Consider the following 57,671-nt stretch of genomic DNA (forward strand, 5'->3'; position numbering starts at 1 on the left):
CAGAACTGAAGTTAAACGAGTTAAATCTTGAACTAGAAAAAAGAGCAAGCGAGCTGGTCGCATCCAATGAAGAGCTCGAAAGATTTGCGTATGTAGCCTCGCATGATCTTCAAGAACCCCTACGCATGGTGAGTAGTTTCCTGCAACTTTTGCAGAAAAAGTATGATGCCCAACTCGACGATCAAGCAAAGAAATACATTTATTTTGCTGTGAATGGCTCAGAGCGTATGAAACAGCTGATACTTGATTTGTTGGAATATTCACGTGTTGGGACCAACCGCGATGCTTTTGTTCTTGTAGACTTGAATGAGGTGATTACAGAGGTCATACAGATTTACGACGAAAAAATTAAAAAGGAGCACGCAACAGTATTAGTCAGTAAATTGCCCATTATAGACGGGAATAGGGTACAATTGCTCCAATTAGCTCAGAATTTGATTGGAAATGCGCTAAAATATCGAGGAGAAAAAGACCCTGTTATTCAGATTGAATTGGATGAAACTGAAAATGATTGGATTTTTTCTTTCAGAGATAACGGAATTGGTATAGATTCTGCATATTTTAAAAAGATTTTTATCATTTTTCAAAGACTACACAACAAAACAGAATATTCTGGAACGGGTATTGGTTTGGCTATTTGCAAGAAAATCGTTGAACGCCATAAAGGTAAAATGTGGGTTGAGAGTGTAGTTGGAGAGGGTAGTGCTTTTAAATTTACATTACCTAAAAATAAGCCCAAATTTATCGAAACTAACTTGTAATGAGCTTTCGATTTTCGGCTATGAGCTTTAGGCAAAACATTTCCTATTATAAAAGTAGAATGTTCTTTGCCTAATGTTTACAGCTGGTATCCTAAGGCTTTAAGGCTAATATAAGTTAGTGGGCAAAATAGAATTTAATTTTTGTGCCCAAGGCATTCAGGTATCAGCTTTCGGCGGTGGGCTTTGTAAAAAAGTATGGCTGTGGTTAATAAAAACATTTTAACACTCTGTGCCTTGTACCTGTTGCCTTGTCCCTAAACACATAACTTAAATCTTATTCTGCTCGATTACTTAAGTATAATTAATTTTGCAAAATATCGCTTTTTGCTATTAGTAGTTTGCAGTAGGCAAAAGGTTTCTACCACATTTTCAGAAGCACTTTTACACTTTTGTCTTACAAAATTGAGCCTAATGCAGGTAAAATTAATTTAATTTTGCCACTAACTTAACTTCATTACCACCATGATTACTATAAAACCACAACAATTGAGGATACTCGTTGTAGAAGACAACCTCGGTGACTATATACTTTTTGAGGAATATCTACACGATACAGGGCTAGATGTAAAGGAGGTTCAGAATGTCATAACGGTAGCTGAAGCTAAACAGGCTTTGGCCAATGCTGATTATGATTTAGTATTCTTGGATTTATCATTGCCAGATAGTATTGGGATTCAGTCTATTATAGATTTGAATAAAATGGCAGCTCATATCCCAATAGTTGTGCTTTCGGGTATGGAGGATACTCAAACAACCACCGAAGCAATTGTAAATGGTGCACAAGATTATCTGATAAAAGGCGAATTAGAGTCAAAACTGCTTTCAAAGACCATTCGATATAGTATTGAACGTAAGCGTAATCTTGAAAGAATAAAGCAGAGTAACGAGCGCTACACTATGGTGTCCAATGCAACAATTGGTGTGGTTTGGGATGTCAATTTGGCAAATAATGAGGTAGTGCGTTCGGGAGATACATTCTTACATACCCATGGGTATGAGGAAAAATCGTTCACTTCTGATTTTAGTTTTTGGGGTGAAAGAGTCCATCCTGAAGATATCATTGCTTTAGAGGCCGTTATAAAAGCTCATTTGCTTTCTCGAAGTAACAAGTTCTGGGAATATGAATATCGTTTTCAAAATGGTGCTGGAGAATATTTCTATGTTCATGACCGTGGCTCAGTAATTTATGATGATAATGACGTGCCCGTAAGGATGCTGGGCACTATGATGGATATAACTGAGCGTAAGGTTTCGCAAGAAAAGCTACGAATATCTGAATACAACTATCGACAAATTTTTGATAATAATCCAAACCCCATGTGGATTTATGATAGTGCCACCATGGAATTTTTGGAGGTAAATCCTGCGGCAATTCAGCATTATGGTTACGATCGAGAAGAGTTTTTGGAGATGTGCATGGAGGATATTTGTCCGAAAGCCATGCAAAGAGAGTCTTTGTCATTAAAAAACAGCTTATTGCAAGTACATTTAAAAGCAGGGTACGAAAAAATCATCGTAGAGGTTACGGCATATCCTATTGATTTCGCTGGTCGTAAGGCTATGCAAATGTTGATTAGGGACGTTACCGAAAAAGTTAGAGCTGAGGAAGAAAAACGAATTTTAGTCCATAGTTTAGAACTATTTAGGAATGCGGCCTCGCTCACCAAAGGGCTTAATGCTTGTCTAGAATCGATAAGGAATTACTTGGGCTGGGAGCATTCAGAAATTTGGATGACAGACTACCAAAAAGAATATATCCGATTACAAACCTACAGCTATACCACCGAATTTGAGCATTTTCAAGAAATGGTGGATCCATTTTTGCAAAAAGATGTGAGTCTTGCTCAAACGATATATAACGACAGTCACAATCGTCAGCATCCTATTTGGTTGAATAATCTTCACGAAATGGAGGATTTTAAAAGAACCTCTGTTTCTGATAAAATAGGAATACATTCTGGTATTTCTATTCCTATCATTTACGATGAAAAGCATATTGGATGGATGGTTTTTTTCAGTAAAGCCGTACATCAACCTGACGACAGTATCCTATCTTTTTTGGGAGAGGTTTGCAAGCAATTAGGAGCTGAAATCGAAAAGCGAAATGCCGATGAAATGCTCAATCACTTCTTCTTGTTGAGCAACGATTTGCTAGGTATTGCTACGCTCGACGGCTTTTTTGTCAGAATTAATAACGCTTTTTTACGTGTTTTGGGCTATGACACTCATGAAATCAATGGTCATGATGTAATAGATTTTGTACATCCAGAAGACAAACAACAAACACTTGAAGTCCTCCGAGGAATTCAAGAAAAGGCTTCGGTGTCGGTAATGGAAAATCGTTTTATTGCCAAAGACCAAAGTGTTCGTTGGATTTCTTGGTCGGTTACCTATTTGCCCGACGAAAAACTCATATTTGCCTCAGGACGTGATATTACTCAACAAAAAGAAGAGGAACTTCAGTTGCGTTTGCGCGAGTCTGTGATTACTAATAGCAATGACGCCATTGTGATTACAGAGCCTAACCTCGAAAATAAATGCCATCGGGCTGTTTATTTTAATACGGCTTTTGTTCGTCTTTCGGGCTTTGACTCAAGCGAAATAATGGCCAATCCAACAATGATGATGGTTGGTGAAAAAACCGATTTGGAGGCAATTGCCAAAATTGAGGATGCCATCAAAAATTGGAAGCATGAGGAAGTTGAAATCATTGTTTATCGCAAAAATGGTGAGCAATTTTGGGCAAGTTTGGAAGTTGTACCCGTACCCGATGCTAAAGGTGAGTTTACACATGCAATTTCGGTGTTCAGAGATATTTCTGCTCGCAAAAAGCAGAAGCAGAAAAAGAGGTTTTGATTCGAGAGTTAACCGATAGTAATACTGATTTAAAGCAGTTTACATTTATCACTTCTCACAATTTACGAGCGCCATTGTCTAATCTAATCGGTATTCTGGATTTGGTAGAGCCAGAGTCAATTCGTGATGAAATGACGCTAGAATTACTCGAAAAATTTAAAGAGTCGACACTCTTACTCAATCAAACTATCAATGATTTATTAGATGTTTTGGTAATGAAAAATCGGGTAAACTTAGAGAAAAAGCCTTTGAGTTTGAAAGCTGAATTTGACAAAGTAAAATCCTCTATTGGCTACCAAATCCGAGAAGCAAATGCTTCATTGCAAACAGACTTTAGTGGTGTTGGTGAAGTGAGTTTTGACTCTTCTTATCTTGAAAGTATTTTATTAAATTTATTGACCAATGCCATAAAGTATCGTTCATTGAGTCGACCGCTTGAAATACAGGTGTTTACCATAGATACCCCTAATTATGTTGAACTTCACTTTACAGATAATGGAATAGGTATTGATTTGAAGCGTCATCGAAGTAAAATTTTTGGGCTTTATCAACGTTTTCATGATTATCCAGATAGCAAAGGATTAGGACTTTATATCGTAAGTTCTCAAATTCGGGCGCTTGGTGGAAAAATAGATGTGCAAAGCGAGGTTGATAAAGGCACTACTTTTATTGTGTATTTTGCTAAATCCTAGGCTTTTGAAACGAAAATCCTCAATACTGAGTTGAAGAAGTGTAAATACTCTTCAAAGTCGTCAATTTACTTTGTCACATCACTTTCGATAGTCGTTTACAAAAGCTTAATTAAATTATGTCAGAAAAAAGTTCCTTATCCGCTAATATCATCAGAGCTTTCCTTATCATAGGAAAAATAGAAGGCTACAGCTATTTGTTTTTGTTGTTTGTGGCAATGCCAGTCAAATACATTTTGCATAAACCCGAAATCGTTAAAATTGGAGGCACCATTCATGGAGTCCTGTTTGTTGCATTTGTGGCAACTATTTTAGCTATGATTATTCAAGTAGGCATGACTTTGCGCAAAGCAATGTTGGCATTCGTATTATCATTAATTCCGTTTGGAACTTTTTACCTGAAAAAGACACTATAATCGTGTTGCAATTGTCTTTATGCATACCGAAAAACTCAACTTAGTACAACAATATGCCGAGTCGGTGTTGTCACAACTACCGCCTCAGTTTTGTTACCACAATGCCCAACATACAGAAGCCGTAGTGGCTGCCACCATAGAAATTGCACAAGAGGAAGGGGTAAAAGATAAAGCGCTCGAAAATCTCTTGATGGCTGCTTGGTTGCACGATATTGGTTACTCGGTGAGCTTTGATGACCATGAAACCCACAGTATTACACTTTCTCAGGAATTTTTGGCAAAAATAGAATGCCCTCAAAAGCAAATAGATAAAGTTGCTGTCTATATTGGAGCTACTCGTATGCCCCAAAGCCCACATTCGCATAAGCAAATGATTTTGTGTGATGCCGATTTGTCGCATTTGGCTTCTGATAATTTCCTAGAAATGACAGAACATCTTCGTACCGAAATTTGCTTTACCAAAATGTCTTTATCCGAGAAAGATTGGCTTAAGAAAACACTAACCTTCATGGACGATCATCACTATTTTACTGCATATGGAAAGAGAGTTTTGGAACCTCGTAAACAAAAAAATATAGCTCTCATCAAAGAGAAATTAGAAGAATTGAAACAGAGTAAAAAAGATAGTAAGGAGAAAGAAAAGGATGCAGACGCAAAGGTGAAACGCCCAGACCGTGGTATCGAAACCATGTTTAGAACCACTTCCGCCAACCACTTTCAACTGTCTGCCATGGCCGATAACAAGGCCAATATTATGATTTCGGTAAACACGATTGTTATTTCATTGATTGTCAGTATATTAATGAGGAAATTGGAGGAGAATACCTATCTCATAATACCTACGATCATGATTACTACAGTATGTTTATTGGCTACAGTTTTTGCAGTATTGGCAACTATTCCGAATGTAACGAAAGGTAAATTTTCAAAGGAGGATATTGCTAACCGAAGTGCTAATTTGTTGTTTTTTGGTAATTTTCACGAAATGAAATTAGAAGATTATCAGGCTGGTATGAAGGAAATGATGAATGACTCGGAGTTTCTATATGCCTCCATGACGCGCGATATTTACTTTTTGGGGAAGGTACTTGGTAAAAAGTATAGGTTGTTACGTATTGCTTATAATATTTTCATGTTCGGTTTTGTGGCTTCTATTCTGGCTTTTGGGATAGCTACCATGTTGCAGCAGCATAAGTAATGTTTATTTGTTTGGGTTTGTTTTTTAAATGAATTCTGTTCAAATTTTGAATAGATTTAGGGTGATGTATGCAAATGGCTAATAACCAGAGGCATAGCACCATACCTGTTTACCAACAAGTTGACTTTACCATTGACTAAAATTTCATTTCCATGTTCAAAAAATCCTTTAGGCTGGTATTTATCAGCTTTCTTTTTTTATCAAATATTACGTTTGCCCAAAAGCAAACTTCTGATAGTTCAAAACCTTTAATTACTGCCAAAGAAATGATTGCACCAGGCATTCTGATTGCTACAGGAATGGTATTTATTAACAATAGTACCAAAGCTGAACAAAAAGAATGGCATACTAAATATCTATCTAGTTTTAGAACTCACGCTGACGATTATTTGCAGTTAGCTCCACAAGCCGCAGCAATGGGTTTGAGCATAGTAGGAGTAAAGGGAAAAATACCTTTGTCGACAAAGGTGGAATTATTGTTTTGGGAACAGGTATCATGTTGGGGACTGTTTTAGGACTAAAGAAAATAACTAGTATCACTCGTCCTGACGATTCGAGTAACGATTCGTTCCCCTCAGGGCATACCGCCAATGCTTTTTTTGGCGCAACGGTTTTGGCCACCGAATATGGCGACCAAAGTGTTTGGTACACCATTGGTGGATATACCGTAGCTACGGCTACGGGTACTTTTCGCATGCTAAACAACCGTCACTGGTTGTCTGATGTATTGGTTGGTGCAGGTATCGGAATTCTTTCTGCTAAAGCTTCATATATTATTTATCCTTGGATCAAAAAGCAGATTGCTCCAAAGTTACCTTCCAACGTATCGTTTGTTCCCGTGTATAATGGTTATGCTGTCACTGGCAATCTCACGATTGGATTTTGATTAGTGCACACTACTGCTTGATAATTTTTATGATGAAAACGCGTTTTTTTTACATACTTCTCTTCCTATACTCTTCAACTCAACTCTTGGCGCAGAATACTGTTCCGAATGTTGAATTTTCTTTGTTTCTTATCGGTGATGCAGGCGAGCCTGATACACATGGTAAAGATGCAGTTTTGAATACACTTTCCGAAAAATTAAAATTAAAAGGGAAAAATAGCTCAGTAGTCTTTTTAGGGGATAATATCTATCCCAAGGGAATGGTCGATGAGGAACATCCTGACAGAAAAGATGCTGAAGACCGTCTGAAAGCGCAATTAGATGTGATCAAGTCGCATATTGGAACGGGCTTTATTATCCCTGGCAATCATGACTGGGAACAAGGTGGAAAAAATGGTTGGACAGAAATTATTGCCCAAGAAAAATTTGTAAAAGAATATCTCCAAAACCCAGCTGTGTTTTTCCCAAAAGGGGGATGCCCGACACCTCAAGAAATACCCCTTTCTGACAATCAGACACTGATTTTATTGGATACACAGTGGTATTTGCACCCTTGGAAAAAACCAGATGAAAACTCTGATTGCGAAGTAAAAACCTTGACAGGTTTGTTGACTTCCCTTGACGATATTTTGTATCGTAACCGACACAAAAAAGTAGTGGTAGCAGGTCATCATCCAATGTATTCGTATAGTTTACACGGTGGCTATTATCCTTTCAAATCACATATATTGCCACTTAGCGAACTGGGTATCAATATTCCTTTGCCGATTATTGGCTCTATTTATCCTTTATATCGTTCTTGGATTGGTAATATTCAGGATATTCCTAATCCTGTGTACAAGGAAATGCAAACGGGAATGGTTCGAATCATGTCGCAGTATCCCAATGTGGTTTATGCCAACGGGCATGAACATACGCTTCAGTTAATTGAGAAAGACTCTCTTTACTATATCACTTCTGGTGCTGGCTCTAAAACAACTCCTGTTAAAAAAGGTGCTGGTTCATACTTTGCCGCAGCGACTAAAGGATTTGCCCAATTAGATTGGCTGTCGGATGGTACGTCAAAAATCTATTTTTGGGATGCGAATGGTCAGCTGCTTTACGAAAAAGTATTGGAGTTTAAGAAAAAGCCTTATCAGGAGTTAGTCGTAAAATCTAATCAACAAACTATTCCTAATCCCAAATTCAAGGCTAATAAATTTAAAGAATGGCTTTTGGGTAAAAATTATCGGAGTATCTGGACTAGTGCTGTGCAAGCACCCGTGTTGGATTTGACCCATGAAAAAGGAGGATTAAAAGTAATTCAACGTGGGGGAGGTCAACAGACGTTATCACTCCGATATGCTGGTAAGGACGAAAATCAATATGTAACAAGATCAGTAGAAAAATACCCAGAAAGTGCTGTTCCTGAGGCGATTCGTAGCAAGTTTACCGTTGATATTGTTGGTGACCAAATTTCTGCATCCCATCCATTTGCTGCTCTAACGATTCCTTCTTTGGCCGAAGCTGCTGGAGTTTTACATACCAATCCTCGCTTGGTTCGTCTACCAAACGATACCATTCTTGGGCCATATCAGCGACTTTTTGCAGGACAATTAGCCTTGTTTGAGGAGCGCCCAGATGAAGGTTTTGCTGGAGCCAAAAAGACTTATTCGACCCTTAAGCTTTTTGATAAATTAGATCAAGACAATAAAAATGTAGTGGATCAAAAAGCCTTACTTCGAGCTAGACTGTTGGATATGCTCATTGGCGATTGGGATCGTCATGATGACCAATGGCGTTGGGCAGCTTTTGACGAAGGAAAACAGACGGTTTTTAAAGCAATTCCACGCGACCGTGACCAAGCCTTTTTTGTGAGTCAAGGCGTTTTACCAAAGATTGTCTCTCGCAAATGGATTTTGCCTAAGGTACAAGGTTTTGACTATAAAATTCGCGATGTTAATACTTTCAACTTCAATGCCAGATATGTTGATAGGGCGTTTTTGACCCAATTATCTCAACAAGATTGGCAAGAAACTGCCAGCTTGTTACAACAAAGTATCTCAGATTCATTGATTGATGAGTCTATCAAAAAGCTACCCAATAATGACCCATTTACCTCCGAAATTGCAGCTAAGTTAAAACAACGTAAAAAGGATTTATTAGCCTATGCTTCAGAATATTATAAGTTTTTAGCTAAAGAAGTAGATGTGGTAGCCTCTGACAAAGATGAAATCATCGACATTGAACGTCTGGCTGATGGTAATACTAGCGTAAAATTGTTTGACCAAACTAAAAAAGGCAAACAAGGTACACTTTTGTATCAAAGAATTTTTGACCCAAAAGATACTAAGGAGATTCGTGTTTGGGGAATGGATGGCGAAGATGTATTTCATGTGTACGGAAAAGCCAACAAAGGTATTAAAGTTAGACTCATTGGAGGAAGAGGAAAAGATACTTTCATTGATAGTTCGGAAGTGGATAAAGGCGCACGAAAAACGCTGATTTATGACAAAAAGAAAAACACAACTATTCAAGCAGGAGAAGAGACCGTTAATCATACCACTGAAAATGATAAGCATATCAATGATTTAGACAGATTTGCGTTTGTTTATGATAGATTGGCACCTTTAGGTTCGCTCGCCTATAACCCCGACGATGGACTGTTTCTTGGTGGTGGGGTGCAATATACACAGCAGGGTTTTAGAAAATCACCATTCCGCATGCAACATAGTTTGTCTGGAAATTATGCATTTTCAACAAATGCTTTTAACCTTTATTATGTCGGAAAAGCTGTAGATGTAATAGGTAAAGCGGATTTAGAAGTAAAACTAACTTTGCAACAAGATGGGCTAACAGACAACTTTTTTGGATTAAGCAACGAGTCTCGATATATCCAAGCCAGAGGTATAGAATATTATAGAGTCAAATTTAGTAATCTTGAAAATTCGGTACTCTTGAGCAATAATTGGGGACCTTTAAAACTTTATTATGGACTCGTGTTTAATGGATATAATGTAAAAGAAAATGCAAGGCGATACATTGCGGAGTACGCACCCAAAGGCTCACCTGTGTATGACGAACAAGATTTTTATGGGGTACGTACTGGTTTTACCGTTGATACTCGCAATAATCCAGTTATGACAACTCGTGGTTTGAAATGGAATACAGAGGCAACTTTTCAGAAAGCATTTGAGCATAATTACAAAGATGATTATCTCAATGTCAAAACTGATTTGGCATTTTATCATACCTTCAAATTACCAGCGGTTTTGTCATTTGCCACGCGTGTGGGAGGGGGGATCAACTTGTTAGACTATGAGTTCTATCAAGCTAATACTTTGGGTGGTTTGAGTAATTTGAGAGGATACCGTCGTTCACGTTTTTCAGGAAGAAGCTCGTTTTATCACAATTTGGAGGCACGTTTGAAGTTGCTTTCATTCAAGTCATATCTTTTTCCTGCGCATCTTGGTGTGCTGGCGTTTAATGACCTTGGTAGAGTTTGGAATCCCAATGAAACCTCTCAAAAATGGCATCATGGATATGGTGGTGGTATTTGGCTTTCACCGTTCCAAATGGCAGTGGTAACCTTGACTTATGGGCGCTCCTCAGAAGATGAAGTAATTAGTTTTAAGCTTGGTTTTTTCTTCTAGCAATATTTTTTATAATCATTACAAGATAATTTCAAAAAATAAACTTTTTTGGAGTTAACATTTGTTTCATTTTTACGAAACCCACTTAAGTGTGATAACTGATAAACGGCGGTATAGAGTATGATAAAATAGCTAAATTTTACAGCAAACCGCCCGAATCATTTACACACTCGTCTCGAAACCATTTTAATCAAAATATAACTTTGTCTTTTTTCGCTAGTAAATGACAGCATGTTAAATGACAAATGATTGTTGTAAAAAGATAGTAGTACATTTTCTGTTGTTTTATAATAGTAAAATGTTGATTACCTTGTAGTTGTCTTAGCTAAAGGATGTCTATATTGTGATTCAGAAGAGTAGTTAGTGGGGGTAGATTTAATTAATCGCAGCAAGGAATGCCGTAGAGGCAACAATAACAATGAACACGCTAGTACAAGAATGTGACTTATTCACAGTCGAAGAGCTCGTATCGACCAAGCTTTCATTTCGTCCATTTTTACGACTACTGAAAGAATACGCCAAATCCTCTGAGGGAATTCTCAAGAGGATTTATGAAGAGGTATTGAACCAGTTAGAACAATACCCTGAACTTCACGAGCCTATTTATGATACACAAATTTTACAGAAATACCCAGAGGTTTTAAGTTTACTCAAAACCGTTATTTTTCCTTTGCTTTCAGAAAACGACAAGGAGATTTTTGCGCTGAGTTATCCTTTTCATATTCGCTTTTTTTACTATTCGGAAGCATTTGAAGATATTTTTATTGATAAAGATTCTGGAAAGATTTTGGTCAAAGAATCGGAACATATCCAAAAACTCAATAGCACCAAATTGCACCATGCATACAAATGGATTTTAGGCAAATATTATGGTATTAAGGTTGATACGGAAGAGGAAGTTCCCTATTCGTTTTTCAATAAAAAAACGGGATTATTGACACATTATCTTGTGAAGCCAGATAAACGCTTTTTGGATGTTAATTACATAGGGACTGAACCATTACCAAAACTTGAAAGTGGCTTGGTGTGCGATGGTAAAAATGAAATTATTGATTTAGAAACACTTCAAACTTTATTACCACTTCATCAATTTGAATTTGAAGGATTTGGCTTAATCACTGTAAAAGACGTAACTGCCGAAACTTGTCTGCACGATATGAAGAATATTGTGCTCAAAATGCCTTCAGAAAAAGAAGAGGTTAGTTACAGTGCCCTCAGCGAAACGATAAAGGTACTTTTAGGAACTGCCAATATCCAAGTAAACCTCATGCCATACTTGCGGCTCAATGATACCTATGTCAACGCTCATGAGTATCATCGCAGTACGATGTTGATTACGCCCCCAGTTTCAAGTATTTATTATGAAGAATTTCAAAAAGCCTATGACAAATTTTTACAATATCCTCATGTAGTTTTTATTCCAAATTTACTCAAAGAAGAAACCAGTATTGCGGGTTATTTAATCGAGCAAGGATTTAAAAGCTATTTAATGTACCCGATTCAGTCGCAAGACCGCATGCTTGGGGTGTTGGAAATTGCCTCGTCCAATGTTTCGGAGTTATCGCATGATTCGCTCAATAAAATCAACAGCGTATTGCCTATTTTGGAGCAAGCGCTAGACTATCACATCAAGAATTTTGATGATAAGATTGAACGATTGATAAAGCAAAAATTTACCTCTTTACAGCCTTCTGTTGAGTGGAAATTTAATGAAGTCGCATGGGAATATCTCAAAAACAGAGCAACCACCAAACAGCCCATGGGTAATGTGGTTTTTGAAAAGGTATATCCTTTGTATGGCGCTGTCGACATTCGTAATTCTTCTATTGAAAGAAATAAAGCCTTACAACAAGATTTTATGGAGCAGCTTCTTCTGATTCAGGAAACCTTGAATGTATTGCGCAATGAATTTGTGTTGCCTTTGTTGGACGAATTGAATTTTAAAAATGATGGTTTTATTCAAAAAATTGCTGAAGGTATTTTGCCTGATGAGGAAATGAATATCAACTTTTATTTTGAAGAAGAAATACAACCTATTTTCAAGCATTTACAAGGTGAAAAAGGCAAAGCAAGCGATGCTATTGCAGCCTATTTTGCCAAGACAGAAGCATTTCATCAACATATTTTTACGCATCGAAATGCCTTTGAAGATAGTCTGACTAAAATCAACGCCACGATTAATAATTTTCTGGAAGAAGAAAGGGAAGTTTTGCAAGAGGCATATCCCAATTATTTCGAAAAATATAAAACGGATGGTGTTGAATACAATATCTATATCGGACAAAGTATTGCACCAAACAAACCTTTTAATCCGCTGTATTTGAAAAACTTACGATTGTGGCAATTGATTTCGATGGCCAAAATTGTAAAGATGACAGAGGATTTAATTCCAGAGTTGCCTGTGCCTTTGCACACGACGCAACTGATTCTAATTCATAGCAATCCAATTGATATTAGTTTTAGAAAAGACGAACGCCGTTTTGATACAGAAGGAGCTTATAATCTTCGTTATGAGATTATGAAAAAGCGTATTGATAAAGCCTTAGTAAAAAATACTGGCGAACGATTGACGCAGCCTGGCAAGATAGCCATGGTATATGCCAATCATAAGGATGCTGAAGAATACGCCAGTTATATTACATACCTTCAAAGTAAGAATATCCTTTCTGGTAAGATCGAATACCTCGAATTAGAAGAGATGCAGGGTGTGTACGGACTCAAAGCACTAAGAGTAGAAGTTTAGGTAAGATTTTGGCAATATGTTTGATATATGCTAGGAAGCCCGTAATTTTAATTTTCTGAACGTTAAAAAATCATGATAATAGCATAAAATTTGCTAGAGTATTAGGAGTGTGTTTTATCGAAATATTTCTGATGTTTTAATGTTGATGATTGGGTTTCCTGGCATTCCTAGTTTTTGAACTATTGCCCAATTTCAAAATTTACTTTTATGAAATTACTCTCAAGGTATCTTTTATTATTCCTTACTTTATCGAGTCTTTGTTTTCAAAGTTACTCACAAGCTCCTACGCTTGACTCCGACGAGCTATTCAAATTGGCTCGCAATGCTGCATTTGAACAAAAAAACTATCCCCTTGCCGTTTCGTATTGTCAACAGGCTCTCAAAAAAAGTCCTGATTATCAGGATATAAGAGTGTTTTTGGGGAGAATATATATTTGGACAGACAAGACAGATAGCGCCAGAGCCGAGCTTGGACAAGTACTTGCTGCTAATCCCAAAAATAAGGATGCGCTTAGTTCCATGATTGACTTGGAGTATTGGAACGACCATCCCCAAGAGGCGCTCACTATCTGCGAAACAGCCCTAGGATATTATCCAGATGATACCGAGATATTACTTAAAAAGACAAAAGCTTTAAAAGATTTGAAAAAATTTGATGAGGGTCTTTCCATCGTAAATGGCGTAATCAAGCGCGAACCTCAAAACACAGAAGCTCGTACTTTGGCGGGACGTATGCAAGATAATTCGAGGCAGGTGTTTGCAACTTTGTCGTATGATTTTTTCTATTTTGATAAAAATTATAATTCTTCCCTAAACGAACAACCTTGGCACTTGACTAGTATTTCTGTTAGTAGAGGTTCTCAAGTTGGTTCGTTTATTGGGCGCGTTACTCATGCCAAACGCTTTGGTGACGACGGTATCCAGTTTGAAGTTGATGGCTATCCTCGCATCAGCAAGACCTTTTATACTTATGTCAATTTTGGTTATTCGCCTAGTTTGCCTGTATTTCCAACATTTAGAAATGGTTTCTCATTATATGCCAACTTACCCAAAAGCTTTGAAGGGGAGATTGGCTATCGTTATTTAAAATTTTCGGACGAAACATGGATTTATACGGGGTCACTTGGTAAGTACATCGGTAATTATTGGTTCAACCTTCGTGCATTTTTAGTGCCAAGCAATAGCGATATTTCACAGAGTTATACTTTCACTACACGATATTATTTTGGTGGTTCGTTTGATTTCTTCTCTTTAGGAATAGGATCAGGGATTTCGCCCGACGAAAGCCGCAATGTTTTGTTGGAAGGCGGAAGAAAACTCAATACTTTCAAAGTAAACCTTGGTTATAGTAAAGTATTTAAGGAAAAAACAACGCTATCACTCACCGCATCTTGGTTCAATGAAGATTTGAATCAAAGAGTCAACGGTAATCAATTCGATATTGGCATTAGCATTCGCAGAAAGCTTTAGGTAAAATGAAAAAAAATTCTTGGATTAAATTAGTATTGCTCGTAATCATTAGCGCACCGATTTGGATGTGGTTGGCATGGTGTCTAACGCCAAAAAGAAAAATGGTTGTGGCTACCGTCGATAAGACCGTTCTCACGCCTGATGGACAGGAACATATCTCTTTGATTTGGATGCTTAAACATAAGCGTTTCACTAAAACCAGTACCAAGTTGTATCAAATTAGTGATTACTTTGGCTTTTTTCCGAAAGACGACCAAAAGTATCAAGTAAAAGGTTTAGAACGTTTTTCGAATTCGCAGTTGGAGCAACTTAGTAAAGATTCAGATGTAGCATTTTTCACTGACACTTATGGTATTTATCGTCAGGAATGGTTTGCTGGTAAAAGTCAGACCGAACGTTCTGGAATTTTGTATGGAGGAATGTCTGGTCAAGATTTGACTTTGCTTAAAAACATGAAGCAGCAGAAAAAGCTTGTCATGATGGAATTCAACGATATTAATTCGCCTACGGCTCCACATATTCGTGAAGAGTTTGAACACGATTTTGGTGTTCAATGGACGGGTTGGATAGGGCGATATTTTGATTCGCTTGACACAACAGTAAACGTTGAGTTGCCAAAATGGTTGGTTCGCAACTATATCAAGCAAAGAGGTTCGTGGCCATTCAAGAAATCAGGGGTAGCATTTGTATCAGAAAAAGACCAAGTAGTGGTATTAGAAAACGAAACACATCTTTCAAATGAAGTACCCTTCATGGTAAGTACCCAAGAAGGTCAGGAAGAATATGGCTTGCCAGAAAGTATCAAATATCCCTATTGGTTCGATATATTAAAAAACGACCCCAAAATGAATAAGGTAATGTCGTATAATCAGGTATATGCCAATACCCAAGGAACAAAAGAACTCCAACGTTATGGAATTCCATCAAAATTTCCTGCCATAATTATTCACAAAGGCGACGATTATCACTTCAGTTATTTTGCTGGAGACTTTAGTGATAACCCTATCGGAATGTTTTCAACCTACTTTAAGTGGATTGAGTATGTTGTACCCATGTTAGTGCATGACGAATCAGTTTCAGAGCGAAAAAGTTTCTTCTGGGACGTATACAGACCTCTTACAAGCAAAATTTTAGAGGATTACTATAAGGAAAAGGTGTATCCAAAGGCAGAAATTAGGTAACGGTTTGGAAATCTAGCAAAAAAGCAGTAAAGTTATCCTTTGAAAAATGAGGTAAACCTAAATCACGCTAGAGTTACGAGTAAAATGCAAAAAAGAGAAGCACTTAAACTTTCTGAATCGGAAAAAAAGCTGTTACAAGAAACTTCGATGTATCATCCGAAGCCAGAGGTTCGTATGCGTTGTCAGGGGCTTTTGTTGAATGATTTTGGAATGAACCAAAAAAACGTCGCAAAGTTCATGAATATTAGTGAGAATACATTTGTGAATTGGAAAAAAGCATGGTTGTCGGAAGGACTCAATGGTTTGATTAGAAAAGAAGGACAAGGTCGAAAACAAATCATATCACTTGATAATCCTCAGCATTTGGAGGTAATAGAAGAAGCTCTCAAAGACGAATCAATTAATTTGAAAGCTTTACAAAAAAAGCTTTTGCAAGAATTAGATATTTCCGTAAGTATTGATACGGTGAAAAGACTTGTTAAAAATCGATTGGGAAAATAGGAGAGATTCTTAAACAAAAAGGTTCTAAAATATAACGTTTTAGAACCTTTTTGTTTGTTGGCTATTTAAGACGAACTGAGTCGGGTAGTAATTTAGTCCCTTTCAGAATTTTTTCATTTTTCTGCTTGAATATATCGAAGTTAGCTTTTACCGCCGACTGTGCATCTTTTTCTGGACTCAAAGTCATCGACATATTTGGTCCAATTTGATATAAATCTGTCCCATTCAATACATAATCGCCGTAAATGAAGTCAATCATTTGGGCTTTAGTCATCATCAATGGATAAGAGTGTACGTTTCTAAACTGTCTGACGGTATCGATACCCGTACCAATCCAGTTGGTAACCAATGGTTTGGCAACACCATAATTCTTATTCATAAAAGCCGCGATAGTTGGCGCAATATCAAAGTGAGTCGAAATAGATTCAAATTTTACTGAGCGTTTTAATAGTGGCGAATAAATAATCAATGGTACGTGAAAACGGTCAATTTTGGTCGCCATCGGAATTTCTGGCATACGGTGATCACCCGTGATAACGAAAATGGTATTGGCAAAATCTTTACGCTTTTTATATTTCTCAAAAAACTCACGAATAGCTTCATCTGTATATATCACCGTTGATAGCATTTGTGTATAATCTTTAGCATTCTGTTGCTGCGATGGCGTCATTCTAGCCTTTGGACTTTGACTATATTGCAATAGTTTTTGGGTATAAATACTTTGATTATTAATTAAGAATGGACTGTGTGTGGACACTGTCAAGATAACCTGAAAACTTGGCTTGCTGGTCTCATTGGCATTCACATCAAAGTATCGCTTAAATAAGCTTTTGTCGTCATATCCCCAAGTGAATGATGAACTAGATTTAGGTAATTTGAGATATCCTGAGCCTGTAAAAGTTGGTTCGTCATTCACTTGGTCGATACCTTCTTTTTGCAAAAACAGCTTCATGTTGTCAAACTTGCTATCGCCACCATAATAAAATGCAGTATGATAGCCTGCGCGTTTCATAATACCAATCAATGAATTGTTGACAGGCATATTATTACCTAAATCATTGAATCCACTTTTTCCAAAGGGTAGCGAACCTAAAATAGATGGAAGTACCGCAAATGTACGTCCCCCCTCACTCAAGAAATTGCTCCAATACAAACTTTTTTGTGACAACGAATCAATAAACGGGGTGTAGTTACCCAAATAAGCACCTTCACCCGTAAAAGCCCTACCAAGGCCTTCTACCAACAGAAATACGATATTAGGTTTTTGAGGAGATTTATTAAAGAAATTGCCCAATACATCTTGCGTTGAATCGATTCTCAAGAAAGGATAATTGTTCTCATCTAAATAATTTACCTTCAAAATTTCGTTATTTCCACCAAGTAAAGCACCCCCAATCCCTAAGTAACTATCTGCATAAATATCAACTTCGTCGTCGCTAGCAACAAAATAATCATACGATGAATTAGAAAAATAGAGGGACTTGTTATAAGTTAGATAGTTGTCAAACTCATTACTGAATTGATGACTTGGTATTTGTAGTTCTGCATCAAAGTAATACACAACAAAGGCAAGTGCCCAAATCACTAAAGGAAGAATAAAACGATGTATTGGAGCTTTTTTGGTTAATGTTTGAAAAAGTAAAAATTGTAAAGATACTATCACAATCATTCCAATAATGCCGAGTACAGGTACACCTGCTGCTCCTACAGTTTGTTTAATATCATCCAGCGAATAGCTGTATAAATCGGCGCCAAGTGGTACTAGGGATGTCATAAAATATTGCATCAAAGACAGATGCAATAGCGTTAAGACTGAAATAATTACCCAAGTAATAATTTTGGCAATATTGGGAGATATAAATAGTAGTGCTTGATGGATTAGTCCTAAAAAGACAATAGATTTTGAAAAATATATGAAATCATACAATGAGCCTCTAGCCCATAAAAAAATGAGTGCGTCATCAATATTTTGAGTCGTACTACCGTAAATCAATTCGATAAGACGGATAATAAAAATGGTAAGAAACCAGCCAAGGGCTAAGTTTCCAAACTGGTTTAACCCAGCCTTCTGAAGGTCAAGAAAAGTTCTTTTTTCTAGTGATTCGCTCATGCTTAAATATAATTCTATCAAAAAAATGTAATCAAAACTTTATGCTACAAATAAAATACCGAAATTCGAGTAAAACCTATTTGGAATGATTTTTGCGTTGATAATTTTAATTCTTCGTTAATTACAGTAGTCAAATATAAGTTTTTTGATTTTCTTTGTGAAATAGCTGAAGGTGCTGTTCGATTTTTATGATAAAAAAAGTAACGCTCCGCCAATTTTAGCGTATTATTTTTATCCGTGTTTTATTTGTGATGTTTGATTAAAATGAGCTTAGAATCCTTTCCTTTTCATCCTAGTTTCGACAAAGAGTACATTGCAGAGTTATTTGACAACGAGGCTTCATATTTTCTCGAAATAATGGAGTACTTTTTTAACAACATTCCTACAGAAATGTCTGAATTGAATGAGACCTTTGCCAGTGGTGACAAACTAGGTTTTGCCAAAAAACTGCATAAGATGAGTTCAATGTTGGGATGTGTCGGGCAAATTGAATTTAGCCAGCTTTGCAAAGAGGTCGAAAAAACCTTTCTACAAACCCAAGAATTTATTATTCCTCAACAAAAGATGATTGAGGATCTTCAAGAGCTTTTACTTCATATTCAAAACGACTATGACAAGATCAAAATGCTTACTGATGAAGCCCAGTAAATGAAGGTAAAATTCAATAAAACTATTATTCGGTAACCGATAAAATAAATATTAACCCTAGTTTCACGATACTTAGGGGGTATTAGACCCAATTTTGAATAATCATGAAAATTCTAATTGCTGAGGATGAATCACTGTTGTTAAAATTACTTGTTGATAAATTTAATAGAGAGAGCTTTGAAGTGACAGGTTGTCAAAATGGCTTAGACGCTATTGATTTATACGATGAGGTTCAACCTGATATTGTCATAACTGATTTACAAATGCCGTTTTCGGGTGGATATGAGCTCATTTTTCATATCCGTAAAACTCGTGACGCTCAAACTCCAATTATAGTACTTTCAAGTACGAATGTAGAGGATAAAATCGTTTCTTCTTTGGAACTTGGTGCAAATGATTTTGTTGAAAAACCCTTTCGTTTCAATGAGTTAATCATTCGTGTTAAACGACTTCTAGGAACTTCCGTCTAGGTATTTCCTAGTAAGTTTGATTATATTTATTGCCCTTTCTCTCAAAATTTATGAACAATATACCCGCTCATATTCAGCGACTTATATTTATTATATTAGTCATTGCTACAATCTTATTGATTGTGGATTTGGTTATTATAATAAGCATATTGAGTGAAAAAATAAGTGCCAAAAGAAACGCAAAAAGAAGGTCAGAAATACGAGAAAAAATACAGCAATATATAACAGCTTGGCTCATGGAAGAAGACTTGAATATTCAAGAATTCATGAGCAAGGAAATTGCCAACTACTTTTCGAATATCCAACTGAAATTCAAATTGTTTAGAGAAATTCTCTACGAGGAAATATTCAATGCCAATAAAGTTTTGTTGGGCGATGATCAAAAAAAGATAAAAGAGTTATATACCTTTTTTGGTTTTGAGCAAAAAATTAAAAAGGAATTCTTTCGATATAAATGGTATAAGCTTGTCAATGCGACCAACGACCTTTTAGCGATCAAGGCTTTGGAAAATTCGACTATGTTTACTGAATTATTAGATCATCCTAACCAATTTGTACGTTTGGTGGCAATCAAGGCCGAAATATCAATGGGGGGAGATCAAGTAGATATTCTATCAGAAATTCATTTTCCACTTTCAGATTGGGAAATGTACGAAATTATCAGTTTTTTGAAGAGAAGCCAGTTTAAGCAAATCCCAAATTTAAGTAAATTGATTAATCACGAATCTATTACGCTTAAAATATTGGGATTGAAGCTCGCCAATATTTTTCAAGAACTTGATTTGGACATGGATGCGGCTTCGTTTGTAGTACACCCCAATCCAAAAGTAAGGACTGCTATCATCGAGTATCTTGCAGAGTGTGGTGGAAACGAGTACTTGAATGAATTAAAGCGAAGATTTGCTACTGAAGAAGAACCTGTGAAAATCGCAATTCTAAAATATGTATCCTTGCACGGAACCGACGATGATGTTCCATTTATATTCAACAAATTGAAAGATGCGTATCCAGCTATTCGAGTAAAAGCTGCCGAAACGCTTCAAAACATGAATTCTAATAGTATGTCATTTTTATCGTACCTTGAGTCAAACGGTGATAAATCAGACCAGAAATTGGCTATTCATGTGTTAAATAAATTTTAATCGGATGCTAACATTCTTCTCTTACTTTATACAATTTGGTTTGTTTTTGTACTGTATGATGATTTTTACATCTTACATTCTCATGAGCGTTCGGTCATGGAAAGTACTGAAGCATCACAAACAAGCAAATCTCAATATTGATTTTAACGCTTTTCGTCAAAACCCTTATCTTCCTTCTATTTCAGTTGTAGCACCTGCGTATAATGAAGGAGTCACCATTGTTGAGAATATTCGCTCCTTATTATCACTGGGTTACAATAATTTAACTTTGATTATTGTCAACGACGGTAGTAAAGATGATACCCTTGAAAAAGCGATTAAATTTTACGATTTAGAGAAGGTTGATTATTACTTCGAATACCGTTTGCCTTGTAATGAAATCAAAGCGATTTATAAATCAAAGAATAAAGCTTTTAAAAAACTTATTGTAGTTGACAAGGCTAATGGCGGTAAAGCCGATGCCCTCAATGCAGGAATCAATGTTTCCTATTCTGACTATTTTGCCTGCGTTGATGTTGACTGTTTATTGGAAGAGAATGCTTTTGAACACTTGATTTACCCTGTTATTAATAGCCACAAAGAGGTTGTCGCAGTAGGAGGAATTGTTTGGCTTAATAACGACGCTGAGGTATATCATGGTCACATGGTGAAGTTGCAAATTCCCAATAAATTTCTACCAAGAATTCAACTGATAGAATATTTTAGAGCTTTCCTTTTAGGACGTACAGCCTGGAGCTCCATCAATGGGCTTTTACTTATTTCAGGAGCATTTGGTATTTTTCATCGTGAACGTGTGATTGAAGTTGGAGGCTATAATAAGAAAACGGTTGGAGAGGATATGGAGCTGGTGATTCGCTTACATAAGCTCATGCTCAATAATAAAATACCTTACGAAGTTGCATACGTTCCTACGCCACTTTGTTGGACAGAAGCCCCCGTGACGAAAACCATTTTATCTCGCCAAAGAAATAGATGGGCGCGAGGAACGGCTGAATGTTTGATGCTTCACAGAGATATGATTGGACGCAAAAAGTATGGTATAATTGGTATGTTGAGTTTTCCATACTGGTTAATCGCCGAATGGTTTGGACCATTTATCGAAGCTTTCGGTCTGATTTTCACCTTGGTGATGATTCTATTGGGCTATATTAATATATACTTTTTTGTAGCTATGCTCGGGTTGGTATTTTCCATGTCATTATTCTTTTCGATATTGGCTATTCAGGCTCAAGAGACATTTTTTAACCGTTATTCCGAACCAAAAGAAATAGGTCGTTTATTTATTACCGCTGTTTTAGAGCCGTTTATTTATCACCCTCTCACAGTATATTGGGCTATAAAAGGCAACTATGATTTGTTTTTCAAGAAAACTCACTCTTGGGGCGAAATGACTCGTACAGGTTATGCTCCGGCGACTGCTCCCAAGAAACCATAACAAGAACTAAGCACTGATTAAGGGGTTGAATATGGCTTTATAAGCTATTATTCAACCCCTTATCTTTTATATTCTTGATAGGATTCTATAAATTTGCAGTAGAAGCAAATACCTTAACCCATGAAAACGTATCAAGAAGAAATAGAAGAACAAGAAAACAAACAAGCGGCCTTCTGGTGGACGCTTGGGGTCGGTGCTATTCTATTCTACCTCTCGTTAAAAGTGTCTGTTTGGAATAGAACTTCGAAAACAGTAACCCATGAAACACCTAAAATTTCATTTGCTACGAATGAATTAGAAGAAGCTCCCTTCAAAAACATCATTGAACATAACAAAAAAATAAAAGAAGCATCGGGTCCTGCAGCACCAAATAGGGAGAATCGTAATGCATCAGGAGCAGAAACATCCTATGCTAAACCAAGTCCTTATAAAGCTCCTAAAGCAAAATTACCAAGCTCTACTGCTGACCAAAAAGGCTATAGTCCCGAACCTAAAGCTTTTATGCCAGATTATGGTGCCTCAAAGGGGGAAGGCCTTGAAAACGGCCTAGACCGCTTTTATTTGGCTCAGAAACCTCTGTTGACAGATAAATCAAGTGAGGTTGGCAAAATTATATTTAAAATCACTGTGAATGAAGTAGGACAAATTAAGAGCATTCGTGTTAAATATAGCAATCTAACGGAAGCTACTACCAACATTTACAAAAAAGATATAGAATATGGAGCAGTATTTCGGCCTCATCATATTAAAGGGACATCTATTGCAGAGAAATCTTCTGGGTTGATGACTGTTCATGTAAATGTGAGAGGTAGTGCTCAATATATTTTATGATATTCATAAAATATATTCATCAACTAACTATAGTTTTATTAGTTTAAATAAAATATGTATTTTTACCATTCTGTATATGTGTCTTTGATAGACTCTACACGTATCAAGAATGTATCCTATAATAAATTAATTTGTATTGTGCTCAAGTTGACCTTGTGATGGCACTTCTATAAAACTATAAATCTGCAAGCCCTAAGTAGTAAGTTTCGTCTATCGCCAATAGCGAAACACTGTAAATTTCTGAATACCAGACAGCCATAACCTATTCCGAGTGGGTTGGGCAAAAGGGGTCTTTGTTCACTTACAAAGATATTGTTGGGTACATTACCTCAATTTTTACGTAACAAACTACTTATGAAAATACCACTCTTACCAAGTAACGAATCTGAGCGACTAGAGGCACTAAAGAGTTATTATATTCTCGATACTTTACCAGAAAGAGATTATGACTCTATTACCCAAATTGCGCAAGAGATTTGTCAAACTCCGATAAGCCTTATCAGTTTAATCGATAAGGATAGACAGTGGTTTAAGTCTGCTAAAGGAATCGACATAGCCGAAACACCCAGAGATACATCCTTTTGTGGACATACGATTTTGAACCCCTATGAGCCTTTTATTATTGAAAATACCTTAGAAGATGATCGGTTCTATGACAACCCATTCGTCACTAGCGAGCCTGGGGTACAATTTTATGCGGGTATTCCACTAGTAACTTCTAAGGGATACGCACTAGGTACACTTTGTGTAATCGATAACAAGCCTCGTTCGTTAGCTGATGATCAAATTGAGGCCTTGAAAGCTTTAGCAAATCAAGTGACGAATCAATTTGAGCTTCGAAAAAAAACAATTCAATTAGAGAAGATTAAGGAAGATTTAGAAATAAAAAACCAAGAATTAGAGCAAGCAAAACTACGTCTGGAGGACGCCCTCAAGGCAAAATCGGTGTTCTTATCGATGATGAGTCATGAAATTAGAACTCCTTTGCATTCGATTCTTGGGAATATACATTTGCTTTTAGAAGAGCAACCTCGCAAAGAGCAGGAAGCTCCATTAAAAGTATTGAAGTTTACTGGAGAAACACTTTTATCTATCATTAACGATATTCTCGATTACAGTAAGCTGGAAGCGCAAAAAGTACAAATTGAGCAAATACCATTCAACTTGGCTGATTTGCTCAACAATATTGTAGAAATAAATTGGCATCGTTCGAAAGAAAAAGGGAATACAATACAACTAGATTTGGATGCCAATATCCCAGCATTTTTGGAAGGTGATCCAACTCGCTTGGTCCAAGTAATTAATAATTTGGTATCCAATGCTGTCAAGTTTACCAAAAATGGCCAAATTACAATAAGAGCAAAGGTCGAAAACAAAACTCATAACCATGTAGATGTCAAGTTTGAGGTAATAGATAATGGCATTGGTATTTCGGAAGAATCTTTACCTAAGATATTTGATGAATTTGCTCAAGCGTCTATTATCACTACACGCCAGTTTGGTGGTACTGGTCTTGGACTTGCTATTATCAAAAAGATATTGTTACTGTTTAATAGCGAAATACATGTTGAAAGTAAACTCAATCAAGGTTCAAATTTCTATTTTACAGTTGGTTTCAATATTGCTCAAAATCAAACTTATACTACCAAGGAATTAACAGATTTTGATTTTAATGGGTATAATATTCTAGCGGTAGATGACAATGAAATCAACCTTAAAATTATTGCTAGAAATTTACTTAAGAAGGGAATCAAAGTGGATACATGTGCCTCTCCATATGAGGCTCTAAAACTCGTTGGAGCAGAGAAATCGTACGATTTAGCGATTATCGATTTGCAAATGCCAGAGCTAAACGGATTTGAACTGACCAAAGAAATTCGCAAAATAGATCCTAACTTGACCATTATAGCAAGTTCGGCCGATAATAATGCCGAAACCATCAAAGAAGCTTTTGCAATAGGAATGAACGATTATCTATTGAAACCGCATACAGCAGATGAGTTATATTTGTTACTGGCCAAACATCTTAGATACCAAAATGACCATATAATCAATACATAGTTGTATCTTTGCTAAAATTCATATATTTAACGAAATTCGTATTGTTAATTACGAATTTCGTTAACTTCTACAGAATAAATCTTATTTTCTCCCATTAAGCACCGTTCTGCGATATAGTAGGTAATATTTTTTCTTTACTATTGTATGCCAACTTTAAGACAAATCGTCTACCCGTAACTCTATTAAAGTCCCTGTTTCAGAGACTTATCAATAAAAAATATACTTCTTTTTACTCTATGTTAATCATATAGTAAATCCTTTCCACTACTGATAAATTTCCTAAAAGGACCACAATTGAATTTTTGATTTGAGTAAAACCACACTGTGTTATGAGAGCGATCCGAGAGCCTTGGAATCGGGAAGGATATTATGATATCCCTAACTTTTGGGCATGGGATTTGACGAGCAATACATTTTCTATTTCAGATAATGTGAATGCGATTTTATCACTGCCTTCCCAAACAATTAATAATTTGGATACATTGAAGAGCCGTTTATTTTCGATAGACACTAAATGGTTAGATTTCAATATAGTAAAGGAGTTAACAAAAAATGAAAACTATTTTGAGCAAAAAATAAGACTTTATAATGCTGAGGGGAATTTTCAATTTTTTCAAATTAACGGGTATGTTGAGCTAAGAGATGCGCTCAACTATGCTGCATTGGTGAAAGGAACTTTTACGCATATTTCGTACTTGGTAGAACACCCTGAAAAATTACCACAACCTCCCGTTCACAAAACAGAATTTGAACTTATAATCAAAGGAATCGAGGCTGGTATATGGGATTGGGATTTGCAGTATGATACACTTTGGTGGTCGAGTAAATTTTATGAATTATTAGGCTATCAGGATGGAGAAGTTAATACATCATTCAATGCTTTTTTCAACTCGCTTTTACATCAGGACGATAGAAGAAAAGTCGAGAAACTCCTCGAAGAGCATCTTTATCAAAGGAAGCCTTACAAGACCGAAATTAGATTGCTTTGTCGATCTGGAGAATATAAATGGTTCCAAACTTCGGGACAAGCACTATGGAACTCAGAGGGGAAACCGATCAAAATGGCAGGTTCTATCATTGATATAACTGAAACTGTCAACCATAGAAGTGCTTTGTTAAAGAATGAATTTCTGTTGAATGAGTCAGCCAAGTTGGCACGAATTGGAGCTTGGGAAGTTGACCTCATTACTCAGGAAGTATATTGGTCAGAGAGCACAAAAGCTATCTATGAATATCCTTCGAATTTAAAAACGCCTAGTCTGCCAGAAGCATTATTGTATTATCCCGAGGCTTCGAGAGATATTTTTAGTAAAGCATTTAATGAGTCTATCGCACTAGGAAAATCTTTTGATATCAGCTGTGAGTTTTTAACCTACGCGCAAAATAAAATTTGGGTAAGGGTTATAGGAAGTCCACTATTCGATATTCAAGGTACTATTATCGGCGTTCGTGGAGTAATCAAGAATATCGATGAAGAGAAACAAAAAGAACTTTTTTTACAAGATTCTTTAAAAATCATTCATGAACAAAACAGGAAATTGGTAAATTTTGCCCATATTGTGTCACATAATCTAAGGTCACATACTGGCAACTTAGAAATGGTAAGTAATTTCATTGAAGAATGCGACACCGAGTACGAGCAAAGGCTTTTATTGGATAATGTTAAGCAAATATCTAAGCAGCTCAGCGAAACGATCGCTCAACTCAATGAAGTATTGGTAACACAGTCACAAGTTCAACAACCGAAAGTTAGAATTTGCTTTGATGATATATTGACGAAAGTCAAAAGTATGATTCAAAGCGAGCTAGTTCTCAGTGGAGCACATATCAAAAGCAACTTTACACGCTGCGAGAGTGTCTACTACATACCAGCCTATTTGGAAAGCATTCTGATTAATCTTCTTTCCAATGCAATTCAGTTTCGGAAACCCGCAATGTGCCCAGAGATTACTCTTTCTTCTTGGATTGAAAACAATAAAATCATATTACAAATTGAGGACAACGGCATGGGTATTGACCTCGAGAAGTATAAATACAAACTTTTTGGTATGCATCATACCTTTCATAAACACACCAGTGGCAAAGGTTTTGGGTTATTTTTAATCAAAAATCAATTGGATTTGATGGGTAGTAAAATTGAAGTCGAAAGTCAAGAAAATATTGGTACAACATTTAAGATTACATTTTAATGAAGCCTGTAGAAACTATTTGTGTCATAGATGACGACAACATCTATGGATTTTGGGTAAAAAAATTATTGGTCTCCAAGAACTTTTGTAAAAGCTTAAGCATTTTCGAAAATGGTTTGGCAGGTTTCAACTATTTCAATGAATTAGTCGTAGGAGAGGGCGTAATTCCAGATTTGATATTACTGGATATCAATATGCCTGTAATGGATGGATGGGAGTTTTTGGAAGAGTTTTCTAAAATCAAAAATAAATTTGAGAAAGAGATCCCGATATATGTCGTGAGTTCGTCGATCAACCCAGCCGATATAGAGCGAGCCAAAGGGTTTGAAGAAGTAAGCGGATTTATTACAAAGCCCCTTACGTTCGACAATTTGAAACAAATCAAGTTATTCCAAGATTAAATTGAGAAAAGGGTATTTTTAGCGAAATACCCTTTTTCTTTGTAAAATAGTTCTATATTTAAAAAGCCAAAAACCTACCATTGAATTTAGTACGAATAAGCAATCTTAATCTTGAATAATATGCTCAATAGTGCACAAAGACCTACCAACGAAATCAAGCATTTCGTCCTAAGCTCCTATTTTGGAGATGGACTTCGTATCACCTTTGGGGTTCTTTTTCCTAGTCTTTTCATGCTCGAATTTGATAAGATCAATATCGGCATGACGATTTCCTTGGGTGCCTTGTGTGCGAGTGTCGTGGATTCACCCGGTCCAATCGTACATCGACGTAACGCCATGCTTACCACTACAGGCATTGTTTCGCTAGTAGCCTTATTAGTAGGGTTTGCCAATCTTTCGATCCCGATCTTGGGATTAATGATTACAGGATTTAGCTTTTTATTCTCTATGTTTTATGTCTATGGACTTCGTGCAGCCGCTATTGGTACGGCAGCGCTATTGGTCATGACATTGAGTATTGGAGATATTCGCCCGCTTCATGAAATCATGATGCACCCTGTTTATATCCTAATAGGGGGGCTTTGGTATACAGCCCTTAGTTTGTCATTGTACAGAATAATGCCCTATCGCATTGCACAACAATCTTTAGGAGATTCTATTGTGGAAGTGGCAAAGTTTATGAAAATTAAAGCGGCTTTTTATCGTGAAGGAGTCGATTATGACGAAAACTATAAAAAGCTTATTGAAACACAAATCAGTGTAAATGAAAAGCAAGATGCGACACGAGAAATGCTTTTTAAAACTCGCGAAATAGTTCGAGAATCAACACAAGAGGGACGTTTTTTGGTCGTAGTTTTTGTGGATATTATTGATTTGTTTGAGCAAATCATGTCAACCTTTTACAATTACCAACACCTTCATAAACAGTTTGATAGCGTCGGTATTCTCAAAAAGTATGAGGATATTCTAACACTTTTGGCAGATGAATTAGAAAAGATTGGCTATGACCTCAAGATGGGTACAACTCCACATCTTTCGCCAATCATTCCACGAAAGCTTCAAGAACTACATCTTGCTGTATTGGATTTGGAAGAACACGCCGAAGAACATGGATTTACAGCACTGAGTATTGGCGCTTTGAAAAACATTGAAGTCAACATCAAGAATATCTTTGCGAGATTAAAAAAGATTGTCGGGAATTTTAAAAATAGGAAGAAAAAGACGCTTAATACCAGTGATTTAGCTACAGACCAATTTATTTCTCACCAAGAATTTGAACCTAAAATCTTTAGAGAGAACCTTACCTTTGATTCCGAAATTTTTAGACACTCTTTACGTGTGGCGCTAGTGATGCTGGTTGGCTTTATCATTGCACAATCTTTTGAGTTTTTGCATAGCAATTGGATTTTGCTCACGATTATGGTAATTATGAAACCAGCTTTTAGCCTAACTAAGGAGCGTAATTACCATCGTTTAATCGGAACTATTGTTGGTGCAATTTTCGGTTTGTTGATTCTGTCCTATCAACATAACAAAAATGTGTTGTTCGCCATTTTGTTACTTTGTATGCTTGGTGCGTATAGTTTTCAGCGGAAAAACTATGTGGTAAGTGTTTTGTTTATGACACCATTTATACTCATTCTTTATAATTTTTTAGGAATGGGAAATATTTCGATATTGGAAGAAAGAGTCATGGATACTTTTATTGGTGGGGGGATATCCTTTATTGCGAGTTATTTTCTATTTCCAACTTGGGAAAAAGAAAAGCTACAGAAAGTACTAATAGATATGTTGGAGGCTAATTTAGAATATTTTAGACAAGTAAGAGGCTTATATCTGGGTAATGAGTTTCATTATTTGCCTTACAAATTAGCTCGCAAAGATGTCTATGTAAAAACGGCCAACTTGGCATCGGCATTTCAAAGGATGTTTTCTGAACCTAAAAGTAAGCAAACGAGTATTAAAGAAGTTCATAAATTTTCAGTATTGAATCACCTTTTTGCCTCTTATACTGCCACTCTTGGGCTTTATGTGACCGAACATTTTGACCAAATTCCAGATTTTCATAATCTACAAATGGTAGGGGATAACACCGAAAAAATATTAGCATTAGGCATAAAAACGCTTCAGGGAGAAGAGGTCGATTTGACAGAAATTCAATTAGTGCAACTCAAAAATACGGTTCGAGATGATGAAGAAACGATCTTACTTATCCCTGAACAATATATCAATCTTCAGAAAGCGGCCTTAGATATTTTGAAGATTACCACAAAAATTAAATTGTAGAAAAGTAACGGCATAGATTTTGTAAAACGTACAGCGTAAATATGTTTGACGACCTATTACGTATTGAAATTTGATTGGTGTCAGAACATATCTAACGCTGTTATAGGAATCCTCACTTCGGTGGGGATTTTTTATTTTAATACGACTCATTAAAAACATTTTATCGGAAGAATATCAAATCATACTTAGAAAGTCCCTAAAAATCAAGGTATTTTAAACATAGATTACCTCAAAATGAAAATTTGTTCACATTAGAAAAAGCAGATAGACAGCATAAAATGTAATCATACTTTTGTGGCCTCAACAAAACACATACACGTTTATGCTCACGTTTACTACGTCAAAAAATTTCTCAAACCTTGTCAAACACTTACAGACTTTCCTTATTTTTTCTGTATTGTTTATCTCATTTAATTCATTTTCACAAGGTACGGATGCAACGATTTTAGGAAAAATCACTGATGAAAGTGGCGAAATTATGCCCGGTGTTTCAGTGAAGGTTCGCAACGAATCGACAGGTTTTCAAACCGGAACGGTTACCAATGCACAAGGGGAGTTTCAACTTCAACAATTGCCACTTGGTAAACCTTACTCGGTTACAATTTCATTTGTGGGATATCAAACTACAAAATTCACAGATTATGTTTTGAACCAAGGCGATAAATTGAGAGTTAATGCTCAATTAAAGCAAAGTAATACAGAACTGAAAGAAGTTGTAGTAAGCGCCAATTTTGTCAACAAAGAAACCGAACGTGCTGGAGCAGCTATCGCTGTGACCTCTCTTCAGATGAAGCAATTGCCTATGGAAGGACGAAACTTTACGGCTCTAACGGCATTGTCTCCATTACAAGGTAAAAATGGCAGTTTTGGTGGTCAACGAAGTTCTTCGACCAACGTAACGATGGATGGTGTAAATGCTCGTAATATGTACACCAACGGCGCAATCGGTAATGGACCTTATACCATTTCACAAGAAGCAATTCGTGAGTATCAGGTTTCAACCAATAACTACGACGTCACACAGGGTCGTCAAGGGGGTGGTTCGGTAAATGCTGTTACCAAAAATGGTACAAACAAAACAGAAGGTTCTGCCTTTTTCTTCCAACGTGCCAATCAAGCTACTTTTTTAGGAAACAAGCTTTTCCCTTTGGCTAGTGAGTACAATATCAATGGAACTCCTCGTACTACAGTTTTTGATCAAAAGCAATATGGATTCTCTTTAGGTGGAGCGCTTGTGAAAGATAAACTTCACTACTTCGTAGCTTATGACCGCCAGACAGAAACGATTCCTTATCAGATTGCACCAGTTTATAACCAAACGCAAGAACAAAATTTTGGGATTACGAAAGAAAACTTAGATAAATTAATCGAGGTTGCAAGGGCAAAATATGGTATGAAGAGTACCCAACAGTATGGCGATTTCTCTAGACAAACAGAAGCTAACGCACTTTTTGTTCGTTTGGATTGGCAGATTAATGATAAAAACAAACTTACTTTCCGTAATAACCTTACTACTTGGCTGAGTCCAAATTCTTCATCAGATAACTCGAATATTAACTTACTCGAAAGTTGGATTGGCTTTAAGTCTCAAGAAAATAGCTCATTAGTTTCGTTACGTTCATCGTTGAGTCCAGACATCACCAACGAATTGAAAGTGCAATATCAAACAGTTGCGCGTGATTATATCGTAAATGATGATTTGCCAAGTGCCAATATTCCTAGAGCAATTATTACAGTACGTTCTGTAATTCCAACGGCTAGTAATCCGAGTGCGACACAAACTAGAACCGTACAGTTTGGTGGACAACGTTTTGGTACTGAAACAACAAGAGATAAAACGATCCAATTAGCCAATACGACCTATTTGCGCAAGGGTGCCTTCAACTACAAATTCGGTACTGACAATATGTTGACGTTTTTGAATTCAACAATTGTAAACGAAATGAACGGTCGCTTTTTCTTCAATAGCTTACAAGATTTCATCGACCAAAAACCAAGTCGTTATGCGAGAGAAGTTCCATTGGTAAATCCAGCTGTTAAACAATCATTGCTTGACTTAGCACTATTTGCTCAAGTTGATTTTAACCCAACACCAAATTTGAGTGCCATGCTTGGTTTGCGTTATGATGCCACAATTTTTTTCCGTCAAGGCGATGCTAATCCTAAGACCGAAACAAGTTTAGGTATCAAAACAAACAATACTTTAGCTGATTATAACAATATCCAACCTCGTTTCCAATTGACATGGGACGTAAAAGGTCGCCAAAAAGATATTGTTAAGTTGGGTGGTGGTATTTTCTCGGCACAACCAGTTTCGTACCTGCAATTGAACAATATCCAAAACAGTGGAACAATGGTAGGCTCAATCGACATTTCAGGTGCTGGTGTACCATTCCCAGATTTTGTTTCGTATCGCAACAATCCTGCTACTACTCCAGGCATTCCTGCGGGAGCAAGTTATGTATCTACAATCAACGCAGTAAGCAAGGATTTCCAAGTACCTTCTATTTACAAAATGAACCTTTCGTACAATAGATTTTTCAACGAAAGATTTAGAGCTGGGGTAAACTTACTTTGGTCAAAAACTGTCAACAACTATGTATATTATGACCGAAACATTGTTGACGAGCCTTATTTCAGATTGAGTAACGAAGCTAACCGTGGTGTTTACGTTCCTGCTAATACTATTCCTGCCAATGGCTCAACAGACTGGACTCAAGGTAGAAAAGATAAAAACCTTGGTCGTGTGTTAGAATTAGAGTCGACAGGTGTATTAGACCAATACGCTATTGTGTTGGATGCTAGTATGAAAATCGGCCAAGATGGCTATTTATCAATTAGTTACACCAAAAATGACACAAAAGATAATACCTCTTTCAACTGTTGTGTAGCTAACACTTCGACCTTCAGACCAGTTGTAGACGACCCTCGTGACCAAACAGTTTCATACTCTGATGACCAATTTTCAGACAAATTAGTGATTTCGGCGGCTACTCCAAGCGTAAAAGGATTCCAATTAGGTGCTATCCTAAATGGTGTTGGAGGTACTCGCTACTCTTTCATGGTAGGTGGTAATAAAAGTTTGAATGGTGACTTCGTATTAACAAATGACTTAGCTTTTGTATTTGACCCAAATAACCCAAGCGTTCCAGAACCAATCAGAAAAGGTATTCAAGGATTATTGGATAATCCCGAGGTTACAGAAAGTGTTAAAAACTATATCAGACAAAACATTGGTAAAGTAGCAGAGCGTAATGGTGGTGTAAATCCATTTTACTACACGGTTGATTTACGTTTAACAAAAGATATAAAAATTCTTAGTAGAACACTTTCAGTATCTGCCGACTGCTTCAACTTCATGAACCTTTTGGATAAAACTCAAGGTGTAAGTTATAACCATGGTAATATCAACTTGGTAACGATGACTGGTTTTGATCAGACAACTAAAAACTATACCTACACTGTGGAAAGTGGCGCTGGTCGTAAGCAATCAACCGCAGGTGGAACTCCTTGGCGTATTCAACTTGGTTTAAGATACGCATTCTAGTGGGTGTGAATTGTGAACTCATCATATCTTACCAAGTTGTCAATTTGACTTTAAGATTAAAATTCTGATAATTAGATATTTATAATCACAATTCATCATTCACAATTCAGCACTCATACTCCTTAAGGCTGTTAGGGCATGTTTATACTCTAACAGCCTTCTTTCAAAATCCTACCTTTAAATATTCAAAAATGAAAAAAGCTATTTTTCTAATGTTATTGTTGACCACGGTTTCGATAACATTTGCCCAAAAATCAAAGTATGTTGTTGTTATTAGTATTGACGGTTTTCGTCCAGACTTTTATCGTCAGGCTGAGTGGCCTACGCCAAACCTTCATGAAATGGCTCAACACGGTGCCTCTTCGGATGGTGTAAGAGGTGTATTTCCGACTGTTACTTATCCTTCGCACACTACGATTGTAACAGGAGTTTTACCAAACAAACACAGAATTTTTCATAATACTCCATTTGAGCCAACTGGACAAACTGGTCGTTGGAACTGGGAAAACAACCTGATTAAATCAGAAACAATCTGGGATGCAGCGCATAAAAAAGGTTTAAAAACAGCCTCTATTCACTGGCCTGTAACAGTGGGTACACAAACCGTAGATTATAATATTCCAGAAACTGAAATTGAAAAAAATGTAGCTGACCCATTAATTCAAATGCGCAAATTTGCCAAACCACAAGGGTTGTTTGAAGAAATTGAGCGTGAAGCAACGGGTAAACTAACTGCCAAAGCGATGGATAGCGATTACTTGACAATGGATGAAAATATTGCTCGTATGGCGGCTTATGTATTAGAAAAATACAAACCTAATTTGACGACTGTACATATTTTCAACCTAGACCATTTTGAACATAAAGAAGGTCGTAATGGTCCAAGTGTCATGAGAGCTATCGCAGGTGCTGACCGTGCTGTAGGTAAAATTATGGAAGCTACCGAACGTGCTGGTATCAAGGATAGTACTACATTTTTGATTGTTGGTGATCATGGATTTGTGGATATTCATGCACAACTTTCACCTAATACATGGCTTGTAAAAGCTGGTTTGATGGAAAAGAAGAAGGATAGAGGAAATTGGAAAGCCACTTTCCATCCACAAGGCGGAATGGCATTTTTGTATTTGAAAGATAAAAATGACCAGCAAACACTTAAGCAGGTTCAGCAAATCTTGACAGATTTGCCAGCTAGCACTAAAAAGTTATTTGAGATAGTAAAGCCAGAAGATTACCAAGCTATTGGCGCTGACCCAGAAGCAGCTCTTGCACTGACAGCCAAACAAGGATTTTCGTTCTCAGATTCTTTTGAAGAACCATTCCTAAAACCAGCCAAAGGCGGAACACATGGCTATTTCCCTAATTTCAAAGAAATAGAAACAGGATTCATCGCTTACGGCGCTGATATAAAATCTGATGTGGTAATTCCAACGATGGGACTCGAAGATATTGCGCCAATTGTGGCAAAATTGTTGGGACTATCAATGACCAACCTTGACGGTGTTTTGTATCCAAGTGTAGTAAAATAAGTTTTAAGAAAAAATGCAAAGGCACTGAAACATAAAATGATTGTTTTAGCACCTTTGCATTTTTACAAGATTGTTTTTTAACAAAAAATCCTATCTATCCATGTTTTAGCAAGTTCAATAAATCATCTTTGGTCATTCCTTGCAACATATCTTGGTCAGTTTTGATAAGCTCATTCGCCAAATGTTGTTTATTAGCCTGCAATGTCATCATTTTTTCTTCAATGGTATCTGGACAAATCAAACGAACAGCCACCACATTTTTTTGCTGTCCTATCCGATACACTCGGTCAATCGCCTGATTTTCTACGGCAGGATTCCACCAAGGATCTATCAAATATACATAGTCGGCTTGGGTAAGATTAAGCCCTATTCCACCAGCCTTTAAGCTTATCAGAAATACCCTAATTTGGTCATCATTCTGAAATTGCTCCACCACCTTTGAGCGATTTGTGGTTTGTCCTGTCAGATAACTAAAAGGGATATCTCGGAGTTGCAATTCTTTCTTAACCAACTCCAACATTTCTACAAACTGTGAAAAAACCAATATTTTATGCTTCGGAGATTTGTTTTCTATTTCTTCAATCAAAACTTGCAATTTGGCCGATTCATGACCATAAAACTCCTCATCACTCAACAAAGCAGGCGAATTGCATATCTGGCGGAGTTTGGTCAAACCTTGTAAAATATGTAATCTTTCCTTCGGAATATCCCCTTCTTTTTTTGTATTCAAATAATCCCAAAACTCTCGCTCATAAGCTTCATAAACCCTTCTTTGCTCAGTGCTCATTTCACAGTAAAGTACCATTTCAGTTTTTTCGGGAAGTTCTTTGGCTACCTGTTGTTTGGTTCTTCGAAGGACAAAAGGCTTGATTTTTTGTTGTAGTTCTTGAGCTCTTGGCAAGTCTTTAAACTTATCAATAGGCATGGAATAGTATTCTTTGAAAAACCGCTTTGTTCCCAAAAGTCCTGGACAAGCAAAAGAAAACTGCGCATAAATATCGAAGGTATTATTCTCAATGGGCGTTCCTGTCATCACCAAACGATGTCGACTTTGCAACATACAAACAGCCTTATATCGCTGTGATTCAGGGTTCTTAATAGCCTGAGACTCATCCAAAACAATATAATTAAACAGGTATTTTCGTAAAAACTTTACATCAGACAAAAGTGTATGATAGGTCGTAATAACAACATCGTATTCCTCAAAACCAAGTGTATTTTCAGGACGATTTGGTCCGTGCATGACTAGCACCTTTAAAGTAGGCGCAAACTTTTCAATTTCTTTTAACCAGTTAAAAATCAAAGTAGTAGGCACAACCACCAAATTTGTTTTGAGGATGCTTTTTTCTTTTTGCCATAAAAATAAGGCTAATACCTGAAGCGTTTTGCCCAAACCCATATCGTCGGCTAAAACGCCTCCTAAACTCAACTGATTCAAATAAGCCAGCCAATTCAAACCCTCAGATTGATAACTCCGCAACTGAGCATGAAGTGAAGAGGTAACTTGGATAGGCTCTATCTTGTCAAGATTTTCAATCTTATCTTTAAAGTCTTTACTTAAAGCTTTGAGTTCTTGCGTCAACATTTCGGCATCAAAAAGTTCTTCAAGACTTCCCAAACGGGATTGTGGAACTCGTAAAGTTTCTTCGACTATTTCCCCAGCTTGAAAATATTCCGCAAATTTTGAAACCCATGACTCAGGCAAAATACCCAACGAGCCATCGTCGAGAGTAACATATTTTTCCTTGTTTTTAATTGTTTTCTGTAGGTGCTTCAACGAAACTCTCTGTTTCCCAAACTGAATTTTAATGGTCGTATCAAACCAATTCATCCCCGAATTAACCACCACACTCACATTAGCCTTATGCGCGTTTAATCTACTTTTCTTAAATTCATTAAATCCTAGAATTTTGATTTGATGTTCTCGCCAAACCTCAAAGGCATCCAAAAACCATTCATTTTCTAAAAATCTTTTTCGGTGTAAATAAAAACTCTCCTGATGTAATTGTTCCTCAAAATCAGGATGTTGACGAATCAATATTCCTAAAAATCGTTGCTCTTCTGGTTCATTGCGTGGTAATGTAAAAGGTTTGCCTTTTCGGTCAATGGCATAAAGTTGTTTTTTGGACAAAACAGGAATTTCTACTTCGCCATAAACCATCGTTGGCGTCAGCAAGATATAGTCCTCATATTCAGATAAATAAATCATCTTAACCAAAGCTTGATTGAGATTTACCTCTTGAATTTGCTCAGGGCTTGCTGGTTTTAAATAGGAATATTTGACACGAACATGTCTTTCAAGCGGATCAAGAATCTCTTTTTGAAACTCCGTATATTTTGATTCATGTAAGACGAGGTAATAATTATGTCTTCTAAAAAAGGCAATTACTTTGAGAAAATGAAGATTATCTACCAAATACATCGTTTGATGAATTTGAATAAAATAGCCAAATTTTAAAGTCAAGTCTTGCAGAGGATATACCTGTCCATTTACTTGAAGGTATACCTTTATTTCATACATCTCATTTTGCTGAAAGACCTCCAACTGTAGCTCGATGGGAAGCGTACTCAATTGCACAGGCACAATCGACTGTGAGGCAATATTGACAGAAGTTTTATGATTATGATAAAAAATCGGTAAAGCCAAAGGATTTTTGACAAGTGCTTTCAAACTAGCTAAATCCTCTTCGGGAGGCGTCTGCTCATAATTATGCTGAAAGCGAGCCACAGCCATAAAAAACTTCAATACGTCGGGTTGGTCAATTTGCCAAATTTTATCAAGAGGTGCTCGTGAAATCAGCGGATTTTTAGGTTTTCCCTCCTTGGTAAAATCCGCTTGATATAGCTCTAAATGAAAATGATCAAAATATTTATGTAGTTTAAAAACTACAATCAGATTTTCTTGCCCTTGTGTATTGGACAAATGTTGCCAATGATTTGCCGACAGCAATTGGTCTTGCAATACCACTTTTGTGTCGTTGGTAAAAGCAAAAAGGGCAGGATTTTTGGGTAGAATATATGTTTGTTTTTCCTGATAATGTAAGCGAAAATACTTCATCAAATCAGGTTCAGCTTCCAAACCATAATCATACGCTTTGGCTCGTATTTTTCTAAACCTCAATGCTTCATCAAAAAAATCAGTAAGTCTTGATGCTTATGTACATTGTGCAAAGCCTGCGCCTGATGATCACACATTTTGAGTTTAGAACTCCCACAATTACAATGCGTTTGCAAGGAATCTCCCACCATGTTGACTTGTATCAAATAACCCATCGGATGTTCAAATACAACCCAATTAATTTCGATATGACCAACTGGTAAATCAAAAAAGCCCCTGATACTTGTATCAGGGACAGATTCGCTATGTTGAATTATCAAAATTTCGTTGAGGAGATGGATACTAAAAGCAGGAATCGTATAAACATTTCGAGGGTCATTCGCAAAAGCCGAACGGTGTACTGAATTCATCACAAAGTCTGTTGGATTGAGCTACATAGATACAGTTTTTTTGTGAAAATCGCAAAGCAACACCTATCTCAACCCTCTGACTTATTCTTTCAAGCTTTTCAAATAGGCAATACTTTGTGGCACTTGAATATTTTGGATAGGGCTTTCATCCTCGATAAAATAGTGCTTAATTCCTAACTTCTTGGCCTTTCTGATAATACCCGCAACGTCGATTTGCCCAGTGCCTAAAGTCACATCATTGGTTACGGGAGTCGAACCAGAATGGTTTCCTTGTACGCCTTTACGTAAATCTTTTACATGAAGCATTTTGAATCTAGTGGGATACTTATCCAAAAGTCCTTCGGGATTGGCGCCACCATGAAACGCCCAAAGCATATCTAGCTCAAAAGAAACGTACTTAGGATTGGTACGTCGAGCTATGAAGTCAAACAGCGTTCCATCCTGATACGGAATAAACTCATATCCATGAATGTGATAACAGAAAGTAATACCATTTTCAGCCAAAACTTTTCCGACTTTATCAAAATCTTCTACCGCTTGTTGTGCTTCAAAAATATCAAAATCATCCTTGTGAGGTATCCATGCCACCATCACGAACTTTGCACCTAGTTTTTTGGCATTTTCAACCACACTCATAGGATTTGCAACAATCTCTTCATACCCAGCACCTGTCGAAGGAACCTTTATATTCCTATCTTTCAATAATTTAAGATACTCCGTTGCTTCCATTCCTTTTGGAACATTCCCTTCTAGTTCGGTGATTCCTAGGGCTTTGATGGTATCGAGTGTGGCTACTACTCCATTTGGAAAGCTATTTCTAAAAGTATAGGCTTGCGCACCAATAGGAAATGTGTAAAGTTTTTTGGTTTTTTGTCCGAACGTGTTTAAGCCTAACAGCAAAAACAACAAAAGCTGTAAATGTGAAATTTTTCTCATAATTAATCAGGAATTTTGAAGGGGTATGTACAGTAAGTTTTCCGCAAATTACTCTTTAATAATTAATACTTTATCTTGCTTTAGTATTAAAATAATCAAAATTTCAAATCCCCTTATTAACTATGAATAAACGTACCTTTCTTAAATCTTCTTCCCTGATGTTGGGAAGCGCTTTTTTACCCAAAATGATACTAGCTAACGATACTCCTCGCACCAACTGGGCAGGTAACTTACAATACAATGCCAAACAATACTTCGAACCCCAGACGATTGCAGAAGCACAAGAGCTTGTCAAAAAAACACCCATTATTCGTGGCTTGGGTAGCAGACACTCTTTCAATAGCATTGCTGATACACCAGCTGCTCAGATTTCGTTGAAATCAATGCAGAAAGTTTTATCCATTGATAAAGCAAACAAAGAAGTAACCATTGAAGGAGGTGCCACCTATGGTCAAATCTGTAAAGAAATCCACGAAGCTGGATTTGCGCTAGCAAATTTGGCCTCACTACCACACATATCCGTCGCAGGGGCATGTTCAACAGGAACACATGGTTCTGGTGTAAAAAATGGAAACTTGGCTACCAGCGTACGAGCCCTCGACATTATTACAGCGAAGGGCGATATCGTTAGTTTTTCAAAAAACGAAAATAATGATGCATTAAAAGGATCTGTAGTTGCTCTTGGTGGTTTAGGTATTGTTTCAAAAATGACTTTGGCATTACAAGACACCTTTGAGATGAAACAGTTGGTCTATCAAAATATGCCCATGTCGGCTTTGGAGAAAAACTTTGAAAGTATCGTTTCAAATGGCTATAGCGTGAGTTTATTTACAGATTGGCGTAATAAAAATGTCAATCAAGTATGGTTGAAAAAACGAAGCGAAGATGTTTCGACGCCAGATGCGGAGTACTTTGGTGCAAAATTGGCCACACGCAATCTGCATCCATTAGAGGACCTTTCGGCGGAAAACTGTACAGGACAAATGGGCGTATCTGGCCCATGGTATGAGCGAATGCCCCATTTCAGAATGGGCTTTACTCCAAGTAGTGGAAAAGAATTGCAATCCGAATATTTTGTTCCTTTCGAGCATGGTTACAAAGCCATGATGGCTATCGAAAAACTGCATGAAAAAGTAAGTCCACATTTATTTATTTCAGAAATAAGAACCATGGCTGGCGACGATCTTTGGATGAGTGCCAATTACCATCAACCATCCGTAGCTTTTCACTTTACATGGAAACAAGATTGGAATGCCGTTAAACAACTTTTACCACTAATCGAAGCGCAACTAGCACCATTCAATGCTCGTCCGCACTGGGGTAAATTATTTACTATGAACCCTAAAAAGCTTCAATCGCTTATCAAACCATTACCGCAATTTAAAGAGTTACTGGCTACCTACGACCCAAAAGGTAAGTTCAAAAATCCATTTATTCAACAGAATCTGTACTGAGGATTAAGGTAGAATTGTGAATGTAAAATGACTAGTTCGAGACTAAGTCTTGAACTAGGTTTTGCTTCAGTTTTTAAACTGTTTTAAAAAATAAGTCCAAGACAAAGTCTTGAACTAGTCATTTTCACAACTCATACTTAAACGGCTTCTATGCTTGGTGCTTTAAACTTGTACAAGTAAGGAGCCTTATTGGCTGCACCAGTGTACAGTTTTTCGATTCTTTCCAAAATATCCATGCCTAACATTTTTCGCTGAAAATTATTTCTTCGAAGTGGGTACCCCAAAACTGTCTCATAAAGACTTTGAAGCTCGGGCATAGTAAATGTTTCAGGCAATAAATTAAATCCCACCAATTTGGTATCCAAGTTGGCACGAAGACTCTCCAAAGCTTTATCAATCATTTCTCGATGGTCAAAAATCATTGGGGGCAAATCCTTTAAATCAAACCATGCAGCCTTGTCGCTGAAGGAATCTGGTGTTGGATTTACTTTTGAAAAATCTACCAAAGCATAATAGCCAATCGAAACGAAACGCTTGTTGAGCCAAGAATTTCTAAATTCCTCTGTATGTCCAAAATCAAGAATATCTGCCAAGGTATTGTTTTTGGAGCGCTCTTCATGACCAAATGTATGATATTGCTCCAAATAGATGTTTTCTAACCCTGTTCTTTCTCTTAAAATCCTCAATGCCGCTGGGTCGATACCTTCATCCATCCGAACAAAACCACCCGATAAACTCCACACACCCGAATCATGAACCCTCAAAAGTAAGACTTTTAACTGGTCTTGGTGAAAACCAAAAATGACACTATCTATTGATAGATGGGGAATAAAATTTTGTTTATTTTCCAAAAAACCATTCAAATCAATTTTTCTCTCCATGTGATACCTTCTACTTTTTAATTCGTAACTACAAGCTCAAAATAACTTTTATTGCTGTCAAACAAAGCACTTTGATTTTACTTTTTACTCTACACCATCGGTCTACACAATCATGGCGGATAATTACAAATTTATGTAAATATTTTGCTACTTCTAAAAAATCAAGTATTATTGTCTCAAAATGGGAAAATAATAAAAATATACCTTTTAAGAATTTAACTTATCCAATTAACACAACCCTTCAGAACACTATTCCAATGAAGAATCTTCTTTTCAATCAATGGAGAAAACTGAATCTCTTGTTGTTAGCCTTTGGCTGTACCATTCTTCAGTTTGGTACTTATGCTCAAAATGTAGGTAAACGAGTATTAGTTTTCAGCAAAACTGCTGCATTTAGACATGGATCTATCGAAGTAGGTAAAGTTGCTTTTCAAAAAATGGGAAAAGATAAAGGCTTTTCTGTAGACCTTACGGAAGATGCTAATGCTTTTACCAATGAGAATCTTCGCAAATACAATGCTGTTGTATTTTTGAGTACAACAGGTGACGTGCTTAATCCAACCCAACAAGCTGAATTTGAGCGTTATATTCAAGCAGGTGGTGGCTATCTGGGTATTCATGCTGCAACGGATACCGAATATGATTGGCCGTGGTATGGCAAGTTGGCAGGCGCTTATTTTCTTGACCACCCAATGACTCCAAGCAATGTTCAAAAAGGTAAATTCTTTGTAGTCGACAAAAACAGTTGGGCTACCAAGAATATGCCAAGTGAGTTTGAACGTAGTGATGAGTTTTATAGCTTCAAAAACATTAATCCTAAAATTAATGTAGTCGTAAAAATTGATGAGAAAAGTTATATCGGTGGCAAAAATGGAGATAACCATCCTATTAGCTGGTATCACGAATTTGACGGTGGTCGTTCGTTCTATACTGCTATGGGTCATACCGATGAAACCTTTGCAGAACCTCTTTTCCTAGACCACGTTTGGGCGGGATTAAACTATGTGATGGGTGGAGATTCGCCGAAGCCTTTGGATTTTTCAAAAGCTCGTCCAGAAGAAAACCGTTTTGCAAAAGTTATTTTAGAAGAAAAGCTCAACGAGCCAATGGAATTGAGCGTGTTGAATGACGGACGTATCTTGTTTATCGAGCGTCATGGAGCTGTTCGTTTGTATAATTTGAAAACAAAACAGCTTAAAACCATAGCAAACATTGAAGTTAGTACAAAATATAAAGATAAAGAGGGTAAAGTATCTGAAGCTGAAGATGGTTTATTGGGTTTGAACAAAGATCCAAATTTTGCTCAAAACCATTGGATCTATTTGTATTATTCAGACCCGAAAGAGTCTAAAAACGTTTTGGCAAGATTTGAATTAAAGGGTGATGAACTAGTGATGTCTTCAAAAAAGATTTTGTTAGATATTCCTACACAACGTGAGCAATGTTGTCATACAGGTGGTTCTATTGCGTGGGATAAAATGGGGAACCTCTATCTTTCGACAGGTGACAATACCAACCCTCACGGCTCAAATGGCTATAGTCCGAGCGACGAACGCCCTGATCGTGCACCGTGGGATGCTCAAAAATCTTCGGCTAATACCAACGATTTAAGAGGAAAAATTATTCGTATCAAACCTACGAATGACGGTTCGTACACTATTCCTGAAGGTAACTTATTTGCTAAAGGTACGCCAAATACTCGCCCTGAAATTTATACGATGGGACACCGTAACCCATTCCGTATCTCAGTTGACCAGAAAACTGGATATGTATATTGGGGTGAAGTTGGCCCAGACGCAAGCAAACCAGCGGCCGACCGAGGACCAGAAGGACATGATGAAGTAGGACAAGCGCGTAAACCTGGCAATTTTGGCTGGCCTCATTTTGTAGGTGATAATAAAGCTTACAATAAATTTGACTTCGTTAAAAATGTTTCATTAGAAAAATGGGATGCCGCTGCTCCAACTAATACTTCACCCAATAATACTGGCTTGAAAGTACTACCTCCTGCTCAAAAAGCATTTATTTGGTATCCTTATGCTGCTTCAGCTGAGTTTCCATTAGTTGGCAGTGGTGGTCGTAATGCTATGGCAGGACCAGTATTTTATAGTGAAGATTTCAAAAATGCTAAACGTGCTTTTCCAAAATACTACAATGAAAAGTTGTTGGTATATGACTGGATGCGAGGATGGATTATGGCTGTAACGATGGATAAACAAGGTAATCTGACCGATATGGAACAGTTTATGCCAAGCTATCGCTTTAGTAATCCAATGGATATGGAATTTGATGCTAATGGCGATTTGTATATGCTTGAGTACGGTTCGGGTTGGTTTACAGCCAACGACGATGCTCGTTTGATTCGTATCGAATATAACGGTGGTAATCGTAAACCAGCTATCCAAATGGCCGCGAACCAAATGGGTGGAGCACTTCCTTTCAAGCTTAGTCTTGACTCGAAAGGTACAAAAGATGCAGATGGCGACGCTTTGACATATTCTTGGAAAATTTCTTCGAAAAATGGCTTTAATAAAGTAATTACAACTCCATCAGCCGATGTAACACTTACAAAAGCTGGAATTTACAATGTAACATTGACTGTATCTGACGGGAAAGGTGGCATTAGTACTCAAGCCATGGAAGTATCAGCAGGGAACGAGCCTCCAGTTTTGTCTTTTGATTTACCAAAAAGTAACAAGACCTTCTTCTTCCCTAATAAATCTTTTGACTATGAAGTAAAAGTAAAAGACAAGGAAGATGGTAGTCTTGAAAACGGCAAAATCAAACCAGAACAAGTAGCCGTAAATATTGATTACTTGGCTGAAGGATTTGACAAAATTACCATTGCACAAGGTCACCGTTCAGCTGATGCCAGCACAGGTTTGGTAAAAGGTAAAAAATTAATTGATGCGAGTGATTGCCAAGCTTGTCATAGTATGGACAAAAAATCGGTAGGCCCAACTTACCGTGATGTGGCAAAAAAATACAAAGGCGATGCAGGTGCATTAGAGCGTTTGACTAAAAAAGTAATCTCTGGTGGTAGCGGTGTTTGGGGCGAAGTAGCCATGGCTGGTCACCCACAATTATCGACAGGTGATGCAGCTGAAATGGTAAAATATATCTTGAGTTTAGCTGATGAAAAAGCAAAAGAAACTCTTCCGACAAAAGGTAGCTTTACTGCAAAAGTTGGCGCTGGCGACAAAGGGCAAGGGGTATATATCTTGCGTGCATCCTATCAAGACCAAGGAGCAAACGGTATTCCATCGTTAAGCTCTGAACAAACTTTTACCTTGCGCAACCCACGTATCAGTCCACATGGATATGACCAATATGAGGCTGTTTCAAAAATGAGTTTTGGAGGAAATGAATTGATGATTCCAAGTAAATCAGGTTCTTACATTGTGTTGAAAAATGCTGATTTGACTAATATCAAACAATTAGAATTATTAGCGGCAGCGCCAAAAGCACAACTAAACGCCCAAGGGGGAAAAGTCGAAATTCATCTTGATTCACCAACGGGTAAGCTAGTGGGAGAGTCAACGTTCTTGGAAGCCAGTGACAAAGCAGGATTTGCTCCTTCGCCGTTAAGCGTTCCAATTAATCCAACAGAAGGATCGCATGATTTGTATATCGTTTTCCAAAATCCAAAAGCCGAAGGTTCTTTGATGGTAATTATGGGAACAGCTTTCAAAGATGAACTGGAAAATAGTGCTCCAGCACAAGCGGCTGAGCCAACCAAATCGAAGGACTTGAGCGATTATGCTGGTAAATACAAAATGACAGGATTACCTTTTGAATTCATTGAGGTTGAGATAAAAGATAATAAAGTCATCCTCAACGCTGGAGGACAAGGCGGTGCACTGACAGAACTTGAGCCAGATAAATATGACGCTGACGGAAAAGCAAAAGTACAATTTCTAAGAGATGACGCTGGAAAAGTCAATGGCGTTAAACTCGAAGCAATGGGTATGAGCTTTGAAGGTAAAAAACAGTAACATAAATACTCAATGAATAAGGGGAATGGCACAAATGTGCCATTCCCCTTATTCATTTTTAAGAAATTCTACTGAAAATCAGCAAACTACAACAATCTTATCCTATTCGATTTAGCTCATTTCTCAAAATCAAAATATGTCCAATAAACACTCCTGCTGGAACAACATAACTTTTGAAAACGAATATAAATAAAAAGTAAATCAGAGTAAACGCTACCAAACGTACAGTCAGCTTGTTCATCATCTGGTCTGGTAAACGGTAGCGACTCAATTGAAAAACTTGGTATAAAGAATATCCAAAACAGCTCCAATCAATAATTCTGAAATAATCATTGATCCCAGTGTGAAAATCACCTTTTAAAAAGAAGCCAAGGTCGACAAGGATAAAAATCATTCCTAATAAAATAACTGTTCTGATGATATAGGTACTTCTCATGCTTTAGCGATAGTTTGTGTTGATTTAGGTAAATACTTTTAGAGCGACACCCCAAAAGATTTTCACAAAAGTAAAGGGCTGGAAGAAATTCCCAGCCCTTTTTCTTTATTTCTTCACAAACTTTTCAGGTTTTTTATCAAACATCTCTTTACATACTACGCTACAAAAGCCATATTGCTTGCCTTTGTAGGTACTCGTAAACTTCGTATCTTTTTCAGCGTGCATTTTGCAAACGGGATCTTTTGCTTCCATTGCCACTGTCTCTTTTTTACTTTCACTCCCTGCTTTTTTGTCTTTAGGGGCTTGTTGGAAACTTGCTACAAGTACCAACATTGAGCATAAGATTGTCTTCATTATTGAATTTTGGATTAAAACATAAAGGTAATATGGGCACTTGTACGAGCATTTGCTTTTAATTCGCCCCTCGATAACTCTTGTGCAAAAGGCATCTGATGCGTTACGCCAAGGCTAAATTTCTTAAAAAATGCCTCACATCCAATATTTGCAGAGGCCATATAGCCACCAGTATCTTTGTTCACAATACCCTTATCATGGTCATTTTGAGCATATTCCCAATAAACGCCAGCATTGGGCATAAGGGTATTTCCTTGGCCAAAATCTTTTGCATAAAACGCTGTCAAGGCGCTTGTTAGCTTATTGCCATACCGATACTGATTACTATTTTCAGTATTGATCTTATAAGTCAAATCAGTATTCAACCCCCATCGATCATAACGAACTGTATAAATGGCATTTAGCAAAAAATCTGTGCTACCCGTACCTAATTGAAAGTTAGGATTAGCTACTTCTTCGGAGCTATTCAAATCATATTTAAACTTTCCAGTTGGAGCTTTTATCCCAACACCCAGCATTAAATTATGGTTTACGGTGTGTACTGTACTATCCCAAAAAGTATTTAGCACATTGTAATGACCTAATACTGTAATATCGCCCAATCCTTGAATAGTATTGGTAATATTAGGTAAAATCTGCGTTTGAGCATTAAAGTTATAAGGTACAAAAGCCAAAATTTGTACTTTCTTCAATGGATAAAATCGTCCCCAAAGTTCGGTCGTATGAAAACTTTCCTTGGTTTTCAGTAATTGCGAGTTGAGATGCGAATCAAAGTTTGAATAGCGATAACGCAATCCTAAAAAGCCTCGGTGAGATTGTGGCAGTATCCCAAAAAAGGCATTCCCATTGGAGCATCCACAAATATCACAAGCACGGCTTTCGTAAAAAAATGTACAACAGAATATGAGTAAAAATATCTTGAATCGCATAAAAACATAGTTAAAAATTGACACCCCTCCCTAAGATTATTGCAATCTTTTATCAGCTAAAAAGGTCTTGTCTGTCAACGTTTTTAGAAAAGCTATTACCTGCTTTTTTTGTTCATCTGTCAACGAAACACCACCTTTAAGTGCAGGGTCTAGATTTGGAGTATTCTGAACGTCATCGGTATAATGGTTCAAAACAGCCTCCAAGGTATAAAAACGACCATCATGCATATAAGGTCCTGATACTTCGATGTTTCGCAAACTCGGTACTTTAAATTTGTATTTGTCGGTTTCTAACTCGGTAATTTTTCCTCGCCCAAAATCCTCAGATCCTTGAATTCTCAAGCCATTATTACGGTAGGATTGATTCGTAAACAAAACACCACTATGACAAGAGGCGCATTTTTGTTCAAAAAGACTTTTGCCCGCCAGTTCATCCGCTGTAAAAACTGCCCCTGCTTCTTTTCTCATGACTTTATCGTATTTTGAATCAGCAGAAACCAAGGTCAACATATATTGAGAAAGTGCCTTCAAGAATCTTTGTGTATTGATTTCTTCTGTTCCAAAAGCCTTTTTAAACTGACTAGGATAGTAGGAAGTCTTGCGAAGTTTTTCAAGAATAACTCCAATTTTCTCATCCATTTCAACTGGATTTTCAATAGGAGCGAGGGGAACAAAATCTAAGTCACCAACACCACCATCCCAAAAAAACTCTGATTGCCAAGCCAAATTTTGAATCGGTAACGAGTTGCGGGCTCCTACTTTTCCATCAATCCCATGGCTCAAATCATGACCATGATGTGTAAAAGCAAAACTCTGACTATGACATTCTGAACAGCTAATCGTATTGTCGCGCGATAAAAGCGGGTCAGCAAACAAAGCTTTGCCCAATTCAAAGCCTTCGGGCGTAATAGGATTACGCGCTAAATCATAAGTAGGCGCTGGGAAATTACTAGGTTGCTCGAAGCGTATTGTTGGCGTTGTCTCAGATTTTGTACATGCTATCAGACTTAAAAAAGTCATCAAAAATATGAATTGAACACATTTCATCATTTCAGGTAGATTGATAATATTCCCACAAGCAATAGTCCAAATGAGAATAAATGAAATAGAAATAGCCAAAAAACTAATCTGCTTTCAGTAGTCAAACGGATAATTTCAAATAACCTTTCGGCAATACTTGGCTTGGGAAGTAACACAATTCCAGTGCCTTCAAGCCACTTTTCAAGTTCGTATCTTCTAAGCATTTCTTGCTATCTTGATTAGTCTAAACAGCGATAAAGGGACAAAGATTTTTGTCCCTCTATGTTATTAATTAGTCATTATGTACGTGGTCTACTACAAACATATTTTTGTAATTATTGGCAATCGGAGTAGCCAGTGCAGGAGACATAATTACAGCAGCATCTGCCAATTTAAGCGTTGTAGTACCAGAAAATACCTTAGTTACATCAGCCACAAAATGAATCGTCGGAGCAATACTTTTGCGCACGGTCATCGTGCTTGGCAATGAAAGCGTAACGGTTCTTAAATTATTGGCAGTAACACTGGTACGACCACCAAAACCACCTACATGGTATTGATATTTTCTCAAACCAGCTGCATTTGCAGCTACTGCTGACGATGTCCCTTCTAATTTCATGAAGATATAACCTGAGTTCCATGACCAGTACATACCATCATCTGAGAATCCTGCTGGGTCTAATACACCTGTACGTTCTTCTACTGGCGAAATACTCTTTACGCTATCTACACCAATAGTAAAGGTAACTTCCTTATAATCAGCCGCAGGAACATCTTTTAATGATTGAATCAAGGTTTTGCTATCTGCTTGACGAACCAAAAAATATTGATTTTTGAGGTCAACTTTACTACCATCAACTTTTTTCAATGAAACATTACTGATATAATAATTTAGAGTAGTAATCGTAAAATCCTCACCAGCAGCATTTTTAGCAGTGGTAGAACCCAACACAATTTTTTGTCCGCCCATCAAGTTATCAAACTCAAGACTTACATTGTTTTTATCACTTGCGCCAATTGGCTCTACATCATCTTTAGTACATGAAATTACCGTAAAAAACGTAAGAGCAATAATTGATAATGATTTGAATAAAGATTTCATTTTGTAAAATGTCTTTTATAATGTTTTTGATTTACCTTACAGGAAAGCCATCAGGCTCTGCAAAGCGTTTGTCTTTTAAAAAAGTGTCGTCTGTGAGTGTATTCAGAAAAGCGATAATCTTTCTTTTCTCCTCTGCGGTCATCTGAATACCTAAGCGCCCATTGGATTGTCGCAAAACTGGGTCTAACGTTCCGTAGTCTTGTACGCTCGCATCATAAAAATTCAATACTTCGAGCAAGCTTGTATACCGTCCATCGTGCATATATGGAGAAGAGGCTGCTACATTTCGAAGACTTGGCACCTTAAATTTGAATTTATCATTCGCATTTCCTGTAACTCTGAACCTTCCTTCATCAACTACAATTTGGAGTACTGGCTTTTCATTTACATATTCAATTTTTGTTCGCTCGAATTTTGAAAGTCCATTATTTCTAAAACTTTCATCCGTAAACAATACACCTTTATGACAATTTGAGCAACCTTTTGAGTTAAACAAACTCATACCATCAAGCTCATCTTGCGTAAAACTCGCCGATGCATCTTTCAGAACGTATTTGTCATAACGAGATTGATACGAAACTAAGCTCAACATAAATTGAGTGAGTGCTTTGAGCAAGCGATCCTTGGTAACGCCCTCAGAGCCAAAAGCAGCCTTAAACTTATCTTGATACCCTTTGTGGCGACCTACCCTAGCAACCACATTATCGATATCGTCATCCATTTCGTCAGGATGTTCAATCGGTAGTATAGGTTGTTCGTTTAAAGTAGCCGCTTTACCGTCCCATTGAAAACGCTCACGCCAAGCTAAGTTTTGTAAAGATTGAGCATTACGTAGACCGACTCTTCCATAAATCCCATGACTCAAATCGTGCATGTGATGGGTAAAAACGTAGGTTTGTCGATGACATTCCCCACAAGCAATGGTGCTATCTTTCGATAAGATTCCGTCGTAAAATAGATTTTTCCCTAAATCAAAGCCTGCTGCTGTAATCACATTAGAATCAATAGGATATACAGGCTTGGGGAAATGGCTAGGCGCTACAAAAAAAGTTTCAGGACTAGGTTCGTCCGCTTTTTTGTGACAAGCAACAACAACAAATAACCCTAAGATCAATAACAAATGTTTTTTCATGACTATCGTGATTCGTATTTAAGAAATCTATGGACAAGCGTAGGCAAAAGTACCACAAAAAGTACTTAAACACTCGCAAGTTAAAATCCTGAAATATAAAGCAATAGTCAATCCATGCCCTTAAACGAGCAATTCCATTACATTGTAGGAAACATTGGATTAGATTTTGGGAGGTTGAAAAATCCCAAGAAGAGGAGAACCGTATTTCGGCTCTAAATAAGAGAAAGAATGGAGCTTAGGAAGCTCTTCAAAAGAGCTATTTCCCGAAAAGTCAACAAGGTTGTTATCGAAGAAAAGTACTATTTCAGGCATCTTCTCTAATTTCTCAGAGGTTGCTTTTTGTTCTTTTTCTTCTTCAGCTTTTAACTTCTTTGCTAAAAAACATTTACCATCACAATGAAGCATAGGTCTGTTTTTGTTGATACAAAGCTCTTTGGCAATATAACTTTTGTTGACTTGGTAATACACCACAAAACTCCACTTGCTAAACAACGGAATGTTTAGTAAAAACAGTAGAAGTATTGCTATGACTTTGTTTACCATGGCGCAAAGATAAACCTGTAATTTGAGTCATACTACGTTTTTTTCAAAAAATGACAAGAATCAGGAATTGACCAACTGATACTTGCTTTTGTATGTAGTTTTGAATAAAGTAGTATTTTGACAAATTGGATTAAGGAGTTATGGCGTTTTATTCTTTCCAATATTAGTAACGTTATATCCCTTTTTTGTTATGATTTCATCATAATAATCCAATTTTTGACTCAATATCTGCCTTATTCGAGTGCTTTGATATTGTCGATATATTTCTTTCCAACAGGTAACTCAAGCTTTGATAATAGAACTTTGGAATGGTGGAATCCTGTGATTTTCTGTTTGTTAACGATATAGGAATTATGTATCCTTACAAAGATTTGTTCCGACAATCGGCTTTCGATTCCTCGCAGATTACTACGTGTTAAAATAGGGTAAGTTTTTTCATGAATATAGATTTTTACATAGTCTTTTAGTCCTTCGATATAGATGATTTCGTCGTAGAATATCTTGACTTTTTTGTACTCAGCATTTACAACAATATATTGCTGAGGCTCTTCTTGTGGTGGCAAATCTCTCAATTTTAATCTGTCCTCTATCTTTTTAAGAGCCGCTGATATTCTTTCTTTTCGAATAGGTTTCACCAAATAATCGACCGCATTTAGTTCAAAACCTTCTACCGCATATTGATTGTAAGCCGTTGTAAAAACCACTAAGGGAGGCTTTTCTAAAGACTTCACAAATTGTGTCCCTAAAATTTCAGGCATTTGAATATCCGAAAACAACACATCAACTTCTTGAGTTTGTAGAAAGTCTAGGACATCACTTGGGTCATGAAATTTACCCAGTACTTCTACTTCTGGAAATTGCAGTAAATCATCTTCCAAAATATTGAGCGCAAATGGCTCATCGTCAAGTAAAATACATCTAATTTTCATCTAGTGTAAGTTCAAGTTTTACCTCAAAATAGCCCTCTTGATTATTGATTTCTAAGGTGTGTTTTCGTGGATACAATAGCTCCAATCTTCGTTTGATATTACTCAACCCTATACCTTCTGAGTTGAGAGTGGTCTTTTTTAACAGCACTTTATTTTTGGATAAAAACAAAATTCCATGCTCGGTATTCTGTAAGGTGAAGATAATTTCTGGTGAATTTTTACTATCTATCCCATACTTAAAAGCATTTTCAACAAAATGGATAAACAGCAAAGGTGCAATACTATACTGCTTGATAGATGGAGACACTTGAAACTCCACTTTTCCCTCAATCGGCAAGCGCAAAGCTTGTAATTCTATGTAGTTTCTCAGATGTTCTATTTCTTTGTTGATGTCAACATTCGAATCAGTCACTTCATAAATAATATACCGTAATATTTCCGAAAGTTTAATAATAGTATCTTCCGAGTTGATATGACTTTTACGAACTAGCCAACGAATATTATTAAGAGTATTGAACAAAAAATGGGGACTTATTTGAAGCTTAAGCATATTTAGTTCTGCCACAGTTTTCTCAAGCTCCATCTGCTTATATAGTTCTTTCTGGCGAGCTTGCTCATTGTATAAAAACAACATCGTACTTGCTAAAATACAAATTGTGTAAAAAAATAAAGGCCCAATAATTCTAGCAAACAAGAAATCTAGTGTACCTACTTTTACAGGATGTGGTGGTCCCATCAACGAAATTAAATAATTGATACCCGCGTAAGTCAACCCTCCAAATAGTAAAACACTAAAGTATTTCCATCTTTTGACAGAGAAGAAAAGCTTTGGGCCAATATAAAGTAGATGCGAATAAAAAATAATCGCCCAGACAATCATGTTAGTCGTATGAGTTTTAAAAAAAGCAAAATCAAGCTTTTGAAGCTTGCTAGGTTCATACAAAAAAATGATATATGGAAACAAATAAAGGATTGTCCACGTAAGGATATGCCCAATATATGGTTTGATGGCTTGCTTAATCATGTTGTATACAATTTAGGTAGTTAACAGCCAGTTACTAGGCCAAAGCTAACCATTTGATAATAAGAATAGTCCTATTAAAAATGAAAGCTATTCATCATCAAACTATTCAGAGAACAAACTTACTGAATAGATTCTAATCCACGATGTTCATCCATATACAGTTCACATCATTGCGTCTACAGCTGAATGGAAATTCGAGAAATTGCCCGCAAATTTGAATCATCAATCGCAAGTGAGAGTGATGTTATTCAAAATGTAGTAAATAAAAATTTTCCTCTGATAAACTCTCGAATTAACTCTATCAATCATGAATAAGATATTAACAATTATGTTAGTGCTTCTCTCAATATCGGGATTTGCACAAATGCCTTCGGGTGGTGCTGGCAAAATGCCAGAATGGAAAGCGTATGGCAAAATCGTAGATGAGCAAGGCAAGCCCGTAGAATTTGCTTCAGTCGTAGTACTTAAAAGCGTTGTTGACAAGGATACTAAGAAGGAAAAAGATGTTTTGGTAAAAGCCATGCAAACCGAATTGAACGGAGACTTTAGTTTTTCTGGTTTGCCCATGATGGCTAAATTAAAACTTAAAATCAGTTCGGTAGGCTATAAAACTTTGGAAATGCCTTTGGCAGTATCTATGCCTAAAATGGAAGGTGGCGCACCAAAGCCAGGTCAACAACCTGACCCTGCCATGATGGCAAAAATGATGGCTGCGATGGACAAAGATTTGGGCAACATCAAGTTAGCCTCAGAGTCCACTCTTCTCGATGGTGTAACAGTCAATGGTTCTAAGCCATTATTGGAAATGGATATTGACAAAAAAGCTTTAACGTTTCTAAAAACTTAGTTACTTCGGGTGGTACTGCGGTAGACATCATGCGTAATATTCCTTCATTGCAAGTAGATATTGATGGTAATGTAAAATTAAGAAATGCCTCACCTGTACTGTTTATCGATGGTCGCCCGACAACATTGAACCTAGACCAAATCCCTGCGGATGCTATCGAAAAAGTTGAGGTAATCACCAACCCTTCAGCTAAATACGATGCTTCTGGAAGTACAGCAGGTATCCTAAATTTGGTCTTGAAGAAAAACAAAAAGAGTGGATATAATGGCATGGTAAACTTGGGTGCCGACCGTTTTGGTGGCTCTAATATTATGGGAAACCTTAGTGTACGTCAAAATAAAGTAAACGTAACAATGATGTTTATGAATATGCGTATGCGTAACAACGTTACAGGTAATAGCGACCGCTCAAGCACCATTGGTGGTACACAATCGAGTATCGCGCAGGACATCAATAGCAAAACAAAAGGCAACATGACTTTTGGTCGCTTAGGTATGGACTACTATGTATCGAACCGTGCGACACTTTCGGTGGCTGGTTTCTTCGGACAAGGTAAATTTGACCCAACTGAAGACTTGAAAATCACGACAAAAATCAACGGCGTAACAAGTTCTAGCAATAGACTTTCGAATACTGAAAGAGCATTTAAACCAAGAGGTTTGCAATTAGGTTTCAAACAAAACTTCAAAACAGAAGGCGAAGAACTTTCTGCTGATTTGAACTACTTTGGTGGCGACAACTCTTCCAATGCGGTTTACTCTACCAATTATTATAATGCTCAAAATGTCATTACAGGAAATCAAATCCAGAAAAATATTGGTGAAGGGAATAACAAAGTTTTGACAGTTCAGACAGATTATGTAAAACCATTGAAAGGAAAAATCACTTTAGAAACAGGTGCAAAAATCCAAATCAATTACAATAAAAACTTGAATAACAACACCTTAAAGGCTGTAGGATCTGATATTTACAAAGATATTACTTCTGCTTCTGTAAATTATGAAGGTGAAAATTATGTGTATGCTGCTTACGTTTCATTTGCAGGAAAGTTACCAAAATTGTTTTCTTACAAAGTTGGTTTACGTGGTGAAAGCTCAAAATATAATGGATCTCTTTTAGCCAACAATCAAAAGTTTAGTAACGAATATCCAATCAGCTTGTTTCCTTCGATATTCTTAACAAGAGAATTGTCTAAAGCAGATCAATTGCAATTGAGCGTAACAAGAAGAGTAAATAGACCCAACTTTTTCCAGCAAATCCCTTATGTAGATTTTAGCGATAGCTTGAACATTACAAGAGGAAATCCAGACTTAGTACCAGAGTTTACGACCTCAAGCGAAATTTCATATAGTCACTCAAAAGGTAATTCCACTTTCTTGGCATCAGGTTATTACAAATACACGAATAACCTCATTACAAGATATTTGAGTCAAGAAATCAACCCGATTAGTGGCAAAACTGACTTGATTAATACCTATATCAATGCCAATTCGAGTGTAACGTATGGTACAGAGTTTACATACACAACAAAATTGAAAGCATTTTGGGATTTAACGGCGAACTTGAACTTTTATAACTCAAAAATCAATACCCAAAACATCGAAAACGCACAAGCTACAGATGCTCTTTGGACAGTGTTTGGTAAAATCAACAACAACTTTACCTTACCGCAAAAATGGGTAATCCAGTTATCTGGCGATTATCAAGGCAAAACCAATATGCCTATCACGCAAAATCAAGGTTTTGGACCTCCAATGAGTCAGGCGCAAAGTTCATCACAAGGATATATCAAGCCTTTTTATGGAGTTGATATTGCGATCAAAAAGAGTTTCTTGAAAAACGATATTGCTTCTGCGACACTTTCGGTAAACGATATTTTCAGAACAAGAGGAAACACACAGGTATCGTACGGTGAAGGATTTACACAAACTTACTATCGTTTGAATAACCCACAATTGGTGAGATTGAACCTCTCTATTCGTTTCGGACAGATGGATATGAGCATATTTAAGAGAAGTTCTAAAAATGCCTCATCGATGGAAGGTATGCAAATGCAGTAGTTTTTTGGATAATAAATCATAGAAATAGTGACAAGGTGTATTATGTGATATTGTAATGCACTGGTTAAACCACCGCACATCTTGGGCGGTGGTTTTTTGTTTGGCTTTGGGCAGTAGTGTCGGCTACAGTCTAAAATATCGTTCAGTTTTCAGGGCAACCTATTTTAGGCAAGGACAAAGGACAATTCATCACTCAAAACTCCGCTCTACTAATTGATTCCTTGCTCGCTAAGGATATTCTTTAGAAGTGGCTCTAAATCTTCCTTTTTGGTTTGTGAGCTAATATGCTTCGTAAGATTGTCATAAATAGATTGATCGCCGATTTGGTCTATTTGGTAGGTTAATACTTTAATCAGTCTCAAATATTTTCTTCTTTGATACCATACAAAACCAATAATCAGCAATGCTGCCAAAGTAATGCCTCCAATAATCATGGAAGCTTGACGTTGCACAAAAGGTATATCTTTATGAACAATCTTATCAATCCTACTTGTAAGTGTGTCTATGGTCGGTTGAAGTGTATTGTTAACCAACTGCTGAGTACGCATGGAAGTTTTTTCACTTAAAATATTGCCAATAATAGAATCCAATTTTGCTTTCGACGCTGGACTATTCATTGAATCCAAGGCATTTTGTAACATATTGGTCAAAAGCCTTTGCGAATTTTTATCAAGTGTTCGCATGATTTTGGCAACCAATTCATCCGTGAATTTCAAATCGCCTTTGAGTCTTCCAATTTGCCAATGTAGATTATCCCCCAGCTTTGTCAATTGAATATTTGTTGTATCTCCCGCAATGGCAATCGCGTGAATGAGTTTTTTAATATCAGGATTTAAGGTATCGGCAAATCCCTTTAAACTCGACGCAGCGTGTGGAAGGGCTTTGGTAGCACCTAGCACTAAGTTTTCACCTACTTTTGACGATAAATTACTCAAGGCAGGTTCGGCTTTGTTGAGGGGTTTGGTCAAATCAATTTTGTCAACCTCATTTTTGAGAACATTACAGGAGGTAAAAAGAATAGACAAAATTATGGCTAAAACAGACTGCTTTAGCAAAGAAAGTGGTAGTAGGTGTTTCATGAGAGATTAAAATGTGTGTTATGATAGATTTTCTGCAAAATAGGCATTTCAACCTTCATAAAACATGATAATCTATTATTCGGTCAAAAACAAAAGAGGGATGATTGTCTGGTACAATCATCCCTCTGGTATATTATATTCTGCTTAAAGCAATTTTATTGTTCTTCTAACACTACTGCTTTAGTTTTTCTAACATCCAATTTTTTACGATTGATTGTCAACAGTAATGCTGGTAATAAAATCAAGTTGGTACACATCGCAATCAAAAGTGTAATAGATACCATCACACCCATAGCAGCAGTTCCGCCAAAACTTGATGCAGCAAATATAGAGAATCCACAGAACAAAATTACGGCTGTGTAAATCATACTCAAACCTGTACCAAAAATGGTGTTAGTGATAGATTCGCGTACACTATTGCCTTTTTCTTCCAATTCTTGACGATAACGCGTCAAGAAATAAACTGTTCCATCTGAGGCAATACCGAAAGTAATACTAAA

At 36.9% G+C, this 57,671-nt stretch carries 43 protein-coding genes (2 of these 43 cut by a window edge); 27 read left to right on the forward strand and 16 right to left on the reverse strand.

All coding sequences use genetic code 11. The features are described 5' to 3' along the window. The 12 genes from BWI92_RS25300 to BWI92_RS25355 form a co-directional block, all read left to right on the forward strand. On the forward strand, nucleotides 1-761 hold the end of the coding sequence (locus BWI92_RS25300) for a PAS domain S-box protein (RefSeq protein WP_095168194.1). 5,209 nt of this gene lie to the left of the window's left edge; 761 of the gene's 5,970 nt are visible here — the last part of the coding sequence; the start codon falls outside the window, past its left edge; its stop codon occupies nucleotides 759-761. Nucleotides 762-1,223: 462 nt separating this feature from the next. Beyond that, a complete protein-coding gene (locus BWI92_RS25305) occupies nucleotides 1,224-3,617 on the forward strand; it encodes a PAS domain S-box protein (RefSeq protein ID WP_095168197.1) in 2,394 nt (797 codons plus the stop codon). Between the two features lie 74 nt (nucleotides 3,618-3,691). Continuing rightward, on the forward strand, nucleotides 3,692-4,309 hold the full coding sequence (locus BWI92_RS25310) for an ATP-binding protein (RefSeq protein WP_141234928.1): 618 nt from the start codon (nucleotides 3,692-3,694) through the stop codon (nucleotides 4,307-4,309). Between the two features lie 116 nt (nucleotides 4,310-4,425). Continuing rightward, complete coding sequence (locus BWI92_RS25315; protein WP_095168202.1) at nucleotides 4,426-4,722, forward strand: DUF3817 domain-containing protein; 297 nt, start codon at nucleotides 4,426-4,428, stop codon at nucleotides 4,720-4,722. A 19-nt stretch (nucleotides 4,723-4,741) separates the two neighbouring features. Then, a complete protein-coding gene (locus BWI92_RS25320; RefSeq protein ID WP_095168204.1) occupies nucleotides 4,742-5,920 on the forward strand; it encodes a Pycsar system effector family protein in 1,179 nt (392 codons plus the stop codon). A 152-nt stretch (nucleotides 5,921-6,072) separates the two neighbouring features. Beyond that, on the forward strand, nucleotides 6,073-6,435 hold the full coding sequence (locus tag BWI92_RS25325; RefSeq protein ID WP_095168206.1) for a hypothetical protein: 363 nt from the start codon (nucleotides 6,073-6,075) through the stop codon (nucleotides 6,433-6,435). Beyond that, a complete protein-coding gene (locus BWI92_RS25330; protein WP_141234929.1) occupies nucleotides 6,402-6,806 on the forward strand; it encodes a phosphatase PAP2 family protein in 405 nt (134 codons plus the stop codon). Before BWI92_RS25325 ends, BWI92_RS25330 begins: the two co-directional genes overlap by 34 nt. A gap of 86 nt (nucleotides 6,807-6,892) precedes the next feature. Continuing rightward, nucleotides 6,893-10,438, forward strand: coding sequence for a BamA/TamA family outer membrane protein (locus BWI92_RS25335; RefSeq protein ID WP_176464541.1), 3,546 nt, complete (start codon nucleotides 6,893-6,895; stop codon nucleotides 10,436-10,438). Nucleotides 10,439-10,856: 418 nt separating this feature from the next. Beyond that, a complete protein-coding gene (locus BWI92_RS25340) occupies nucleotides 10,857-13,181 on the forward strand; it encodes a GAF domain-containing protein (RefSeq protein WP_095168213.1) in 2,325 nt (774 codons plus the stop codon). A 207-nt stretch (nucleotides 13,182-13,388) separates the two neighbouring features. Beyond that, nucleotides 13,389-14,651: a YaiO family outer membrane beta-barrel protein gene (locus tag BWI92_RS25345; RefSeq protein WP_095168215.1), complete on the forward strand. Its 1,263-nt coding sequence runs from the start codon at nucleotides 13,389-13,391 to the stop codon at nucleotides 14,649-14,651. A 5-nt stretch (nucleotides 14,652-14,656) separates the two neighbouring features. After that, nucleotides 14,657-15,832 (forward strand): hypothetical protein, encoded by a 1,176-nt coding sequence (locus BWI92_RS25350; RefSeq protein ID WP_095168218.1) that lies wholly within the window; start codon nucleotides 14,657-14,659, stop codon nucleotides 15,830-15,832. An 84-nt stretch (nucleotides 15,833-15,916) separates the two neighbouring features. Further along, nucleotides 15,917-16,333, forward strand: coding sequence for a helix-turn-helix domain-containing protein (locus BWI92_RS25355; RefSeq protein WP_095168220.1), 417 nt, complete (start codon nucleotides 15,917-15,919; stop codon nucleotides 16,331-16,333). Between the two features lie 61 nt (nucleotides 16,334-16,394). Here the strand turns inward: BWI92_RS25355 and BWI92_RS25360 are convergent, their stop codons facing one another. Then, the gene (locus tag BWI92_RS25360; protein WP_095168222.1) at nucleotides 16,395-18,443 is read right to left on the reverse strand and encodes an LTA synthase family protein; all 2,049 of its coding nucleotides are present in this window, start codon (nucleotides 18,441-18,443) and stop codon (nucleotides 16,395-16,397) included. Nucleotides 18,444-18,833: 390 nt separating this feature from the next. Between BWI92_RS25360 and BWI92_RS25365 the strand changes: the two genes are divergently transcribed. The 11 genes from BWI92_RS25365 (at nucleotide 18,834) to BWI92_RS25415 (ending at nucleotide 34,982) form a co-directional block, all read left to right on the forward strand. Then, entirely contained in the window at nucleotides 18,834-19,091 is a 258-nt protein-coding gene (locus BWI92_RS25365) for a hypothetical protein (protein WP_166577375.1), read from the forward strand. A 104-nt stretch (nucleotides 19,092-19,195) separates the two neighbouring features. Continuing rightward, nucleotides 19,196-19,561 carry a response regulator transcription factor gene (locus BWI92_RS25370; RefSeq protein ID WP_095168227.1) on the forward strand — a complete coding sequence of 122 codons (366 nt, stop codon included), beginning with the start codon at nucleotides 19,196-19,198 and terminating at the stop codon, nucleotides 19,559-19,561. 50 nt (nucleotides 19,562-19,611) lie between these two features. Continuing rightward, nucleotides 19,612-20,703, forward strand: coding sequence for a HEAT repeat domain-containing protein (locus tag BWI92_RS25375; RefSeq protein ID WP_095168229.1), 1,092 nt, complete (start codon nucleotides 19,612-19,614; stop codon nucleotides 20,701-20,703). Between the two features lie 82 nt (nucleotides 20,704-20,785). Beyond that, entirely contained in the window at nucleotides 20,786-22,138 is a 1,353-nt protein-coding gene (locus tag BWI92_RS25380) for a glycosyltransferase family 2 protein (RefSeq protein ID WP_205749570.1), read from the forward strand. A gap of 120 nt (nucleotides 22,139-22,258) precedes the next feature. Next, the gene (locus tag BWI92_RS25385; protein WP_095168234.1) at nucleotides 22,259-22,969 is read left to right on the forward strand and encodes a hypothetical protein; all 711 of its coding nucleotides are present in this window, start codon (nucleotides 22,259-22,261) and stop codon (nucleotides 22,967-22,969) included. Between the two features lie 354 nt (nucleotides 22,970-23,323). Beyond that, nucleotides 23,324-25,030, forward strand: a complete 1,707-nt coding sequence (locus tag BWI92_RS25390; RefSeq protein ID WP_141234930.1) for a GAF domain-containing hybrid sensor histidine kinase/response regulator — start codon at nucleotides 23,324-23,326, stop codon at nucleotides 25,028-25,030. Between the two features lie 329 nt (nucleotides 25,031-25,359). Next, the gene (locus BWI92_RS25395) at nucleotides 25,360-27,219 is read left to right on the forward strand and encodes a PAS domain-containing protein (protein ID WP_095168239.1); all 1,860 of its coding nucleotides are present in this window, start codon (nucleotides 25,360-25,362) and stop codon (nucleotides 27,217-27,219) included. Beyond that, a complete protein-coding gene (locus tag BWI92_RS25400) occupies nucleotides 27,219-27,620 on the forward strand; it encodes a response regulator (protein WP_095168241.1) in 402 nt (133 codons plus the stop codon). The genes BWI92_RS25395 and BWI92_RS25400 overlap by 1 nt, the downstream gene beginning before the upstream one ends. A 120-nt stretch (nucleotides 27,621-27,740) precedes the next feature. After that, nucleotides 27,741-29,906 (forward strand): FUSC family membrane protein, encoded by a 2,166-nt coding sequence (locus tag BWI92_RS25405; RefSeq protein ID WP_095168243.1) that lies wholly within the window; start codon nucleotides 27,741-27,743, stop codon nucleotides 29,904-29,906. Nucleotides 29,907-30,228: 322 nt separating this feature from the next. Beyond that, complete coding sequence (locus tag BWI92_RS25410) at nucleotides 30,229-33,453, forward strand: carboxypeptidase-like regulatory domain-containing protein (protein WP_095168245.1); 3,225 nt, start codon at nucleotides 30,229-30,231, stop codon at nucleotides 33,451-33,453. 191 nt (nucleotides 33,454-33,644) lie between these two features. Continuing rightward, complete coding sequence (locus tag BWI92_RS25415) at nucleotides 33,645-34,982, forward strand: alkaline phosphatase family protein (protein WP_095168248.1); 1,338 nt, start codon at nucleotides 33,645-33,647, stop codon at nucleotides 34,980-34,982. 94 nt (nucleotides 34,983-35,076) lie between these two features. Here the strand turns inward: BWI92_RS25415 and BWI92_RS25420 are convergent, their stop codons facing one another. From BWI92_RS25420 to BWI92_RS25430, 3 genes are all read right to left on the reverse strand, one after another. Further along, the gene (locus BWI92_RS25420; protein ID WP_095168250.1) at nucleotides 35,077-38,103 is read right to left on the reverse strand and encodes a DEAD/DEAH box helicase; all 3,027 of its coding nucleotides are present in this window, start codon (nucleotides 38,101-38,103) and stop codon (nucleotides 35,077-35,079) included. Further along, the gene (locus BWI92_RS25425) at nucleotides 38,100-38,453 is read right to left on the reverse strand and encodes a hypothetical protein (RefSeq protein WP_141234931.1); all 354 of its coding nucleotides are present in this window, start codon (nucleotides 38,451-38,453) and stop codon (nucleotides 38,100-38,102) included. Before BWI92_RS25425 ends, BWI92_RS25420 begins: the two co-directional genes overlap by 4 nt. A gap of 78 nt (nucleotides 38,454-38,531) precedes the next feature. Next, complete coding sequence (locus BWI92_RS25430; protein WP_095168256.1) at nucleotides 38,532-39,386, reverse strand: sugar phosphate isomerase/epimerase; 855 nt, start codon at nucleotides 39,384-39,386, stop codon at nucleotides 38,532-38,534. 122 nt (nucleotides 39,387-39,508) lie between these two features. On the opposite strand from BWI92_RS25430, the gene BWI92_RS25435 reads away from it, so the two are divergent. Beyond that, on the forward strand, nucleotides 39,509-40,840 hold the full coding sequence (locus tag BWI92_RS25435) for an FAD-binding protein (protein WP_095168259.1): 1,332 nt from the start codon (nucleotides 39,509-39,511) through the stop codon (nucleotides 40,838-40,840). Nucleotides 40,841-40,977: 137 nt separating this feature from the next. On the opposite strand, the gene BWI92_RS25440 is transcribed toward BWI92_RS25435, so the two are convergent. Next, nucleotides 40,978-41,721 carry an NrtR DNA-binding winged helix domain-containing protein gene (locus BWI92_RS25440; protein WP_095168262.1) on the reverse strand — a complete coding sequence of 248 codons (744 nt, stop codon included), beginning with the start codon at nucleotides 41,719-41,721 and terminating at the stop codon, nucleotides 40,978-40,980. Nucleotides 41,722-41,978: 257 nt separating this feature from the next. Between BWI92_RS25440 and BWI92_RS25445 the strand changes: the two genes are divergently transcribed. Continuing rightward, nucleotides 41,979-45,716 carry a ThuA domain-containing protein gene (locus BWI92_RS25445; RefSeq protein ID WP_095168264.1) on the forward strand — a complete coding sequence of 1,246 codons (3,738 nt, stop codon included), beginning with the start codon at nucleotides 41,979-41,981 and terminating at the stop codon, nucleotides 45,714-45,716. A gap of 97 nt (nucleotides 45,717-45,813) precedes the next feature. Here BWI92_RS25445 and BWI92_RS25450 read toward each other — a convergent pair whose 3' ends face one another. The 9 genes from BWI92_RS25450 to BWI92_RS25495 form a co-directional block, all read right to left on the reverse strand. Next, the gene (locus BWI92_RS25450) at nucleotides 45,814-46,152 is read right to left on the reverse strand and encodes a hypothetical protein (protein ID WP_095168266.1); all 339 of its coding nucleotides are present in this window, start codon (nucleotides 46,150-46,152) and stop codon (nucleotides 45,814-45,816) included. Nucleotides 46,153-46,257: 105 nt separating this feature from the next. Then, the gene (locus tag BWI92_RS27865; RefSeq protein ID WP_205749670.1) at nucleotides 46,258-46,506 is read right to left on the reverse strand and encodes a YHS domain-containing protein; all 249 of its coding nucleotides are present in this window, start codon (nucleotides 46,504-46,506) and stop codon (nucleotides 46,258-46,260) included. 14 nt (nucleotides 46,507-46,520) lie between these two features. Next, nucleotides 46,521-47,435, reverse strand: coding sequence for a hypothetical protein (locus tag BWI92_RS25460; protein ID WP_095168268.1), 915 nt, complete (start codon nucleotides 47,433-47,435; stop codon nucleotides 46,521-46,523). Between the two features lie 36 nt (nucleotides 47,436-47,471). Continuing rightward, nucleotides 47,472-48,554 carry a cytochrome-c peroxidase gene (locus tag BWI92_RS25465; RefSeq protein WP_229363555.1) on the reverse strand — a complete coding sequence of 361 codons (1,083 nt, stop codon included), beginning with the start codon at nucleotides 48,552-48,554 and terminating at the stop codon, nucleotides 47,472-47,474. Between the two features lie 193 nt (nucleotides 48,555-48,747). Next, the gene (locus BWI92_RS25475) at nucleotides 48,748-49,557 is read right to left on the reverse strand and encodes an MbnP family protein (RefSeq protein ID WP_095168274.1); all 810 of its coding nucleotides are present in this window, start codon (nucleotides 49,555-49,557) and stop codon (nucleotides 48,748-48,750) included. Nucleotides 49,558-49,588: 31 nt separating this feature from the next. Next, on the reverse strand, nucleotides 49,589-50,689 hold the full coding sequence (locus BWI92_RS25480; protein WP_095168277.1) for a cytochrome-c peroxidase: 1,101 nt from the start codon (nucleotides 50,687-50,689) through the stop codon (nucleotides 49,589-49,591). A 159-nt stretch (nucleotides 50,690-50,848) separates the two neighbouring features. After that, entirely contained in the window at nucleotides 50,849-51,232 is a 384-nt protein-coding gene (locus BWI92_RS25485) for a hypothetical protein (RefSeq protein ID WP_095168279.1), read from the reverse strand. Between the two features lie 233 nt (nucleotides 51,233-51,465). Next, complete coding sequence (locus tag BWI92_RS25490) at nucleotides 51,466-52,161, reverse strand: LytTR family DNA-binding domain-containing protein (protein WP_095168281.1); 696 nt, start codon at nucleotides 52,159-52,161, stop codon at nucleotides 51,466-51,468. Next, nucleotides 52,151-53,185: a sensor histidine kinase gene (locus BWI92_RS25495; RefSeq protein ID WP_095168284.1), complete on the reverse strand. Its 1,035-nt coding sequence runs from the start codon at nucleotides 53,183-53,185 to the stop codon at nucleotides 52,151-52,153. Before BWI92_RS25495 ends, BWI92_RS25490 begins: the two co-directional genes overlap by 11 nt. Before the next feature lie 307 nt (nucleotides 53,186-53,492). Between BWI92_RS25495 and BWI92_RS27870 the strand changes: the two genes are divergently transcribed. Both BWI92_RS27870 and BWI92_RS25500 read left to right on the forward strand, forming a co-directional pair. After that, on the forward strand, nucleotides 53,493-54,032 hold the full coding sequence (locus tag BWI92_RS27870; protein WP_217903489.1) for a carboxypeptidase regulatory-like domain-containing protein: 540 nt from the start codon (nucleotides 53,493-53,495) through the stop codon (nucleotides 54,030-54,032). 29 nt (nucleotides 54,033-54,061) lie between these two features. After that, entirely contained in the window at nucleotides 54,062-56,092 is a 2,031-nt protein-coding gene (locus BWI92_RS25500; protein WP_217903490.1) for an outer membrane beta-barrel family protein, read from the forward strand. A 209-nt stretch (nucleotides 56,093-56,301) separates the two neighbouring features. On the opposite strand, the gene BWI92_RS25505 is transcribed toward BWI92_RS25500, so the two are convergent. Next, a complete protein-coding gene (locus BWI92_RS25505) occupies nucleotides 56,302-57,171 on the reverse strand; it encodes a hypothetical protein (protein WP_095168287.1) in 870 nt (289 codons plus the stop codon). 155 nt (nucleotides 57,172-57,326) lie between these two features. After that, on the reverse strand, nucleotides 57,327-57,671 hold the 3' portion of the coding sequence (locus BWI92_RS25510; RefSeq protein WP_095168289.1) for an RND family transporter. It continues 2,001 nt past the right edge of the window; the window shows 345 of its 2,346 coding nt (coding positions 2,002-2,346); its start codon lies off the right edge, out of view; the stop codon is at nucleotides 57,327-57,329.

Source organism: Flectobacillus sp. BAB-3569 (genome assembly GCF_002270355.1).
Classification (GTDB): Bacteria; Bacteroidota; Bacteroidia; order Cytophagales; family Spirosomataceae; genus Flectobacillus; species Flectobacillus roseus.

Bases quoted from the DNA above. Each gene is read 5' to 3' on its own strand.
- BWI92_RS25305 (WP_095168197.1), top strand. From the start codon at position 1,224: ATGATTACTATAAAACCACAACAATTGAGGATACTCGTTGTAGAAGAC.
- BWI92_RS25315 (WP_095168202.1), top strand. From the start codon at position 4,426: ATGTCAGAAAAAAGTTCCTTATCCGCTAATATCATCAGAGCTTTCCTT.
- BWI92_RS25320 (WP_095168204.1), top strand. From the start codon at position 4,742: ATGCATACCGAAAAACTCAACTTAGTACAACAATATGCCGAGTCGGTG.
- BWI92_RS25325 (WP_095168206.1), top strand. From the start codon at position 6,073: ATGTTCAAAAAATCCTTTAGGCTGGTATTTATCAGCTTTCTTTTTTTA.
- BWI92_RS25340 (WP_095168213.1), top strand. From the start codon at position 10,857: ATGAACACGCTAGTACAAGAATGTGACTTATTCACAGTCGAAGAGCTC.
- BWI92_RS25345 (WP_095168215.1), top strand. From the start codon at position 13,389: ATGAAATTACTCTCAAGGTATCTTTTATTATTCCTTACTTTATCGAGT.
- BWI92_RS25350 (WP_095168218.1), top strand. From the start codon at position 14,657: ATGAAAAAAAATTCTTGGATTAAATTAGTATTGCTCGTAATCATTAGC.
- BWI92_RS25355 (WP_095168220.1), top strand. From the start codon at position 15,917: ATGCAAAAAAGAGAAGCACTTAAACTTTCTGAATCGGAAAAAAAGCTG.
- BWI92_RS25360 (WP_095168222.1), bottom strand. From the start codon at position 18,443: ATGAGCGAATCACTAGAAAAAAGAACTTTTCTTGACCTTCAGAAGGCT.
- BWI92_RS25365 (WP_166577375.1), top strand. From the start codon at position 18,834: ATGTCTGAATTGAATGAGACCTTTGCCAGTGGTGACAAACTAGGTTTT.
- BWI92_RS25370 (WP_095168227.1), top strand. From the start codon at position 19,196: ATGAAAATTCTAATTGCTGAGGATGAATCACTGTTGTTAAAATTACTT.
- BWI92_RS25375 (WP_095168229.1), top strand. From the start codon at position 19,612: ATGAACAATATACCCGCTCATATTCAGCGACTTATATTTATTATATTA.
- BWI92_RS25380 (WP_205749570.1), top strand. From the start codon at position 20,786: ATGAGCGTTCGGTCATGGAAAGTACTGAAGCATCACAAACAAGCAAAT.
- BWI92_RS25385 (WP_095168234.1), top strand. From the start codon at position 22,259: ATGAAAACGTATCAAGAAGAAATAGAAGAACAAGAAAACAAACAAGCG.
- BWI92_RS25390 (WP_141234930.1), top strand. From the start codon at position 23,324: ATGAAAATACCACTCTTACCAAGTAACGAATCTGAGCGACTAGAGGCA.
- BWI92_RS25395 (WP_095168239.1), top strand. From the start codon at position 25,360: ATGAGAGCGATCCGAGAGCCTTGGAATCGGGAAGGATATTATGATATC.
- BWI92_RS25400 (WP_095168241.1), top strand. From the start codon at position 27,219: ATGAAGCCTGTAGAAACTATTTGTGTCATAGATGACGACAACATCTAT.
- BWI92_RS25405 (WP_095168243.1), top strand. From the start codon at position 27,741: ATGCTCAATAGTGCACAAAGACCTACCAACGAAATCAAGCATTTCGTC.
- BWI92_RS25410 (WP_095168245.1), top strand. From the start codon at position 30,229: ATGCTCACGTTTACTACGTCAAAAAATTTCTCAAACCTTGTCAAACAC.
- BWI92_RS25415 (WP_095168248.1), top strand. From the start codon at position 33,645: ATGAAAAAAGCTATTTTTCTAATGTTATTGTTGACCACGGTTTCGATA.
- BWI92_RS25430 (WP_095168256.1), bottom strand. From the start codon at position 39,386: ATGAGAAAAATTTCACATTTACAGCTTTTGTTGTTTTTGCTGTTAGGC.
- BWI92_RS25435 (WP_095168259.1), top strand. From the start codon at position 39,509: ATGAATAAACGTACCTTTCTTAAATCTTCTTCCCTGATGTTGGGAAGC.
- BWI92_RS25440 (WP_095168262.1), bottom strand. From the start codon at position 41,721: ATGGAGAGAAAAATTGATTTGAATGGTTTTTTGGAAAATAAACAAAAT.
- BWI92_RS25445 (WP_095168264.1), top strand. From the start codon at position 41,979: ATGAAGAATCTTCTTTTCAATCAATGGAGAAAACTGAATCTCTTGTTG.
- BWI92_RS25450 (WP_095168266.1), bottom strand. From the start codon at position 46,152: ATGAGAAGTACCTATATCATCAGAACAGTTATTTTATTAGGAATGATT.
- BWI92_RS27865 (WP_205749670.1), bottom strand. From the start codon at position 46,506: ATGAAGACAATCTTATGCTCAATGTTGGTACTTGTAGCAAGTTTCCAA.
- BWI92_RS25460 (WP_095168268.1), bottom strand. From the start codon at position 47,435: ATGCGATTCAAGATATTTTTACTCATATTCTGTTGTACATTTTTTTAC.
- BWI92_RS25475 (WP_095168274.1), bottom strand. From the start codon at position 49,557: ATGAAATCTTTATTCAAATCATTATCAATTATTGCTCTTACGTTTTTT.
- BWI92_RS25480 (WP_095168277.1), bottom strand. From the start codon at position 50,689: ATGAAAAAACATTTGTTATTGATCTTAGGGTTATTTGTTGTTGTTGCT.
- BWI92_RS25485 (WP_095168279.1), bottom strand. From the start codon at position 51,232: ATGGTAAACAAAGTCATAGCAATACTTCTACTGTTTTTACTAAACATT.
- BWI92_RS25490 (WP_095168281.1), bottom strand. From the start codon at position 52,161: ATGAAAATTAGATGTATTTTACTTGACGATGAGCCATTTGCGCTCAAT.
- BWI92_RS25495 (WP_095168284.1), bottom strand. From the start codon at position 53,185: ATGATTAAGCAAGCCATCAAACCATATATTGGGCATATCCTTACGTGG.
- BWI92_RS27870 (WP_217903489.1), top strand. From the start codon at position 53,493: ATGAATAAGATATTAACAATTATGTTAGTGCTTCTCTCAATATCGGGA.
- BWI92_RS25500 (WP_217903490.1), top strand. From the start codon at position 54,062: ATGCGTAATATTCCTTCATTGCAAGTAGATATTGATGGTAATGTAAAA.
- BWI92_RS25505 (WP_095168287.1), bottom strand. From the start codon at position 57,171: ATGAAACACCTACTACCACTTTCTTTGCTAAAGCAGTCTGTTTTAGCC.